Below are 57,671 nucleotides of genomic sequence, written 5' to 3' on the forward strand. Positions count from 1 at the left end.
CAAGCGAACAGGCTGTCACCGCGCCATGAACTTTGAATAATTCTTCCAATTCCCGTTCGTTAAGATCCCGGGGCAGGTTAAGGGCCATGAGTTTCATTTTGGCTCCGATAGACATAAAAATGCGCGGCCGTGGAGGGTCATACCTAAAACTTCAATGTTCTGAGCGTGCCGGTAATGCCCAGAGCCTCTTTGGTGGCTTGAATGGTATTGTTCAGGTCCGTCAACTTCTGCTGCGCGACGGCTTGCTCGGGCTCATTTTGCGCACCGTTTTCCAGATGATCATGTTGAAGATGCTCGAGCTTCGACTTTGCGCGGCCGCGTTCGACCATATTCTGCGCAAGCGTAAGATGGGCGTCCTCGAAAGGAATTTCTTCAATATTCAACCCCAGAGATTGCAGCTCCGAGAGATCAGGCAACTTATCACAAAAGCCATACACGACTTTATTGTGGCGATAGCCGTACTTCGCAAGCGTGCATCGCTTCTGAATCTCGCTGATTTCCAGGCGAAAGTCGCTTTGCGGCTTGGGCGTGAGCTTGAAGGTATGCATCGAGAGGCGCCTTTTTATCAACTGTGCATTGATTTGCGGAAGCAATAAAGAAAAACCCCGCAATTCAGAAGAATCACGGGGTTTTAATTGGTAGCGGAGGAGGGACTTGAACCCCCGACACGCGGATTATGATTCCGCTGCTCTAACCAGCTGAGCTACTCCGCCACAGGTGTGAGACCGGGGATTTACGGCGTTCACGGCCCCCTGTCAAGGTATGCGGGCAGCTAAAAGCGCCCCGTCTCCCGGCCCTTCCAGATACCCCTCTCCCGGCGCTGCGCGCCACCCTCTCCCCAAGCAGAGGGGGAGGACGCCCGGGCCCCTCTCTTGCCCCTCTCCCGGCGCTGCGCGCCGCCCTCTCCCCAAGGAGAGGGGAAGCGCCCAAAGGAGTGAGAGGAGCGCTTATTCCACCGTCAAATCGGGGTCGGGCAGCGTCGCCTTTTCCGGCGTCCCGGTCAGCGAAATCCTGCGCAGCAGCGCAATGGTGCCGGTGTCGCTCGCCCGGAGCGCCGATATGTGTTCGAGGTCCTGTTGGCGGGTACGGCCGTCGGCGGTCAGCCACGGGCGGTCGGCGGGGTCGCCCAACGGCATCGCGTGCGGCACCGGCTCGGCGTCCTTGACCCAGTAATTGACCGGCTCGGGTGCCTTGAAATTCGGCTCGGCCAGCGGCGCGGGGGCGTCATAGCGGCTCGGGTGCGGGCCGTAATAGTTCACCAGGCGCAGGCTGTCGGCGTGCTTCGGTTCCCTGTAGCACGACGTCGCGGCCAGCGACTTGTAGCAGTACACCGGCTCCCAGTCCGAGACCTGGCGCTCGTATTCGTCGACATAGCTGCACGCGCCGAGCGATCCGGCAAAGACCAGCACAAAACTGACTTTCCTGAGCGTTTCCCTGTGCATTTCCCTGAGCATTTCGATCTCCCTTCAGCAACATTCTGGGAAATCTTTGCAGAATCGGTGCCAAATCGCCGCGGCCGACGAAAAAAGCCGCCGCCGGAGGCCCCGGTGACGGCTTTTCTTTTGAATCAAATACTTAACAGGCGTTAACGTTTAGCCGTTGACGTCGATCACCATACGACCGCGGATCTGGCCCTTGAGGATTTGACCGGCCAGGTCGGGCAGCTCGGCAAAGCCTGCCCGGTTGGTGAGGGCGTCCAGCTTGTCCATCGGCAGTTGCTTCGACAACCGGTCCCAGGCGACGATGCGGCGTTCCTTGGGACACGTCGCGCTGTCGATGCCGCAGAGATTAATCCCCCTGAGCAGGAACGGCAGCACCGTGGTGTCGAGCTTGAACGACCCGGCGTTGCCGACCGACGCGCAGGCCCCCCAATAGCCGAGCGTGGCGAGTACATGGTGCAGGGTCGGCCCGCCGACATTGTCGATGGCCCCGGCCCAGCGTTCGCGCCCGAGCGGGCCTTTCGGCGGCGTCACCAGCTCGTCACGCTCGACGATCATCGTCGCGCCCAGGCTTTTCAGGTAATCGTGCTGCTCGGCGCGCCCGGTCGAGGCGGCGACCTTGTAGCCGATGTTGGACAGTACCGACACGGCGATCGAGCCGACGCCCCCGGCACCACCGGTGACCAGCACTTCCTTGTCGGTGTCCGGCGTCAGCTTGTGTTCTTCCAGCGTCATGATCGCCAGCATCGCCGTGAACCCGGCGGTGCCGATGGCCATCGACTGTTCCAGCGAAATGCCGGCCGGCAACGGCACCAGCCAGTCGCCGCTGACCCGGGCGCGGGTCGCATAACCGCCCCAGTGCACTTCGCCGACGCGCCAGCCGGTCAGGATGACCTCGTCGCCGGGTTTGAAATCGGGATGCGCGGACTCCTCGACAACACCGGAAAAATCGATGCCGGGAATATGCGGATATTCGCGCACCAGCTTGCCGAGGCCATTGAGGATCATGCCGTCCTTGTAGTTCAGCGTCGTATATTTGACGGCGACGGTAACGTCGCCTTCGGGCAGGTGGTCATTGGGCAGGGTTTCGAAGCTGCTGGTGACCTTGCCGTCGTCATCGGCGCTCAGCAACAGGGCGTTGAATTCGGTATCGCTCATTTTGTCTCTCCCGGGAATGGCGTTTTCCCGACCATAAGCACAGCGGCGCTTAGGTCAATCCCCGTACCTATAGGGCGTTGTCGTATAACAAAGCATTGCTTATCTTATCGACAGTTAGGAGATTGCTTTTGAACGATTCCCAAGTCAAACAACCTGCCGATCAAGACACAGATGAGATCGAACTGGAATACCGGGATTATAAACCCGGGGAGATCATCTTCAATCAAGGTGAGGTTGGGGCTGAGGCGTTTTTCGTCGATTCCGGCAAGGTCGAAATCGCGCGTGGCGACGGCACCGCCGAGCTGGTTCTTGGTGTTGTCGGTGCTGGTGAGCTGATCGGTGAAATGGCACTGGTCGATGCCGAAGAGCGGATGGCCACTGCCCGCGCCATGGGTCCGACCAAGCTCATCGTGGTCCCGAAAAAGGTATTCGACAGGGTTCTGCGCAAAAGCAATCCCATCGTCGTTGCAATGATGAAGACACTGCTTCGCCGTCTACGGGTCGAAGGTGGCGCCAGCGCCAAGAAAACCCTGGGTTAAATCAGTTCGCAAACCGCCAATTGAGTGTTTCCCCGGCCATGAAAGGGACCAGCGCCTCGCCCGATTGGGCGTCCAGGCTTTCCGGCACGGTCCACGCTTCACGCACCAGCGTCAGCGTCGACGTGTTCGCCTCCAGGCCATAAAAAGCGGGACCGTTCAGCGACGCAAAGGCTTCGAGCTTGTCCAGCGCGCCTTCATCATCGAACACCTGGGCATAGACTTCCATCGCCACCGGGGCGCTATAGATGCCGGCGCAACCACAGGCGGCTTCCTTCAGGTGCCGCGCGTGCGGTGCGGTATCGGTGCCGAGGAAATAGCGCGGATCGCCGGACGTGGCGGCGTGGCGGAGCGCCAGACGGTGTGCCTCGCGCTTGGCGATCGGCAGGCAGTAAAGATGCGGGCGGATGCCGCCCCGGAAGATATCGGTGCGGTTGATCATCAGGTGATGCGCGGTGATCGTCGCGCCCAGCCTGGATGCGTCCCCGGCGGCGACGAAATCGACGGCATCTTTCGTCGTGATATGCTCGAGCACGACCTTCAAATGCGGTAGATGCGACAGCAGCGGCGACAGGATGCGGTCGATGAACACTGCCTCGCGGTCGAATATATCGATGTCGGAATCCGTGACTTCACCGTGGACAAGCAACGGCAGGCCGATCTCCTGCATGACTTCCAGCACCGGCATGACCTTGGCGACATCCGTGACGCCGGACGCCGAATTGGTCGTCGCACCCGCCGGATACAGCTTGACCGCCGTGAAGACACCGGCTTCGGCGCCTTCTTTCAACATTTCGGGCGATGTCTCGTCGGTCAGGTACGCCGTCATCAGCGGCGTGAAATCGCAACCGGCGGGCACCGCCGCATTGATCCGCGCGCGATAGGCCTCGGCGGCCGCGATGTCCGTCACCGGCGGCACCAGATTGGGCATGACGATGGCGCGGGCAAAAGCCTGGGCGGTGGCCGGGACAACGGCCTGCATCATGGCGCCGTCGCGAAAATGCACATGCCAGTCGTCGGGCCGTTTCAGGGTTATGCGGTCTGTTTGGCTCATATCCCGTTGCTCGCACGATTTGCCGTTTGTGTCCAGCGAAGAGCGCTTTCGGCCGCGCCGCTTTGTGCTAGCATAGGGCAAAGTTCGGGAGGTTACCGCCATGCGCCTGTTGGTCTTCGTTATTTTTGTCATCTGCCTCGCCCCGTTGTCGCTGAACGCGCAAAACAACCGCTATTCGACATGGTCCGATCCGTCGGGAACGAACAGCGGCGACGGTTCGGTGCCGGCCTTCATTGAAAAGCTGAACAAGCTGATCGACGAGGCGGAAAAAGCCAAGGCCGCCGATCCGGTGTTCCTGCAGGACCTGCGCAATCTGGCGCAGGGCGCCGTAACGCCCTGGAATACGGTGCTTCTCGACGACAGCTTCACGGACGGTAATTTCACCGCCAACCCGGTCTGGGAAGTGCTGAGCGGCGCATACTTCATCGAAACCGGCTGGGGCCTGCGCAACCGGCTGATCACCGCGCAACAGACGCAGCAATCGTCATCGGGCGGCGGTGAGGACCTGGCCAAGGTGCTTCTGGGCCAGATCCTGAAACGCGCCACCGGCACGCAGTCGGGCAATACGGGGCCGACACAAAACGTCATCGTGACGCGCGCCGCCATCAGCAATGCCTTCGCCCTGGAACTGGAAATGTCGTCATGGCAGGCGGAAAGTCATTTCGAGGTCGGGGTTTTTCAGGGCGCGAACGCCGCCATCGGCTATCGGCTTCTGTACGTCAGCGGCAAGGGGCTGCAGCTCCACCGGGTCGGCAGTTCCGGCTCCAGCGTCATCGCGACATCGGACCCGGCAACGCTCGAGGACAAGAAATTCCACAAGATTTCATGGACCCGCGGCACCGACGGCGCGATGCATGTCAGCCTCGACGATAAGGAAATGATCGTGACCTCGGACCGGGCGTTTTCCGATCCGTTCGACGGTGTGCGGATTTCCGACAGCGGCGGTGATTTCATCATAAAGCGGGTCGCGCTGAAGGGGATCTAGGCCCCCTCACCTGTCCTCTCCCCCACTTCGTAGGGGAGAGGGACCCTGCCGAAACATACAACCCTTCAATCCCTCTCCCCCTTTGAGGGGGAGAGGTTAGGAGAGGGGGTGGATTAAGAATTCAAAACCGCAAACACATCGCCGGATGCGTCCCGGCCTTCGATGTGGCGCTTGTGCCAAAGCGCATAGAACAGCAGCGTCCATTGCGCCTGCCCCTGACCGGGCCCGGCCGAAAACAGGCGTTTGACGGCGTCGGGATCGCAAACCGCCGCGATTCCCGGGTTGGCCGCGACGAGTGCGCCAAGCGCCCCTCCCCGGCCTGAAATCCACGCCCCGACCGGCACCGTGAAGCCGCGCTTTTTGCTGAACGGCTTGCTTTCCGGCAGCGCCGTTTCCAGCCATTTCCGGAGCAGCCACTTGCCGCTCTTGTGATGCACCTTGCAATTATTCGGCAGGCGGAAGGCGAAATCGGCGACGTACGGATCGAGAAACGGCACACGCCCTTCGACTCCGTGCGCCATCAGACAGCGGTCCAGCTTTGTCAGAAGATCATTCGGCAGCCAGTCGGCGATATCCGTCGCCTGTACCGCCTGCAGGTTATTGCGGCCGTATGCGTGCGCTTCGGTCTCGGCCAGCGCGATGCCGTCGCGCCAGCCTTTGGGGTCTTCGCGCAACACCCCGGTCCCGTCCAGGATTGCGCGGTGGCGCATCTTGCGGCCGCCGAATATCGCCGGGCGGTTCTGCCTTCGGTAGCGGCCATAGCCGGCAAACAGCTCGTCTCCGCCCTCGCCCGACAAAACCACCTTAAGGCCGGCTGTGCGGGCCTTGGCGGCCAGCATGTAGCTCGGCACCACGGCATAGTCCGCCGCCGGATCGTCCATGGCCGCGGCGATCTGCGGCAGCACGCGCCAGAAATCTTCCTCGGTGACGGTTATTTCCTCGTGCTCGGCACCGCAGGCACGGGCCACGGCGCGCGCGTGTTCGCGTTCGTCATGCACGTCGGTGCCGGGGAACCCCGCCGTCAGTGCATGCACCGGCGCCGGGTTCAGACGGCGCATCACGGCGAGGATGATCGAGGAATCGATGCCGCCCGACAGAAACATCCCGTACGGCACGTCCGAGCGCTGATGCACGTTGACGGCTTCGGTAATGATCTTGTCGAAGCGGTACAGCGCCTCGTCGCAGGTGATCTTGACGGGTGCGCCGGGCGGCAGGGCGGCAAGGCGCGCACGCTGGGCGATGCGGCCCTTGCGCACGATCAGGGTTTCCCCCGGCAGCACGCGATAGATGCCGGGAAAAATCGTCTCGGCCCCGGTGGTGAACTGCAGCGCCAGCAACTCGTCGCGTTTCGCACTGTCGACGGCGGGCGTCACCAGCCCGGCCGCCAATAGCGCCTGCGGTTCGGAAGCAAACACGAAACCGTCTTCGGCGACGCCGTAATACAGCGGCTTGATGCCGAACGGATCGCGCGCCAGCACCAGCGCCCCGTCATCCGGATCGTGAATCGCGACGGCGTACATGCCGCGCAGATATTCAGCGAAATCCATACCGTGTTCGCGGTACAGATACAGCATCGATTCGCAATCCGACCCGGTCGCGTAGTCGATATCGTTCATCTGCTGGCGCAGTTCGATGTAGTTATAGATTTCCCCGTTGGCGATCAGCGCCAGCCTGCCCCGCTCGGCGTCGGCCGGTGCATACAGCGGCTGATCGCCGGTTTTCAGATCGATGATGGCGAGGCGCACCTGCATCATCGCGACGTCGGCTTCGGCATAATCGCCGCGTCCGTCCGGGCCACGGTGCACAATCGCCTGCGCCATCCGGTCCAGAACGGTGAGCGCCGGGGCGCTGCCGTCTGCCGTCATCAGTCCGGCGATACCGCACATGGTTCAGCCCGTGACCTGTTCGAAGAACTTGAGATACTGTTCGACCACCTGCGCCTCGGTGAAGTTGTCCTGATAGGCCTTCAGGCCCTGCCGGGCGATACGCTCGGCCAGATTGTCGTCGTCGAGCACACCGCGAATCGCCCGGGCCATGAGAATTTCGTCATCGACCGGCACCAGAATGCCGGTTTCCATGTTCTCGATCAATGTCCCCGGCCCCATGGAATCGGCGGCGACCACGGGCAAGCCCTGCGCCCAGGCCTCAATCACCACATTGCCGAGCGGCTCGTGACGGGACGGGCAGACGAACAGATCGGCCGTGGCCAGCAAGTCCTGAGTATCATCGCGCCAGCCGAGAAACCGGACCCGGGGCTTGATGGCGAGGTCCTCGGCGAGCCGCATCAGCTCTGCCTTCAACGGGCCGTCGCCGGCCAGCCACAGATAGGCATTCGGCACGCGGGCCAGGGCGCGCAGCAATACATCGAAAGCCTTGTTCTCATGCAACCGTCCCAGCGAGACGATCAGGGGTACGCCCTTCGGCGTATAAAACTCGCCCCGATCCAGCGGCGTCCCCGCTTCGGCGGAAACGAAATTTGGCAAGTAGTGCGCCTTTTCGCTGGGCCAGCCGTGCTCGACCAGATACTCGACGATATCGCGGGTATTACCGATCAGGTGATCGCAGTTGGCATAGTACTTAAGATCGTAATAGCCGCCCTGACGCGCCGCGTGCACGAAGTCGCCTTTCGGACACATGCTGGTCGCGCGGTTCATCCATGTCAGGACCACATCCGGTTTGAAGGCGTTGATTTCGCGTTTCATCGCCCGTGGCGTGGCAAAATCCAGCCGCCCGCCGAATGCCAGCTCAACCGGCTCGATCCCCGCTTCGCGCAGTTGCCTGGCTCTTCCGGGATGCTTGCGGATGATGACCTTTTGTTCGACACCGGCGCGATGCAAGGCAATGCACAGGCGCACGAAAAACGCCTCAGCACCGCCGAATTCCGCACCGGCCATGGCCTGTAAAACCTTCACTGCAAAACCTTCATGGGGTTTCGATTAGCTCCTCGAATGCTGCTGCCGCGTCCACCCAGCGCCAGGTGCGCTGTTTTTCAAGTGCCGACGCATGCTGGCTGCGCCACAACGCATCATCGGTGAGCAGCCGCGTCGCGGCAAGCGCGAAGGACGCATCGTCAATGGCGAGGAAGCCGGTTTCATTGTCTCGCACGCGCTCGGCCATCGAGCCGACCGGCTGCACCACCGCCGGCACGCCAAGGCACTGCGCCTCGGCAATGGCCAGACAGAATGTTTCGTTGATATCGCCCTTATAGAGCATGACGCGCGACAGCCTAAGTTCGTCGATCAATTGTGCCTTGCCGACCGGCTGGCGTAACCGCACGCCCTGCCCTTCGAGGGCCTGTGCCTTCGACAGCACATCGGCCATGGCATCGCCCTTGCGTGCGCCGGCGGCGCCATAGGTGGCGGCGCCCGAAAACACATGCAGTTCGGCGCCCGGCACCCGGGGTTCGATCTCGCCGGACCACAGATCGAGCAGCCAGTCGAGACCGCGCAACGGATTCGATGTGAAAATCGCACGCGGGCCCGGCACATCGATGGCCGCCTCGGCCTCGCAGAACAGATCCGGCAGGCCGTACGGGATCGTTCTGCGACCGCCGTCAGGCACCCAGCCGGGCAGCGTTGCCGCATGATAAGAGCCGATGAAGACGATCACCGGGCGGCGGCGCAGAAACTGCCACAAATAGCGCAGCTTCAACATGTAGCCGCACGGGTTGTGCGTCCAGAACACCGTCCGCTTCGCGCCTTCGCAGCGTTTCAGGAGCTTGTCGCCGCGGTTGGCGATGTACAGATCGGCACTGTCCGGCACGCCGTCCACGATCGGCCGCCATTTCACACCTTTGTAATCGAGCGCCGCTTCGCAGTTGTTATAAACCGTGACGTCATGGCCCCGTGCGGCGAGGGTTTCGACAAGCTGGATGACCGAGCTTTCGGCCCCGCCCAGCGGCCCCCGTTCAGGGGTAAGGCCGTCGAAAACAATCCCGTCATCGGCAAGGATAATACACGCCACGGTCAATCATCCTTCCGCATGTCGGCGGCCTTGATGTAGGACAGCAGCGGAAACAACCCGGCACAGATGGCGATCAGCAGCCCCAGGCCGCCTTCCCTGTAGCCCTTGCGGGCGATGAAGCATTTGATGAAACGTGAAAAAAAGCGGCGCACGTTGTTGGCCATGCCGCCGATGTCGCCGCTGTCGATCAGATCGAGCGCGCGCGCCGTCGAGTAGCTGTCGAGCCGCTTGATCATGTCCGAAACGTCGCGGTCCACATAATGCACGAGGCGATTCTTGAGCATCGCGCCTTTCCGGCCCGACCACGCGAGCGACGGATGCACGCGCTGCATGCCCCACTGTTTGACTCCTTTCCTGAACAACCCCGGATAGGCCGCTTTGCCGAACGACGCCCCCCAGCCCCAGCGCACCAGCCGCTTGCCGACATAGTTGTCGACAAGAATTTCATGCCAGTCTGCTTGTGTGGTTTCGATGGTGGCGCGGATTTCCCGGGCCAGATCTTCCGGCACGCGTTCATCGGCATCGATCTCGAACACCCAGGCCCCCCGGCAGGCGTCGATCCCGGCATTCCGGCGTGCACCTTCGATCGTCCATGCCCCTTCGATAACGCGGTCGGTAAAGTCTTCGGCGATCTCTTTCGAACCGTCGGTGCATTTGTCCAGCAAAACGACGATTTCATCGGCGAAACCAAGCGTCGCCAGACAATCGCGAAGCTGATGTTCCTCGTTATGCACGCTGATCACGGCGGAAAGAAGCATACTGCCGCTCACGCCGCCGCTTCCCTGGCCCGTGCCCACAATTCTTTCGCCGCTTCTTCGGCCTGATCGACGCTGAGACTGTCCATCAGGGTATCGGTATTGCGGTGATCGAAGTCTTCCGGGAAAATTTCATCGAATCCGAGGCTCGCCTGCACATGATCGCAAAGCGGCCCCCACGGCGCATACTGGTCCGCCGGCGACGGCCCGAACAAGCCCAGCGTCGGAATGCCGCTGGCCGCCGCCAGATGCATAAGCCCGGAATCGTTGCCGATAAACAATGCCGCGCGCTCCATACATGCGTAGACCGTCAGCAGATCGATGCGCCCAACGAGGTCCAGAAGCCTGTCCTGGGGGACGGATTCGATAACCGGCAGCGCCATCGGCCGTTCGTCATCGCGTCCGAAGATCGCGACGCGGGCGCCGGGCAGAATGCCGTCGGGCGCCGCCAGCCGGGAAATCAGTTCGGCGAACGACTGGCCGCGCCACTGTTTGCCGCGCCAGTTGGCAGTCGGGCCGATGGCCAATACCGGCCCGCCGTCCGGAATCAGCCACTTCGCCGCAGCACGGCGCGTTTCGTCCAGCCAGATTTTCGGCGCCGGCGGATTTTTATCGGCACCGATCACGGCAGCCAGCGTACGGATGCGGTGTCCGCCGCCTCTGGAGCGGACTATGCGATAGCGCTTGTCGGCGCCGATCAGGTACGTCACCGGTGCATTGCGGAGATCGACCAGAATATCCCAGCGCCTGCGGACCGTCTGCGCCCAAAGATAGGCCCAATGCAACGAGCCGAGCATCTTGTCGAGCACGATGATCCGTTCAAGCCCCGGCACGGCCTCGAACAGCGACGCCGCCGCCGGACCGCAGGCAACGGTCACGCGCAGGCCCGGATTCTCGTCCATCAGGCGCGACAGAACGCCCGTGGACAGGATCGCGTCCCCAACTCGTGTCGATGTAACGAATAACGCGTACATGCGGCTACCCCTGATTCTGCTTTCTTATAAGCAAGCCATCGGGCGATGCAAACCCCACCATGACCCCATAACGAACCGGTTTCCACCGGTGTCTTCCGGGCGGCCCCTTGCAGAGACGCCCTTCAAGCCCCCATCTTACACCCTAAAGCAGTTATGAGGGCGCAATGAAACGCATTCACCTGAGCGATCGCAGCATCATCCGTATCACCGGCGAGGACAGCCGCAGCTTCCTGCAGGGGCTGATTTCCAACGATATTGCCCGTGCCAACGGTCAGCACGGCCTGTATGCGGCGCTTTTGACGCCGCAGGGGAAATACCTGTTCGATTTCTTCATCGTCGCCGACGGCGACGCCCTGCTGGCCGACTGTCTGGCGGGCGATGCTTCTGAGCTGATCAAGAAGCTGAACATGTTCAAATTGCGCTCGAAAGTAACGCTTGAGGACACCGAGCCTGCATATGGCGTGCATGTGCTGTTCGCAGACGGGGCTGAAAACGTGCTCAGCAACGGCCAGCAGAAGAAAACCGCCGACGGGGCGATTCTCTATGCCGATCCCCGCCTTGCAGCGGCCGGCGTCCGCGTCATTGCCCCGAAGGGCGCGGATATCGCCGGACTGGGCGCAGAACAGGCCAACGATGACGAATACCAGCGCCACCGCATGCGCCTCGGCCTGCCGGAAGCACCGCTCGATCTGGAAAAGGACAAGTCGATCCTGCTCGAAAGCGGCTTCGACGAGCTTTCCGGCGTGGACTGGAAAAAGGGCTGCTATATGGGCCAGGAACTGACGGCACGGACAAAATACCGGGGCCTGATCAAAAAACGCCTGGTCCCGGTCACGGTCGAAGGCACCACCGAACCCGGCACCGATATCATGCTGGACGGCAAGGTCGTTGGCGATGTGCGCTCGCTTAGCGGCGATATCGGCATGGCCATGCTGCGGTTGCAGGCCATTACCTCGGGCGGGCCGTTACAGGCCGGCGACGCCACCCTGACACCTGCCCCGCCGGCATGGATGCACCTGCCGGACGCCGACGCGTAAGCCGGCAACGCAAACAACCGATTGGCATCCGGCAACGTTGCGGCTAGCCTTCTGCCGTGATCATCAGCATTTTACGACGCGCGCCCAAACTTCTGGCCCCGGTCGCCCGCATCTACGGGCGCCGGCTGGATCAGTGCGGCGCCACCGCCAAGGGTGTGTTCTGGAAAGGCGAAGTTTGGCAGCGCCGCCGCTTCGAGCGGCTGATGGATATCATCGAAGACGCCGACATGGCGTCGGGCGGCATCTCCATCAATGATTTCGGCTGCGGCTACGGTGCGTTTTTCGAGTATCTGGCGGAATACCCGGTGCTCAGGGAAAGCACCTATTACGGTTACGACATCTCGCAGGAGATGATCGCCGCTTGCCGTGACCGCATCAGCGATCCCCGCGCCTCGTTTCATCGCAAGATGTGGGCGAGCAAGCACGCGGATTACAGCTTTGCGTCCGGCACTTATAACCTGAACGGCGATGCCGATGCGGATCAGTGGCAGGAGTATGTCGAGGCCAGTCTGCGCCAGCTCTGGCACCGCACCGGCAAGGCGCTGGCCTTCAACATGTTGCGCGACGACGAAGAGGAACGCTACGACGGGTTATATTATACCAACCCTGAAAAGGTGCTTCGGTTCTGCCGCAAACATCTGTCGGAAGACGTCGAAATGTTCGACGAACGCCCGATGCCGGACGTGACGTTTTTCGTCCGCCGCTAGACTTGTGCCTATTCCGCCGCTTCGGCGTGTTCTTCTTTATACGGCAGAAATGCAGGCGCCATGGCGGCGCGCAGGTCATCGGCCAGGACATCGACAAACGGTTTCAGCATCTGAATATCCCGCCACACGCCATGATGGAACCTCATCGACGTTTCGGCGTCGAAGGTCCAGTTAACGTAATCGGGGTTGCCGGGGAACGTGTGCGGCAACAGCCGCGCCGCATCTTCGCCGATCGTCACCACGACATCGATCAACCGGCGTTTCGGGTCGGCGAAACCGTCCCAGTGCTTGGGCCACAGGCCCTCATTGCCAAGGCCAGCCAGAACCAATGCCGAAAGGGCGAAGGAATCCGCCTTGTCGGCCGGGTCGATACCGGCACTGAAAGCACGCACGCCACGCACGCGGTGGCTTCGCAGCAGAGATTCCGCGATCAGGGAATGGCGCGCGTTGTCCACGCAAACGAACAACACGTTCAGGGTCTTCTGATCCTGGTTTTGCAACGCGTTCATTGGGTTCTCCAATTCATCAACTGCCAAAACAGTGACAGAAAACCCTGACCTGAAGATTACAACCCGAAGGATATTAGAATTTTCTAAAGTAAAATTACTCAGCCGGCATCGGCGGCGGTGCGTGCGGCGATTTTCTCGGCCAAGGCGCCGATTTCCGCCATATCGCCCGGCACGATTTCCCAGTTCATGGTGAGACCGTCGCCATGCACGCGCGGGATCACATGAAAATGGATGTGGAAGACAGACTGCAATGCACCCGGCCCGTTGGCCTGCAGGATATTCACGCCGTCAGGCGCGACCTCGTCCCTGACTGCGCGGGCAACCCGGCTGACGCTATTCATGACCGGTCCGAGTTTGCCTTCGGGGGTCTCGAAGATATTCGGCGTATGCAGCTTGGGGATGATCAGCGCATGGCCCTTGGCAATCGGATTGATATCCATGAAGGCCAGCGTCTCGTCGTCTTCCCAGACCTTGAAGCAGGGAATTTCGCCACGGATGATTTTGCAGAAGATGCAGTCGTCATCGAGATGATTTGTCATCGCTCAAATCCCATATCATTCAGTTCAATCTTCAGGTCACTCCGGCGAAGGGGCAAGGCCATATCGCCAGCATCCTTTATCCACGTCATTCCGGCGAAGGCCGGAATCCAGTTCAAACATATTCTGGCCCCCGGCCTACGCCGGGGTGACGAGCTTGCTTATGACCCTCAACCGTTCTCGTCCGCCAGCGCCGCCTGGGCAGCCGCCAGACGCGCGATCGGCACGCGGTACGGCGAGCACGAGACATAGGTCAGGCCGACCTGATGGCAGAAATGCACCGATGCCGGATCGCCGCCGTGTTCGCCGCAGATCCCGAGCTTGATGTCGGGCCGGGTCTTGCGGCCGCGTTCGATGCCGATCTTGACCAGTTCGCCGACGCCGTCGACGTCGATGGTCATGAACGGATCGCTATCCATGATGCCATTGCGGTTATAGACGTCGAGGAACGGTGCCGCGTCATCGCGCGAGAAACCGAAGGTGGTCTGCGTCAGGTCATTGGTGCCGAACGAGAAGAATTCCGCCGTCTCGGCGATTTCTTCGGCCATCAGACAGGCGCGCGGCAGTTCGATCATGGTGCCGACCATGTAATCGAAGTCCTTGCCGGTTTCTTCCTTCACCGCTTTCGCCGCCGCATTGACCACATCGGTCATGGCGTCCAGCTCGCTTTTCATGCCGACCAGCGGAATCATCACTTCCGGCACCACGGCGATGCCGTCGGCCAGAACCTTGATCGCGGCTTCGAAAATGGCACGGGCCTGCATCTCGTAGACTTCCGGATAGGTAATCCCGAGCCGGCAGCCGCGATGACCCAGCATCGGGTTGGCTTCGTCCAACTGGTTCTTGCGGATCTTGATGTCCTTGAGCGACACCCCCACGCCCTTGGCGACGTCGGCGAGTTCTTCCTCGGAGTGCGGCAGGAATTCGTTCAACGGCGGATCGAGCAGGCGGATCGTGATCGGCCGTCCTTCCATGATCCGGAACAGGGTTTCGAAATCGTCACGCTGGTACGGCAGCAGCTTGTCGAGGGCGGCACGGCGCTGTTCCTCGGTCGACGACATGATCATTTCGCGCATGTGCAGGATACGCTCGGGATCGAAGAACATGTGCTCGGTCCTGGAAAGGCCGATGCCCTCGGCGCCGAACTTGACGGCGGTTTCGGCGTCCAGCGGTGTTTCGGCGTTGGCGCGCACGCCGATTTTGCGGAAGTCGTCGACCCACGCCATCAGCTTGCCGAAGTCACCGGTCAGTTCCGGCAGGATCATTTCGACGGCGCCTTGCATGATCTGCCCGGTGGTGCCGTCGAGCGTGATGATGTCGCCTTCGCCGTAACTGCGGCCCATGCAGGTCAGCGTCTTGTTGACCGCATCGACGCGCATGTCGCCGGCGCCCGAAACACACGGACGGCCCATGCCGCGCGCGACAACGGCGGCGTGCGACGTCATGCCGCCCCGCGTCGTCAAAATCCCCTCGGCCGCGTGCATGCCGCCGATGTCTTCCGGACTTGTCTCCGTGCGCACCAGAATGACCGCCTTGCCCTCGGCCTTCCAGGCTTCGGCGTCCTCGGCGGTGAACACGATGGCCCCCGTTGCCGCACCGGGCGACGCCGGCAGACCGCGACCGACGACATCCTTTTCGGCGTTCGGGTCGAGCATCGGGTGCAGAAGCTGGTCGAGCTGCATCGGATCGATGCGCCTGACGGCATCCTCGGTGGAGATCAGGCCCTCGTCGACCATGTCGCAGGCGATCTTCAGCGCGGCGCGCGCGGTGCGTTTACCGGACCGGGTCTGCAGCATCCACAAGCGGTTCTGCTGGATGGTGAATTCCATGTCCTGCATGTCTTTGTAGTGCGCTTCCAGACGTTCGCGGATCGCGCACAGCTCGGCAAAGGTCTCGCCCATCGCCTCTTCCATCGACGGCAGGTCGGAGCCCGAGGTTTCACGCTCGGCCAGGGTCAGCGACTGCGGCGTGCGGATACCCGCGACCACATCCTCGCCCTGCGCATTGATCAGGTATTCGCCGTAAAAGGCGTTTTCACCGGTCGCCGGGTTACGCGAGAAGCAGACCCCGGTCGCGCAATCCTCGCCCATGTTGCCGAACACCATGGCCTGCACGTTGACCGCCGTGCCCCAGCTTGCCGGGATGTCGTGCAGCCGGCGGTAGGTCTCGGCACGCGGGTTCATCCACGAGCCGAACACGGCGCTGATGGCGCCCCACAACTGCGCATGCACATCCTGCGGAAACGGCTCGCCCAGAACCTCGACGACGCGCTCCTTGTACATCGGCACAAGCGTCTTCCAGTCGTCGGCGGTCAGGTCGGTATCGAGGCGATAACCCCGGTCGACCTTGTAGTTGTCGAGGATTTCCTCGAACTCGCCGTGATCGACGCCGAGCACGACGTCGGAATACATGGTGATGAAGCGGCGGTAGCTGTCATAGGCGAAGCGCGCATCGCCGCTTTCCGCGGCCAGCGCTTCGACCGTTTCGTCGTTGAGGCCGAGATTGAGGACGGTATCCATCATCCCCGGCATCGAGGCGCGCGCCCCGGACCGCACCGAAACCAGCAGCGGCTTGTCGACGGAACCGAAGCTGCGCTCGAGTGTGCTTTCGATATTTGCCAGGGCTTCAAGCGTCTGCGCTTCGAGATCTTCGGGATAGGTTTTTCCGTGTTCGTAATAGTGGGTGCAGAGCTCGGTCGAGATGGTGAAGCCCGGCGGCACCGGCAGACCGAGATTGGACATCTCGGCGAGGTTGGCGCCCTTGCCCCCCAACAGGTTCTTCATATCGGCGCTGCCGTCGGCAGTCCCGTCTCCGAATGCGTATACCCACTTGGTCATTATCTATCCTCGTTAAAACTTAATCCGTCGTCCTGAACTTGATTCAGGACCCATAATCCTCGTATCCGTCCCGGTTCGTGTCGTCATGGACCCCGGCCTGCGCCGGGGTGACGATCTGTTCTACTTACCTTCGATCTTCGAAAAGTCCGCCACCCCATCGAGGGCGGAACGGATGCCGTTCAACAGCTTCAACCGGTTAGCGCGCAACCCCTTATCGTCGGCGTTGACCGTCACGTCATCGAAGAATGTATCGACGGGCTTGCGCAACCCGGCCAGCGCCTGCATGGCGGCGACGAAATCCTCGGACGCGAGCGCGGCGGCAATCGCCGGCTGTGCGGCTGCGAGCGCGTCGGCCAGCGCCTTCTCGGCGTCGTCCGTAAGCAACGATGCATCCGGCGCGTCATTATAGCTGATACCGTCTTTCTTCTCTTCCGCGCGGAGGATGTTGGCGGCGCGCCTGTAGGCGGTCAGAAGGTTCTCGCCGTCCTCGGTCGCAAGGAACGACTGCAACGCCTCGACGCGATTGATCAGACGTACAAGGTCATCTTCGCCGCCCTCATCATTCCCTTGGGCGAAAACGGCGTCGATCAGGTCGTGCCGCACGCCCTGATCGCGCAGGTGCACTTTCAGGCGGTCGGCGAAGAAAGAGAGGAGGTCGTTCGATACCGTCTGCTCATCAAGTACCGGAACCGTTTGCATAAGTTGCGTCGTCCCGCCTCCAGGCCGAGTTTCTTTCTCACCAATAGGGAACCTGACAGTCCCTGGTTCAACCGCGTCTTCAATCGAACGTTTAACGTCTTGATAGCTGGTCTTGAAAGCCTCAGAGAGTGGCAATCGAAGCTGATTTTCTATAATGAGTCGGATCACGCCGAGTGCCGCGCGGCGCAGCGCATAGGGATCTTTCGAACCGGTCGGCTTTTCGTCGATGGCGAAGAAGCCGACCAGCGTGTCGATCTTGTCGGCGAGCGCTAAACATACGCTGAGCGGTTTTGTCGGACAGATATCGTTGGGACCCAGCGGTGAATAATGCTCAGCAATGGCGTCAGCCACCTCAGCATCAACACCATCGTGCAACGCATAATATCTACCCATCAAGCCTTGCAGTTCGGGGAATTCACCGACCATGCCAGTCGAGAGATCAGCCTTGACTAGATCAGCAGCCTGAGAAATTGCGGATATTTGAGACAACTTAAGAACAGAATTAAAGGCTGCCGATAACTTACTAATCCGATCTATTTTGCCCCTGAGAGTGCCGAGCTTGGCGTGAAACACCCGGTCTCTGAGCGCATCGACGCGGCTTTCCAGCGTCTGCGCCCGGTCCTGATCCCAGAAGAACTTGGCGTCGGACAGCCGCGCGCGCAGCACGCGCTCGTTGCCGGCGACGACCTGTTTGCCGCCGTCTTTCGTTTCCGTGTTGGCGACGACGATAAACCGGTTTGCTAAACCAGTATCCTTGCCCAGCGTCGAGAAATATTTCTGGTGCGAGCGCATGGAGGTCGACAGCACCTCGTCGGGCAACTCCATGAACGCATCGTCGATGGTCCCCATCAGCACCACCGGCCATTCGACGAGGCCGGTCACTTCGTCGAGCAGACCCGGATCGTCTTTCAGGCTGAGACCTTCTTTTTCGCACAGCGCCTTGGCGTCGGCCTCGATCTTGGCGCGCCGCTCGGCGGGGTCGAGCATGACCTTGGCGGCAAGCAGCTTGGCTTTGTAATCGGCGAAGTCCGTCACCGTGAAAGCGTCAGGGGCCAGGAAACGATGCCCGACGGTTGCATTCGACGCCGTCACCTCGCCCAGTGTCGCCGCGATTTCATTGCCGCCAAACACACAGATCATCGAATGCACCGGCCGCACCCAGCGTCCGGAATACGTCGCCCAGCGCATCGATTTCGGCCACGGCAGATCGTTCATGGCTTTCGACAGCAGCCCCGGCAGCACATCCGCCGTCGCCGCACCCTTGGTGTCGACCAGCGCGAAGAAGAACGTGCCCTTCGGCGTTTCCCGTTCCTCGATTACGGCCCCTTCCGGCAGCGAGCCCTTGAAGCCGTTAATCGCCTGCTCGGGCGCGTTCACGTTCGGGCCGCGCTTTTCTTCGGAGACGTCCGGCTGTTTTTCCGGCAGGCCATCGATGACGAGCACCAGACGGCGCGGCGTCACGTATGAATTGGCGCTCTGGAAGTCGAGCCCGGCGGCCTTGAGGCCGTCCGTCACCAGCCGCTTCAGATCGTCCGCAGCGCGCGCCTGCATGCGGGCGGGGATTTCCTCGGACAGGATTTCAAGCAGGAGTTCAGGCATAACGAACCCCCTCACCTAACCTCTCCCCCCAAAAGGGGGAGAGGGATAAGTGGAACGTAACATTGCCGCGAGAGTCCCTCTCCCCTGCGAAGCGGGGGAGAGGACAGGTGAGGGGGCCGGTCATGACTGCCCCTCCCCGGCGTTCTTCTGCGCCATCCAGGCATCGGCGCAGCCCTTGGCCAGCGCGCGCACGCGGCCGATGTAGCTCTGGCGCTCAGTGACGGAAATGACGCCCCGGGCATCGAGCAGGTTGAACAGGTGCGACGCCTTCAGGCACTGATCGTACGCCGGCAACACCAGCTTTTCGTGGCCGCCCGCTTCAAGCACCGCCATGCATTCGGCTTCCGCGTCCTCGAAGTGCTTGCGCACCATCTCGGTATTCGCATGCTCGAAGTTGTAGGTGGAATACTCGACCTCGGCCTGATGGAACACATCGCCATAGGTCTTGCCGCCCTGATCCTTCGGAAGACCGTTCCAGTCGAGATCGTAGACGTTTTCGACGCCCTGCACGTACATCGCCAGGCGCTCGAGGCCATACGTCAGCTCGACCGGCACCGGATTGCAGTCATAACCGCCGACCTGCTGGAAATACGTGAACTGCGTCACTTCCATGCCGTCGCACCAGACTTCCCAGCCCAGCCCCCAGGCGCCCAGCGTCGGGCTTTCCCAGTCGTCCTCGACAAAGCGGATGTCGTGCATGTCGGGATCGATGCCGAGCACGCGCAGACTTTCGAGATAGAGCTTCTGCGGATCGGCCGGCGACGGCTTCATCAGCACCTGATACTGGTAATAGTGCTGCAGACGGTTCGGGTTTTCGCCGTAACGCCCGTCGGTCGGGCGCCGTGACGGCTGCACATAGGCGCAATTCCAGACGTCGTCGGGGCGGCCCAGCGCGCGCAACGTGGTCGCCGGATGGAAGGTGCCGGCACCGACTTCCATGTCGAACGGCTGGAGAATCACGCAGCCCTGCCCGGCCCAGTAAGCTTGCAGCTTCAGGATCAGATTCTGGAAGCAGGTCTCTTTGTTCGGTGCGTGCGCCATCGATGGGTGTTCGGTCCGTTTCGGTGCAGCGCAACATACGGGCCGATGGGCCTGTGATCAAGGATTAGGGGGCAGTAATTTTATCCTTCGAGACGAGCCTGCGGCTCTCCTCAGGATGAGGTGAAGAAATAATCCTCATGCTGAGGAGCACACACGGTGTGCGTCTCGAAGCATAAGGCTGCAAATCTACCCCGGATACGGGCAATCCTTGCGTCCGCACGATCTGGCGCCCGTGCTGGCGACAAAGGCATCGCAGACGTCGCAACGGACCATGTCCTCGACAGGTTCAGCGCTGCCCTGCGTCTCGCGGCGCGCCTCGCGGACCTTCTCGTGGCGGCGTTTGTCCTGCACTTCCTGACGGCGTTGCAGGTACTTGAAGCCCTGCCACACGGCAAAAATGATGGCCGCCAGCAACAACAGCTTGGGGAGGGAAAATCCGAACATGCACCCTTTTACGTGCCGGAGCGATTCGCGGTCAAGTTATTCCCGGCAAGCCCCCTCACCTGTCCTCTCCCCCGCGCCGCAGGGGAGAGGGACTTTCGCATCCCCGCACGATTTCAATTATCCCTCTCCCCCTTCAAGGGGGAGAGGTTAGGTGAGGGGGTGTTTTATCACACCTCGCCCGGCAGGCTCGACGAGCCGTCGCCGATCGACAGCAGCGACGCATTGCCGCCGGACGCCGTGGTGTCGATGGACAGCGAACGTTCGTGCACGAAGCGGTGCAGGTAATGCGGGCTGCCCGCCAGCGGCTGTCCGGCGCCGATATCGCCGGCCGGGTCCTCGCGGAACGCAATCACCGGACGGATCGCGGCGTCGGAAGCGGCAAGAACCGCGTTGATCGCCGACATCATCGGCACCGGCCCGGCAACGGCCACGGCCTCGATCCCGGCCACCGAAACGAGATCTCCAAGCGATGCATCGCCGCCCGCCGCGACCGCCGTCACGGCCTTTTTATCGACACCGGCATCGCAGAACAGCTTGCACACCGCCTCGGCGACGCCCGCCTCGGCATGCCAAAGGATCGCACTGTTGCCCGCCGCCAGCGCCGCCCCGGCCTGGGCGATCAATGCACCGGTGCTGCCGCCGCCGCCGGATGCCAGACACAGCACCGCGCCGCGCGGTGTCAGGCTCAGCTCGTTCTTTTCCCCGGTCGGACCGGGCAGCGTCGCCGCTTCGGCGAAGCTGGCGTCGACATGTGCCGCATAGGCGCGCAGATACGAAGCCGCCCGTGACGCCTCGTCCGCGGCCAATTGCTTCATGGCGCCCTGTTCCAGCGCTTCCGCCGCGTCCTCGATGATGTCGCAGCGGTGCTCCACCGTTTCCGCCCACAGGGGCGCGCCGGGCAGCTTGCCCAACTGGGCGCGCGCGATACAGGCATCGTCCAGCGCAACCTCGACCCATGCGGGCGCATCCCCCGCCGCACCGGTTTCCGAAACGAAGCGGTGCAGGTAATCCGGCCCGCCGGCCTTGGGGCCGGTGCCGGACAGGCCCTGCCCGCCGAACGGCTGCACGCCGACGATGGCGCCGATCTGGTTGCGGTTCACATAGGTGTTGCCGACCTTGGCCGCGGCATAGACGCGCCGCCAGTTGTCGTCGATGCGCGTGTGGATGCCCATGGTCAGGCCGTAACCGGTGGCGTTGATGGCCTCCACCACCTTGTCCATCTTGCCCGACTTGAAGCGGACCACGTGCAGGACCGGGCCGAAGACCTCGCGCTGAAGCTGGCTCAGGCTGTCGATCTCGAACGCCGCCGGGGTGACGAAGCAGCCATGCTCGGTGCCCGCGCCCAGCTTCGTGCGCATGATTTCATTGCCCTCGCCCAGCATCCGCTTGATGTGGCCGTTCAGCATGTCGCGCGCCTCGGCGTCGATGACCGGGCCGACATCGGTGGAAATATAGGCCGGATCGGAAACGTTCAGTTCCTCCATCGCGCCGGCAATCATGTCGATGGTGCGATCCGCGACGTCGTCCTGCACGAACATCACGCGCAGCGCCGAACAACGCTGCCCGGCGCTCTGGAACGACGACATCATGACGTCGCGCGTCACCTGTTCCGGCAGCGCCGTCGAATCGACGATCATCGCATTCTGCCCGCCGGTCTCGGCGATCAGCGGCGGCATGGTCCCGGAGCGTGCCGCCAGCGTGCGGTTGATCAGGCGCGCAACCTCGGTCGAGCCGGTGAAGCACACGCCGCCAACCCGTTCGTCGCGGACCAGCGCCGCGCCGACACGCGCGCCGTCGCCCGGCAAAAGATGCAGAACGTCACCGGGGATACCGGCCTTGTGCAGAATTTTCACCGCTTCGGCGGCGATCACCGGGGTCTGTTCGGCAGGCTTGGCCAGCACCGCATTGCCCGCCGCCAACGCCGCCGTGACCTGACCGCAGAAAATCGCGAACGGGAAATTCCACGGGCTGATGCAGGTAAACACCCGCCCGCCCTTCATATCGATCATCGCGGCGTCCGTATCCGGCGCCCGCAGGCGGACACCGCCGCCCAGATCGTCGCGCGCGCGGTTCGCGTAATAACGGCAGAAATCCACGGCTTCGCGTATCTCGGCGACCCCGTCGAGGACCGTCTTGCCGGCTTCGAGCGTACACAGCGCCATCAGCCGGGCCATGTCCTCTTCCATCAGGTCCGCAGCACGTTCCAGGCAAAGCGCCCGTTCATCGGCGGTGCGCGCGGCCCATGCCGGGGCGGCCTTGGCGGCGGCGGCAATCGCCTTGTCGATATCAGCGTCGGTCGCTTCGGATGCGGTGCCGATGCGCCGGTCGAAATTCTGCGGCGAGACGACATCGCGCGACTGTTCGCCCGCGCTTTCTGTCCCGTCGACGATGGGCCCGGCTTTCCACTCGGTGTCGAGAACTTTCGGCATCTCGACCGCAAGGTCCCTGAGAACCGCGCGGTCGGTCAGGTCCATGCCCCGGGCGTTTTCGCGCCCGGCGCCATAGATATCGCGCGGCATCGGAATGCGCGGATGCGGCTTGTGGGCATAGCCCCGGACTTGTGCGATCGGATCGGCGATGATCTCGGCAATCGGCGTTTCCGCATCCTGCACACGGTTGACGAACGACGAGTTGGCGCCGTTCTCCAGCAAGCGCCGGACCAGATATGCCAAAAGGTCTTCGTGCTGACCGACCGGCGCGTAGATACGGCAGCCGGTGCCGACCTTGTCGCCTTCGATGGCCTGTTCATAAAGCTCCTCACCCATGCCGTGCAGGCGCTGGAACTCGAAATCGCGATTGTTGCCGGCGAAGTTCAGCACCGCCGAAATGGAATGTGCGTTGTGCGTCGCCAGTTGCGGATAAAAGGCATCGGTGTTGGCGAACAGTTTCTTCGCACAGGCCAGATAGGAAACATCGGTGTTGGCCTTGCGGGTAAAGACCGGATAGCCCTTGAGCCCCAGTTCCTGCGCGCGCTTGATCTCCATATCCCAGTACGCGCCCTTGACGAGACGCACCATGAAACGCCGCCCGTGGCGCTTGCCCATGTCGGCCAAATAGTCGAGCACGAACGGCGCGCGTTTCTGATACGCCTGCACGACGACGCCGAAACCCTGCCAATCCTTCAGTTCCGGATCGCCGGAAATCGCCTCGAAACAGTCCAGCGACAGATCGAGCCGGTCGGCTTCCTCGGCATCGATATTCAGACCGATGTCGTACTTCGCGGCATCGAGACACAGCGCGCGTAGCCGTGGCACCAGTTCGTCCATGACACGGCCGATCTGGGCCAGCTCGTATCTGGGGTGCAGCGCCGACAGCTTTACGGAAATACCCGGTCCCTTGTACGGCCCGCGCCCGTTCGCGGTCTCGCCGATCTTGCGGATTGCCGTCTTGTAAGCCTGAAAATAGCGCTTGGCGTCGTCCATCGTGCGCGCCGCCTCGCCCAGCATGTCATACGAATAACTGTAGCCGCGTGCTTCCCAGTCGCGCGCGCGCTCCAGCGCCTCGTCGATGGTGCGGCCCATGACGAACTGTTTGCCCATCACGCGCATCGCCTGATTGACGCTTTCACGCACCACCGGCTCACCCAGCCTGGCCACCAGCCGGCGGATCGCGGCGTCGGGCGAGCGCCCCTTGTAGCCGTGCATGTTGACGACCTGACCGGTCATCATCAAAGCCCATGTGGACGCGTTGACGAACAACGACGACGACGCGCCCAGATGTTTTTTCCAGTCCGCCGAGCCGAGCTTGTCGCGGATCAGGTCTTCGCGGGTGTCGTCGTCGGGCACGCGCAAAAGCGCTTCGGCGACGCACATCAGCAGCACGCCTTCCTGCGTCGACAAGCCGTATTCATGCAAAAACGCGTCGATGCCGCCCTTGTGCACGGTCTTGTCGCGGACCGCCTGCACCAGTTTGTGCGCATAGCTTTCGATATCGCCGAGCGCATCGCCACCCAGCTCGAGGTCGTTTAACAGCCGTTCGACGCATTCCGTTTCGTCGGCGCGATAGTGCGCATCGATTTCCCCGCGGTCGGGAGCTGCGTGCATATTCGGGTTTTTGAAGATCATCATGTCGACGCGTCTTTCAGATTGAGTTTCATATGCGGAATAAACCGCCCGGGAATTGAGCCGGAGGGGGCTTCGCCGACTTTAACGAAACCCAGGCTTCGGTAAAAGGTTCGGCATTCGGATCGGCATCCAGATGCAGGCTTTCAAGTGCCAGGGCTTCAGCGCGTTCATGCAATTTACCCCACAGCAACTTTCCGATACCGGACCCGCGCAAATCCGGTTCCACGCAAAAGGAATGCACGACACCGGTGCGGCCATCCGGCTCGACCGTCAACGAGGCACAGCCGCAAACCCCATCGTCGTCGGCGACCCAGAATTCACTTTCCCGCAGGCTCTCGGCGTTCACCGTCAGTTCGTCCCGGCACGCCGCCATGAAGGCATCGTCATAGCCGTTCGATTGTTTCGAGCGCATGGAAAGGCCGGTCAGCACCTCGCCTACGTCTTCGCGCGCCTGACGGATTGCAATATTCGCCTTCATCATCTTGCCTAAAGCCGGTAGCGGTCCCAGATCATCCGTTCTTCCACGGCGCCGATCAGGCCGTCGACCCAGATCCCGGCATCCGCTTGCCCGTGCGCGCCAAAGCGCCGCGACAGCCAGGATTTCTGCTGCTTGAAGACCGGCATTTTGACACGTTCGCCATAGCGCTCGCGCAATGTCTGGCGAATATCGCCGAGCGCGTCGGCGAGGCCCAGGTCGACGGCACGCCGCCCGGTCCAGAACGCGCCGGAAAACAGTTTCGCGTCGTCCTTCAGTTTGTCGCCCCGGCGCTCGCGCACGTATCCCTTGAAGCTTTCGTGCATGTCGCCCTGGATTTCCTTGAGCCGGGTCACGTCGGCTTTCTTTTCCGGCAGGAACGGATCCATGAACGACTTGTTGTCGCCGGCCGTATGCAGGCGCCGCTCGACGCCGATCTTCTTGATCGCCTCGACAAAGCCCATGCTCGACGAAATCACACCGATCGAACCGATGATGGAATTGTCGACGACGACGATCTCGTCCGCGGCACAGGCAAGCCAGTATCCGCCCGACGCCGCCACATCCTCGCAGAACGCGAACACTTTCTTGTCGTGTTCCACCGCCAACTGGCGGATGCGTTTGGCAATCAGCGCGGACTGCACCGGCGAGCCGCCGGGCGAGTTGATGACCAGCGCCACCGCATCGGCATGCTTGATCTTGAAGGCGCGTTCGAGGATTTCCGCGACACTTTCCAGCGTCAGGCCCTTGCGCATCGGGCCCATGCGTCCGATGACGCCCGATAACGGCACCACGGGAACAACGGGCGGCTTGTCGCCTGTCGCCCATTCGCGGATTTTCGGCAGAACGGTCTCGGTGATAAATTCCATGTCGTGTGCTCCTTGCGCTACAGCTTAGGAGATGTGCAGCGCTTTTGCATCCCGCAACACCTGCTGCGCCGCATCGGTAAAACTGCCATCGGCCTTGTGCAGGACAATCCGGCCCGTCGTCATGCGCGCCGCCTGCGCGCCTTTACTGGCCTGAATAATGGCGCGTTTGACCGGGCGTCCGTCATCGACGGGCACCAGCTCCAGGCATTTGATATCGCCGAACCGCCCGGCGAACGCCGCGATGATTTCATCGATCCGCTCGCGGCGGTGGATCATGCTCAGCGTGCCGCCGTCGCGCAGCCTGCCGGCCATGAAGCCGAGCCATGCCGAGAGGTCCGCCGTACTTTCCACCGTCGCCAGGGCACGCGCCGAATCGGCAGGCGTCTGCCCCTGGCGGGCATCCAGAAACGGCGGGTTCGACATCACATGATCGAACATCTGGCGCTCGAACGATGCCGGCGGGTCGGCGATATCGATAACCTGAAAGCGGGTCCGCTCTTCGCTGGCGTTTCTTTGCGCCGCACGGGTGGCCAGCGCGATCAGGTCGGGTTGCACGTCGATTCCGGTAATCGACGCATCGTGGACGCGCGCCGCCAGCGCGAACGCCGCCGCCCCGGTCCCGGTGCCGCAATCGAGTATCTGGTCCTTGGCGGCGGCCGGCACCGAGGCGGCCAGCAGGATCGGGTCGATGGCGGCGCGGAAACCCGATTTCGGCTGCAACAGCACCATCCGGCCACCGAGGATGCTATCCTCGCTGACGCGGTCTTCGGCTTCCTCGACCACCGCCCAGGCGGCCCAGTAATCCGCGTCGGGCACCATGACCCGCTGTAGCGCCGTCATGTTCATCGGCTGCAGGACAGACGAGGCAAAGGCGTCCAGCACCAGCGCCTCGATCCCGTCGGCCGCCAGTTCGGCCTGCAGATACGACAAAAACACCGGATCGTTGGAGCGGGCGACTTCACGCATAAAAATAGCCTGTTACGCTGTATATCTTGCCCACTGTAAACGCGGTCCTTATGCTTTCAACCAGAATGGCCCTGGGCGGACAAGTTCAGCCAAAAAAACGTTGATAAACGATTGGGGATAAAAACGTGGGTGTCGTCGTAAGCCTGGACGGAGAGCGCGACAAGCGTCCATCACTCGATGAGTTGCACGCGCTGATCGCCGATGACCTGAAAGCGGTCAACGAAGAGATCGTCAAACGCATGCAGAGCCCGGTTGCGCTGATTCCGCAACTGGCATCGCATATCGTTGCCGCCGGCGGCAAACGGCTCAGGCCGATGCTGACGCTGGCATCCGCCGAGTTGTGCGGCTATTCGGGCGGCACACGTCATGTGACGCTGGCGACCTGTGTCGAATTCATTCACACCGCGACGCTTTTGCATGACGATGTCGTCGACGAAAGCGAACTTCGCCGTGGCATGCAGTCGGCCAACGCCATCTTCGGCAACAAGGCCAGCGTGCTGGTCGGCGACTTCCTGTTCTCGCGCTCGTTCGAGTTGATGGTCGAGGACGGCTCGCTCAAGGTTCTCGGCATCCTCAGCCGCGCCTCGTCGGTGATCGCCGAAGGTGAGGTCCTGCAGCTTCTGACCACCAACGATACCGAAACCGGCGAGAGCCAGTATCTGGAAGTCATCAAATCAAAGACCGCGCAACTGTTCGCCGCCGCGTGCCGTATCGGCGCCGTTGTCGCCGAACGCCCGAAGGTCGAAGAGGACGCGCTGGAATCTTTCGGCATGAACCTCGGCATCGTCTTTCAGCTGATCGACGACGTGCTCGATTACCGCGCCGAACAGGCGAAACTCGGCAAAACCGTTGGCGACGATTTCCGCGAAGGCAAGATCACGCTGCCGGTTATCCTCGCCTTTCGCCGCGGCAGCGAGGAAGAGCGCACGTTCTGGCGGCGCTGCCTGGAAGACCTGGAGCAGTCGGACGGCGATCTGGAACGGGCCATTGAGTTGATGGAAAAGCACGCGGCCCTTTCCGACAGTGTCGACCGCGCCCGGCACTACGGCGCCATTGCCCGCGACGCCCTCGGTATTTTCAGGGATTGCCCGGAAAAACGCGCCCTCGTCGATCTCATCGATTTCTGCATTCAGCGCGTACACTGAGCGCCGCTAGTCTGCCGCATCCTTCGAGACGCGTCCCATTGGGATTGCGGGGGGATTGCGGGGGGATTGCGGGGGGATTGCGGGGGGATTGCGGGCCGCTCAGTCTTTCTTCGCCACTTCGCCGTCGTAATCGAGTATGCCGGCATCCAGCGCGAAACAGGCGAGGCGTACCGATTTCGGGATCTGCACGCTCTTGCCGTCGCGCTCGCCCTTTTCGTAGTACTGAATCATGCGCGGTTTGAGGCCCAGCATTTCCGCCGCTTTCTTTTGCGACAGCTTGCGGGTTTTGCGCCATTTCCTGAATTTTTTACCGTTCATCGCCCGTGGTCCCCAGTGTCTCCCCGCATGTCATATATCAGATATTTGACGGCGCACCAATTTTACGCACCGAGTGCGGTTTCTCAAGGACAGCGGCCGTTTTGTCGCCGCATGTTTTTTTTGGACGCACCTCTTTGCGGTTCTTGCTCTTGCGCGGTGGCGGGTCTATAAAGCGCGCCGGCCCAGACGGAGTGTAGCTCAGCCTGGTAGAGCACTGTCTTCGGGAGGCAGGGGCCGGAGGTTCAAATCCTCTCACTCCGACCAATGAAACAGGGGGGGCTGTCAGTACAGCCCCCCCCTGATACAAATGACCCAGGAAAGAGATTACTTTTTTAAGCGCGTTTATTCTCAGGAGCTTGAGGATCAGGAGAATCCCTCCAAAGAAGCGTCAAAGCGATGCCTGGTAGCACCCATTTCTCAATATCAATCGAAACCATTCTTTCATTTCCTGGCCATCCTTTGATATCAACATTTTCATCAGCATTTCGATAGTATCGTGACGGGCCAACGCTTACCGTTTCAATCACATAGTCCTCCGATGATGAAAAATTGAAATTAAAACTTTTCACCGGCTCAGGTAAGCTAAGAATGTAACTATTATCCTCAGGTGATAATACTGATTCCTCCGTAATAGATATTTTAGTGTTCATCTTGTTCAGAATTATTTCTTTTTCTATGGCAATCTTTAGAAAAGGCTTTTCATAATATGCAAATACGCAACCATCTTCTGATTTATATTTATTTTTTGAAATAATTTTTTGAATTATATCTTTTTGATTTTCTTTATTTACTAATATTGGATCTTCTCCTTCGATCTCTAATTTTATATCTAAATTATTCATCTCTTCTAAAAGATTATCTTTCTCGCAAGGAAAAATGCTTAATGATTTCACATTGTGCTTAATTCCGACACCATGAGTCACCAGTTCGTATCTCTTAACTTCCGACCAACGGGTATATGCACTTACAGGAATTTTCTTAATGTTTACTGTAGCTCGATATCCTTGCCGGTATACACTCTCCTTAGGCATCGACTTATCAAGAAATTGAGTGGTGACATAATCAAGATACCCTCCCACTCCTTCAGCATGATCGCCATAGTGCTTTGCTAAGCTTAATATGCCGATTTCCTTATAATCCTCTAAGGTAGCTTTCCCATGCCTAATCCATGACAGAATGATGTCAGTTTCAAGATTAACGACTCCCGTGAGAAGCGTATCCGACATGTTTTTAAAACCATCATCAACTGATTTAGTGATACTATCTATTGAGTCGGATATTTTTTCTGACAATAGGCTGGATACCAAGTCACCAAAAACGAGGTAAGCTCCACCTAAACACACAGAAACAATGACTATCGCTCCAACCCCTAACTCCCCAAATATGAAATTTATAATGGCTGGAGTGATTTCTTTGGAGCCCGCCGCGTATTCAGCTATATATTTTGGCGCGAGTGTCTGATCGAGTATATATAAGACTAATCCGAGTACAAGAAGGCTGATACCCGGCAATTTATACCCTTTTTTCATAATTTCACCTTACCTTATTGTGTAGGGCATGAGCGCCCTTAAAACTCAGAATGTAAGATTAATCTTAGGTAACATTTGCACGTCAACTCTTGAAAGATGGCACAAATAGTGACACATACCCTTTGATTAGAAAACGTTTGAGAAACATCATTATCTTTACGAATAGTCGGTTTTGAATGGATTGTTACCGTTAAAACGTACTAATCTTACAGTCTCAGCAAAGGGAGTCCGCCTTATGATTTGCTTCAAGGAATCAGAATTTTAATCTAACCTGAGCATACAGAATTCAAACAGGGTCGGAGGTTAAAATCGTCTCACTCCGACCAATGAAACAGGGTCTCCGGCTCACGCCGGGGGCCTTTTTCATTTATCCTGCCGTGCGCCTGTGAGCAGTCCCTGAAAACCGCCACGCCGTGACGGCGGCGGGCATCTGCACCCAGGCACTGGAAGTTCCACCCCGAACAGTGCTATCGCTATGCGCTCAAGGGCGGTCCAGCCGCCGGGTCTCGTTCAAGGGGGATACATGCGCAACGCCGTCATCGGCCTGATTATCGGAATTGTCGCCGGGATCGTTCTCGGCACCACGGTCATCGCGCCCCGACTTGCACACAACGTGAAACAGGAAATCGGCCTCACGGACTCCGCCGCCCCGGGCGCACCTGCCGCTGCGACGGACAGCCAGAAAACAGACAAGGAAACAGACCAGAAAAGCACCACGACACCCCCCGCCCCTGCCGTTGTCGCCGAAACAGCGGCCACGGGGCCGGCCCTGCGCGTCAACATGGCCAGCACCTACGCGGAAGCGCTCGCCGGTCACGGCACCCTCGCCAGACGTCTCGAGAAAAACGTCTGGCGGATTTCCGACGGATCGCTGGATATCCGCTTCAATCCGCCGGGGGCGCTGGTCAAGGACGGCGAAGCGCTGGACGCGGTGATATCCGGTGCGATCGACGCCTACTTCACCGATATGGACGTGCTCGCCGCGCGTGACCCGGCCATGTCGCTGCTGGCCGGGCCGCCTTTCGGCGCCTCGGTCGCGGCCTATCTGGGATGGATGGCAGGCGGCGGCGGGCGTGAAAAACTGAACGAACGGCTGGCCGAGCTTGGCCTCGGCGGCATGACCTGCGGAATCGTGCCGCACGCCGCCGGCGGCTGGTTCAAGAAGCCGCTGAAAACGACAGAAGACATCAAGGGCCTGCGCATCCGCGCCAACGGCCTCGCCGCCGGGATGTACGAACGGCTGGGGGCCGACGTGGTCGATTTCTCCTTTGACGAAACCCTCATCGCCCTGGAATCCGGCCTGCTCGACGGGGCGCAGATTTCGGCGCCGCATATCGATCTGGCGCTGGGCGCGGCGCGCGGCGGGTGGACCTATTACATGCCGGGCTGGCGCACACCGGCACGGGTTTTCATTCTGCTGATGGCCGAGAAAAAATGGACCTCGTTGTCCGAAGTGCAACGCGCGCAATTGACGACCGCGTGCAGCGACAATATTCGCCATGCCATTGCCGAGGGTGAGGCCCTGCAGTTCGAAGCGCTCAAGCAGATCATCAAATCCGGCGCCGATGTGCAGCCCTGGCCCGTCGAGATCACCGACGCCATGCACAAGACCTGGGACGAGATGGCCCAGGAAATGCAGAAATCCAGCCGGCCCTATTCACGGGTCCAGAAATCCTGGCGGCAATTCATCAAGGGACAGTCGATCTGGGAAGAGCTGGTGCGGCCGAAGTAGCTGCACGCGTCTCGAAGGATGAACTTCCAGCCCTGAAAAAAACGCCGCCCCCGAAGGAGCGGCGTTTCGCATGGAACCGTAAGACGTTATCACGCTTCGGCTTTAGCCCGTCTGCGTTGCATGACGATGATCAGCCCCAACAGACCGAGCGCCGGCAGCCAGAAGACTTCCTTCGGCAGGCGGTCGGTCGGCAATTCAACGATCAGGACCTCCCAGTCGAAATCGATCTTGGCTTTTTCCGCCGGGCTGCCGAAGCCGACATCGGCGACGATCATCTTGCCGTCTTGCTCCTCGAGACCGAGGCCCGTCTGCGACATCAGCCGCTCGTGACCGTCATCCATCTTTTCACCGAGCGGCAGGACGACGAACTTCTCGACACGTTGTCCGGTGGCGAGATCCTCGCCGCCAACCTTGATGCGGATATCGGCACCCGACTTCATCTCGGCAGCCAGTTCATCGATCTTCGTCGCGTCGACCTGATGATACGGCGACCACACCATGTCGAGCCAGAAACCGGGCCGGAACAGGGTAAAGGCGATCAGGATCAGCAGAACCGATTCATACATCTTGGAGCGCGCGAAGAAATATCCCTGCGTGCCCGCCGCGAAGACCAGCATGGCCGCCGTGGCGATAATGAAGATCAGGATACCGTCGAGCCACCCGACATCGATCAAAAGCAGATCGGTGTTGAAGATGAACAGGAACGGCAGCATCACGGTGCGCAGGCTGTAGAAGAATGCGACGAACCCGGTCTTGATCGGGTCGCCCCCGGACACGGCTGCCGCCGCGAACGACGCAAGCCCCACCGGTGGAGTCACATCCGCCATGATGCCGAAGTAAAACACGAACAGGTGCACCGCGATCAGCGGCACGATCAGACCTTCCTGCGCGCCCAACTGCACCACGACACCGGCCATCAGGGACGACACGACGATATAGTTCGCCGTCGTCGGCAGGCCCATGCCGAGGATCAGACTGATGATCGCCACCAGAATCAGCATCACCATCAGGTGACCGCCGGACAGGAATTCGACCAGTTCCGCCATGACCTGACCGATCCCGGTCAGCGACACCGCACCGACGATGATCCCGGCGGTCGCCGTGGCGACACCGATCCCGATCATGTTGCGCGCACCGTCGGCCATCCCGGCCAACAGATCGGCAAAACCGGATTTGAAGGCCCCGGCATAATCCCCTTCACCGCGGAAAAACGCCTTCAGCGGTTTTTGCGTCAGCACCTGGAAGATCAGCAGCGCCGTCGCCCAGAATGCCGACAGGCCCGGTGACTTGCGTTCGATCATCAGGAACCAGACCAGCACCACGATTGGCAGCAGATAATGAAAACCGGTTTTCGCGGTCGGTGCCATTTCCGGCAGTTCGACCACCTCGGCATTCGGATCGTCCAGTTCCAGATCCGGATACTGCGCGGCAAACCGGACCAGCACGACATAGATCGCGAGCAGAACAACCGTCAGCACCAGCCCCGCGTTGTCGCCGAAAACATCCTTCATCCAGCCGATGCCGAAATAGGTGACCGTGGCCATTGCGGCGGTTACCGCAATGCCGATCAGGAAACCGTTGACCTTTTGCATGACCGAACGCATCGGGCCGGATTTCGGCAGCCCCTTCATGCCGTTTTTGGCGGCTTCCAGGTCAACCAGGTAGAACAGCGCGATATAGGAAATGACGGCGGGCAGGAAGGCGTGCTTGACGACTTCCTGATACGAGATGCCGACATATTCGACCATCAGGAACGCAGCCGCCCCCATGACCGGCGGCATGATCTGACCGTTGACCGAGCTTGCCACCTCGACGGATCCCGCCTTTTCGGCGCTGAACCCGACCCGCTTCATCAGCGGGATCGTGAAGGTCCCGGTCGTCACCACGTTGGCGATGGACGAGCCGGAAATCAGGCCGGTCATGGCCGAGGCCAGAACGGCCGCCTTGGCCGGGCCGCCACGCAGGTGGCCCAATGCAGCGAACGCGACCTTGATGAAGTAGTTGCCGGCGCCGGCCTTGTCCAAAAGCGCGCCGAACAGCACGAACAGGAAGACGAAGCTGGTGGAAACACCGAGCGCAATACCGAACACGCCTTCCTGGGTGATCCAAAGGTGCGACATCGCCTTGTTAAACGACGCCCCCTGCCAGGCAATAATATCCGGCGCGTATTCGCCGAAGAAGATATAGGACGCAAAAACCATGGCGACGATCATCAACGGCGGACCGAGCGCACGGCGCGTGGCTTCCAGCAGACAGACCAGGCCAATCGCGGAAACCGTCAGATCAGCGGTATTCGGCAGTCCCGGGCGGTCGGCGAGCGAGGTCGCGAATACCGCCAGATACGCCGCGCAGCAGGTGCCGACGATGGCCAGCACCCAATCGATGACGGGAATGCGGTTCTTCGGCGAGTTGGCGAACGCCGGGTACGCCATGAAGGCCAGGAAGATCGCGAAGCTCAGGTGCGTCGGGCGCGTGTGCGAGTTGTTCGGGATCGGAATGATATCCGCAAAGATGTACGGCAGCGGCGAAGCGATCCAGAGCTGATAAACCGACCATGAAATTGCGATGATGGTCAGAAACTTCCCGACACCGCCTTCGGGATTACGGCCCCCGGTATCGGATGATGCAACAAGCTCGTCGAGATCGATTTCCGGCTTTGCCGCCGTTGAATTCTGTTCGCTCATTCTCGTTTTTTCCTTCTCGCCCCGACCGGTCCTGCCGGCCTCGTGAAGCACCCCTGTAGCGCCTGTATGCGGCGGTTATTGCCGCTTGTTCTTCGAAATCAAGATGCCGGTTGTTCCGGCTTTTGTTTGATGTCGGTAAAATGTCTTAACGAAAAAGGAACCGGGGGCGGACCGAAGCCCGCCCCCGGCCTGCCCGATTACTTAACCAGGCCGGCTTCCTTGTAGTACTTGGCGGCACCACCGTGCAGCGGTGCGGAAAGTGCGTCTTTCACCATTTCTTCTTTTTTCAGATTGGCGAAAGCCGGGTGCAGTTTCGTGAACGTTCCGAAGTTCTCGAACACAGCCTTGACGACGGCATAAACGGTGTCGTCCGGGGTTTTGGTCGAGCTGACGAACGTTGCGCCGACACCATAGGTCGCGGTGTCGTTCGGCGTACCGGTGTACATGCCGCCGGGGATCGTCGCTTTACGATAGAACGAGTTGTCGGCGACCAGTTTGTCGATGGCCGGACCGTCGACAACGACCATGTTCGCTTCGCACGACGTGGTCGCTTCCTTGATCGAACCCGACGGGTGACCGACGAGGAAGAAGAAGGCGTCGATCTTGTTATCGCACAGCGCCTGCGACTGTTCGGACGACTTGAACTCGGTGGCCAGCGCCAGCGCGTCGGAACCGAAACCAAGCGAATCGGCCATGACTTCCCAGGATGCACGGGTACCCGAACCCGGGTTGCCGATGTTGACGCGCTTGCCCTTGAGGTCCATGACCTGCTTAACATTGGCGTCCTTGCGGGCGACGATGGTCACCGGCTCGGCATGCACGGAGAACACCGCGCGAAGTTCCTTGAACGGGCCCTGGTCCTTGAACTTCGACGTGCCGTGATAGGCGTGATACTGCCAATCGGACTGAGCAACGCCCATGTCCAGCTCGCCGGCGCGGATGGTGTTGATGTTGTAAACGGAACCGCCGGTGGATTCCACCGAGCAACGGATACCGTGTTCCTTGCGGCTCTTGTTCACCAGACGGCAGATCGCGCCGCCGGTCGGATAATAAACCCCGGTGACACCGCCGGTACCGATCGAGATGAATTTCCCTGCTGCGTCAGCAGAGCCCGCGCAGAGCGAGATGCCGATAACGGCGGCACTAACCGCCAGTGTTTTTTTGAAGTACATATGTGACTCCTCCTTGAGATTTTGATTCAGTTAAGCTCTCCAAATCACTTAAGGCATCATGTTCTTGCCGGGTTATCCCCGAAACTGACACTGCCGAATGACGGCCGGTCTTCTTGACCGGCCATACAACGACCGGGCTAACGCCCGGCCAATCGCCCGCTGCAACTCCCTGCCGAAAACGCTCCCTGCACAGGGGGCAGCCAACGTACGAATTCTGATATGGGTTTGATAACAGGGCGCCTCCCAACACCATGATTCATGATATAATGCACATCATGATCCATGCTGTCCACTGTGTTGGCAGAATCCCCGGTTTTCATGCTCCCTGACGCGGTCATTTTCATCCCGTCTGTCATTATTGAGAAAAAGTGTAACACAGCATGGGGGGCGTGCAAGCCAACCCTTGCCGTGTCAAAAAGGCCCGCTCAGGCCTTGATTTCCGCCAGCGATATCTCAACCGCCCCGGACAGTTTGTCGACCAGCTCATCGAGCTGGGCATCGGTGATGATGAATGGCGGCGCCAAAAGCACATGATCGCCGCGTGCGCCATCCGCCGTTCCGCCGCCCGGGTAGCAGATCAGGCCGGCCTCGAAGGCGTGCTTCTTGATCCGTGCATTGAGCTTTGCCGACGGATCGAAGGTCTCCTTGGTGGCCCGGTCCTTGACCAGTTCGATGCCCTGGAACAGACCGCGGCCGCGGATATCGCCGACATGCGCGTGGTTGCCGAAACGCTCATGCAGCTTGTCGACCAGCAGCGCCCCCTGACGCTTGACGGCATCGAGCAGGTTCCGGTCTTCGATTTTCTTCTGCACCGCCAGCGCCCCGGCACAGGCCGTCGGATGGCCCATGTAGGTATGGCCGTGCTGGAATGCACCCGAGCCCTGAATGAAAGTGTCATAAACCTTGTCGGTGACCAGTGTCGCACCGATCGGCTGGTAGCCCGCGCCGAGCCCCTTGGCGATACAAACGATGTCTGGCACCACACCGTCCTGCTCGTAGGCGAACAGGGTCCCGGTACGGCCCATGCCGCTCATGACCTCGTCGAGGATCATAATGACGCCGTACTGGTCGCAGATCTCGCGGATGCGCTTGAAGTAGCCGGCAACCGGCGGCAGCACCCCGGCAGTGGCGCCGCCGACCGTTTCGGCGATAAAGGCGGAAACGTTTTCCGGGCCGAGGCGGAGGATTTCCGTCTCCAGTTCGTTGGCGATGCGCAGCCCGTATTCTTCCTCGCTCTCGCCCGAGCCCTGATCGCGGTATGGGTAGCACGGCGCGATCAGCGAGGTTTCGACCAGCAAGGGCGCATAAGGCTCGCGCCGCCACACGTTGCCGCCGACCGCCAGCGCGCCCAGCGTGTTGCCGTGATAGCTCTGGCGCCGCGCGATGTAGCGGCCACGCGACGGCTCGCCGCGTTCCAGATGATACTGACGCGCCATTTTCAATGCCGCCTCGACCGCTTCCGAACCGCCGGACACGAAATACGCCGCGCGCATGGCGCGGGTCTCGTCGCCGGGCGCACGGTCGATCAGGAAATCGGCCAGCTCCTCGGCCGGTGCCGATGTAAAGAAGCCGGTATGCGCAAAGGCGATCTCGTCGAGTTGCGCCTTGATCGCGGCGATCACGTCCGGGTCGGAGTGTCCGAGGCACGACACGGCGGCACCGCCGGAGCCGTCCAGATAACGCTTCCCGGCGCTGTCGATGACATAGATGCCGTCACCCTTGACCGCCGTCGGCATCGACGATTTCGGCGCGCGGTGAAAAACGTGTGTGCTGGATGACATGGTCCGGGCCTCCCTACCCAATGAACGCTAGATCAGAGGCAATCATGTTTGGCAGGGGCTTGCAACACCAGGGGCTTGCAATACCCAGTCCCCACGCCAGGATTGCGCACCGATCCGGTCATGCTAGGATGCGCGCACATTTCATGGAGACGTAGATGGACCTTAAAGAACATATTCGCGGCGTACCGGACTTCCCCAAGCCCGGGATTCTGTTTTACGACATTTCGACGTTGCTGGCGCATCCCGATGCCTGGCAGGTGGCGCTGGGAAGGCTGGCCCGGATCGTTTCCGCCTATCAGCCGGACGTGCTGGCAGGCGTGGAATCGCGTGGCTTCCTCGTTGCCGCACCGCTGGCCGCGAAGCTCGGCCTCGGGTTCTGCATGATCCGCAAACCGGGCAAGCTGCCGGGCGAGGTGATCAGCCATGACTATGAACTGGAATACGGCACCGACACGATCCAGATTCAAAGCGACGCCGTGGCGCCCGGCCAACGCGTTGTCGTGCTCGACGATCTTTTGGCGACCGGCGGCACCATGGGTGCGTCGCTGGCCCTGTTCGACAAGGTCGGTGCCAAGGTCGTCGGTGCCGCCTGCATCATTGAATTGACGTTTCTCGGCGGCCGCGAAAAAGTAGGCGTTCCGTTCGAAGCCCTGATACAATATGACGACTGATGAGCATGAACGAAAATTTCACCTGGGACCTGCTCGACCGCCGCGCCGTCGATGACCTCGTGGCGAAGGACGGTGCCGAGCATGTACTGGGCGCGCTGATGAGCGAGGACCCCGACCCCGAAAGCCGGGCCCGGCAGATGTGCGCGCTTGCCGTCGCCGGGAACGTCCTGTCCTTGACGCGCGAGGCGCGTGCCTTTCAGGCATGGGCTGAGCGGCACGGGTTGTGCCGTCAGGTCAACGCCCTCGTCGAACTGGACCGGGTCCTGGCCCTGCCCGAGCGCGGCCAGGCGATCCTGCAGGCGCAGGCCTTGACCCGTTTTATCGAACAGAACCTCGCCGCCGACATCGCCGTTTTCAAACGCGCGGTCACTGCAAGCTAAATCACTGTCCGTCATCCCGGACGTCAGCCGAGCCCGAAAACGTACGTTTTTGGTTGCGAGACTTACGATCCGGGACCCATGGCGCATGATTGACTGCGTATCAAAATGGGTCCCGGGTCTTTGCGGCTAACGCCGCACCGCCCGGGATGACGGGATTGATTATTCGCCTTCCAACACCAGCCTCATCGCCTTCTTGATGACCGTCGGCAAGGCGTGCTGGGCGAAATCCTTTTGGCGGACCCAGAAACCGTCGGCATTGGCGCCGGCACGGCATTCACCTCTGAGCACACGGATCGTCAGGCGGAAGTGGGTAAAGACATGCACCGCCTCGCCGTCGACCGCGTGCCAGTCGATATCCAGCGGCCGATGCGCCGAAATCTCGTCCGCTTCCGGCCAGTCCTGTTCGCGCCCGAATTCGACCCAGGGCGTCGACGGCAGTTCCGTCATGCCGCCGAGCAAGCCGGTTTCGGCCCGTTTCCTGAGCAACACCTCGCCTTTCGGGTTCTCCAGCCAGAACATGACACAGCGGCGCTCCGGGCGTTTCGCTTTTGGCGCACGTACCGGCAGGCGCTCCGGGTTGCCCGACGCCCTGGCCTGGCAAAATTCACTGAGCGGGCAGACGAGACACTTCGCAGACGCCGGCGTGCATACCGTGGCGCCCAGATCCATCATCGCCTGCGCGAAATCGCCGGGCCGGTGCGGATCGGCGAAGACTTCCGCCCGGGCCGCGATCGCCGCCTTGCCTTTGGGCAGCGGGGTATCGATGCCGAACAGCCGCGCCATGACCCGTTCGATATTGCCGTCGACCGGCATTACCGGCACCTCGAAGGCAATCGCGGCAATAGCCGCCGCTGTGTACGGACCGATCCCCGGCAACTGCAACAAGCCTTCGCGGGTATCGGGAAACACGCCGCCATGTTCCGCCGCCACGACGCGCGCGCATTTGTGCAGGTTCCTGGCCCGCGCGTAGTAGCCGAGCCCCTGCCACGCCACCAGCACTGCGTCGAGATCGGCCGCCGCCAGCGCAGCGACATCGGGCCAGTGCGCCATAAAATCGCCAAAATACGGGCCGACCGTCGCCACCGTGGTCTGTTGCAGCATGATTTCCGACAGCCACACCTTGTAAGGATCGGGCCGAGCGCCCGGACCGGCGCGCCACGGCAGATCGCGGCGGTGCGCATCGTACCAGCGAAGGAGCGCCTTTCGGATATGTCCGGTATCGGTTTTCACGGTTTCTGTTCGCATCGCCCTGTTGCCATGGTCTCTGGCCATACTGCGCCAGACCGGCGAACACAAGGAAGCGAACACAAGATCGCGAGCAGACATGCTGCCCCTTGCCCCGGCGCAATCCGGCCCCTACCATTTGCCGCGCCCACAGCACCCGGGCGCTTAACAACTGCATGACCACGCAACGGTTACAGGAACCCTCACCCGCCATGTCGCAATCCGGTTACACTAACGGCATTCAGGCCGCGCGGCGCGCCCGCACGCAGCCGCTTGGGCGGATGATATCCGGGCTGACGCGCAAGGCGCTGGACAAGCGGGGCTTCGTCGACGCCGCCATCGTCACCGAATGGCCGAGCATCGCCGGCGAGCTTATCGGCGCGCACAGCCTGCCCGACCGTATCCGTTTTCCGCGCGACCGTTCGCAGCCCGGCACGCTGTACCTGATCCTGGAAAACGGCGCGCTGGCGACGGAGGTCATTCACTTCCAGCCGATCCTGCTGGAACGGATCAACCGCTTCTTCGGCTTCAAGGCCGTCGGCGACATCAAGATCATTCACGGCCCGTTGCCTAAACCGCGCGGCGACAAACGTCCGCCGCTGCCGGCGATCCGCCCCGAACGCCGCGCCGAGATCGAACAAAGCCTGACCGGTGTCGGCGATGACGAGCTCAAGGACGCGCTGATCCGTCTCGGCGAGCATGTTTCCCGCCGCCGCGCCGCGGACAAATAACAAGAGCCGCGCAACAGGAAAAGACTAAGTGCCGCGCAGCGTATAAATGGACAACACAACCGTTAACAAGATACATGACACACGAATTCGCCCAAGGAATGGAGACCCCCTCATGACGATGCCCCGCCGCACCCTTCTGGCCCTTTGCGCCGCCGTCCTCGCAGTCGGCCTTGCGCCGGTCGCAGAGGCCAAGATCGTCGACACCGAAGCCGCCATGACCGAGCTTGTGATCGGCAAGGCCGACGCGCCGGTCGAGATGATCGAATATGCGTCGTTGTCGTGCCCGGCCTGTGAACATTTCCACAGCGCCGTCTATCCGATCATCAAGAAAGAGTACATCGACACCGGCAAGGTGAAGTTCATCTTCCGCGACTTTCCGACCAACTCGCCGGGCCTCGCCGCCGCCATGATCGCGCGCTGCGCCGGGCCGGAACGCCACGAAGGCATGGTCGATATTTTCTTCGATACCCAGAAGCAGTGGGGGCATGCGGAAAATCCGTTGCAGGCGCTCGGCATGGTCGCCCGCATGGCCGGCCTCGGGCCGAACGATGTCGATCAGTGCATCCGCAACTCGACACTGATGAACGCGATCAATGAAAAGGCGCGCAAAGCGAATGAGGAACTCGGCGTTGCCGCGACACCGACCATTTTCGTCGCCGGCAAGGAAGTCGAGCACGCCCAGGACGTCGACAAACTGAAGGCCGTCATCGACGCCGCCCTCAAAGCCGCGCAATAACCGCCCTTACCTGCCCTCTCCCCCGCGTTGCAGGGGAGAGGTTAGCTGTGGGGTTGGCAAAAACTTATCCCCAGATATGTGCGCTGAAACTGCTCGACTCGGGGTGAAGCGCCCCCCTATAGTCCCACCACATATTGTGCAAATGTGACAAAAAAACGCCATATTTGCATATTATGCGGTATAGTCAGGGCCTTAGGCCTTGTGTATATGGCCCCGTCACGGGCCGCCGGCCGGGTTTATGGGAGCGAAGACAAGCGTGCTGCATTTCAAGAAATTGCGCCTGAGCGGTTTCAAGTCCTTTGTCGAACCGACGACACTGGACATCGACGCCGGTCTGACCGGCGTTGTCGGCCCCAACGGCTGCGGCAAGTCGAACCTCGTCGAGGCCCTGAAATGGGTCATGGGCGAGACCTCGGCCAAGCAGATGCGCGGCGGCGAAATGGACGACGTCATCTTTTCCGGCACCGACCGCCGGCCGCCCCGTAATGTCGCCGAAGTGGTGCTGACCCTCGATAACGCCATGAAAGGCGCGCCCGTACAGTTCGGCGAAGGCGATGATCTCGAGATCGCGCGCCGAATCGAGCGCGAAAAAGGCTCATTATATAAGATCAACGGCGCCGACGTGCGTGCGCGCGACGTACAGTTGCTGTTCGCCGACCAGGGCAGCGGCTCGCGTTCGACCGCGCTGGTCTCGCAGGGCAAGATCGGTGCGGTGATCGCCGCCAAGCCGACCGAACGCCGCTTGCTGCTCGAAGAAGCGGCCGGCATCCGCGGTCTGCATTCGCGCCGCCACGAGGCCGAGCTGCGGCTCAAGGGGGCGGAGACCAACCTCGAGCGCCTCGACGATATTCTCGTCACCCTTGAAGCGCAGATGAACGGCCTCAAGAAACAGGCCCGCCAGGCAACCCGCTACCGCAATCTGTCGGATCTGATCCGCACCGCCGAGGCAACCCTGTTCTATCTCCGCTGGACGACCGCCGAGAAAGACCTTGAGCAGTACCGGATGCGCCTCAGCGAAGTCGAGGCCGAGGTCAACAAGCTCGGTGTACTGGTCGCCGAATCCGGCACCGAACAGGCCGAGGCCGCCGCCGACATCCCGGCGCTCCGCGACAGCGAAGCCGCCGCCGGGGCTGCACTGCAGCGTCTTGTCATCGCCCGCGACGGTCTCGACGAGGAAGAACAGCGGATCGAAGCCCAGGCCGCAGATACCCGTCTGCGCATCGAGGAAACCATCGCCGATACGACGCGCGAGCAGTCGCTCATTGCCGATGCCGAAGCGGCGCATACTCGCCTTGCCGAGGAACATGCCGCCATCGAAGCGGCGCGCGAGGGCGAAGAGGAAAACCGTGCCCGCGCGGGTACCGAGTTGAGCAACGCCGGCACTGCGGTCGAAGCACATGAAGCGTCCCTGTCGGAACTGACGCAGCGCGTTGCCGACAGCGAAGCCAGGCGGGGTTCCCTGCAGCGCCGCCTTGAAGACCTGACCCAGCGCCAGAACCGCCTTGGCGGCCGTCTCGAAGAACTCAGCGCCGAGCGCCAGCGCCTTGAGGCCGACGCCCCCGAAGCCGACGCGCTTTCCGATGCCGAGGCCGACCTTGTCCGCACCCAGACCGCCGTCGACGATGCGCACGCCGTTCTCGAAGCCGCCGAAGTCACCCATAAGACCGCCGAGGCCGAACGCGAAACCCTGCGCGCGACACTGAACGAGGCCCGCGACGCCGCGACCAAGATGGCCGCCGAACGCGAGGCGCTGTCGAAGCTTCTCGATACCGGCGATCCGGACATGTTCCCGCCGCTAATCGATGCGATCACCGTCGAGCCGGGTTTCGAGGTTGCGCTGGGCACCGCGCTCGGCGACGAAATCGAAGCACCGATCGACGAGGCCGCCGACATACACTGGCGCGCCCTGCCGCCGCTCACCGACGCCCCGGCCCTGCCGCACGGTGCGACCCCGCTCAGCCAATGGGTGCAGGCCCCCCCGGCGCTGGCCCGGCGGCTGTCGCAGATCGGCGTCGTCGATACCGTGGTGGCGGCACAGCAGATGCTCAGCCAGCTACGACCGGGCCAGCGGCTGGTGACCCGTGACGGCGCGCTTTTGCGCTGGGACGGCTACACCATCGCCGCCGGCGCCACCACATCCGCCGCACGCCGCCTTGAACAGCGCAACCGGCTCCGCGATCTCGAAGGCCAGGCCGTCGGCGCCAACCAGCGCCTCGCCGATGCCGACGCCGCGTTCGAACGCGCCCGCGATGCGGTGCAGACCCGCAGCGAAGCCGTGCAGGCCGCCCGCGTCGATGTACGCAACACAGAACAGGCGTTGACCGCCATTCGCGAAGCGCTGTCACGCATCAAGGAAAAGATGGCCGCGCACGGCTCGCGCCTGGCCGCCGTCAACGAACAGATCACGCAGCAGGAAGCCGACCTGGGCGAAGCCAGCGGGCAGCTCGAAGAAGCGCGCGCCGAACTGGCGGCGCTGCCGGATGTCGAAGGCGACCGCGCGCAGATCGAAACGCTGCGCGCCGAGCTCGGCGAACTGCGCACGCACCTGATGGAATGCCGCGCCCGCCATGACGAGATCGAACGCATGGCCCGTGAACGCGCCCAGCGGCTCGACGCCATCCAGCGCGAGACGCAATCTTGGGCCAACCGCAAGGAAGCCTCCGGCACACGGCTCGAAGAGCTGACCGGACGCCGCGCCGAACTTGAAGCCGTGCGCGAGGAACTGGCAGCGAAACCGGCGGCGCTGAATCATAAGCGCCAGGCGCTGCTGGGTGAAATCGAAACCGCCGAGCAGAACCGCCGCGATGCCGCCGACAAGCTGCAGACCGCCGAAACCCGTCTCGCCGAAGCCGACAAGAAGTTGCGCATCGTCGAGACCGACATGGCGCGCGCACGGGAAAACCGGGTCCGCGCCGAAGGCAGCGTCGAACAGGCTTTACAGACCTGCCACGCCATTGCCGAGCGCGTCGACGACCGGCTCGAGTGCCGCCCCGACCAGCTTTTCGAAATCGCCGGGCTCGATCCGGAAAAGGAACTGCCCGATCTGGAGCCGACGGAACGCAAGGTCGAACGTCTGCAGCGCGAACGCGAGACCATGGGACCGGTCAACCTGCGCGCCGAACAGGAAATGCGCGAGCTGGAAGAACAGATCGAGACGCTGACCACCGAACGCGAAGACCTGACCAAGGCCATCGACAAACTGCGCCGGGGTATTTCCGAACTGAACCGCGAAGGCCGCCAGCGCCTGCTGCAGTCGTTCGAGGAGGTGAACACCCACTTCCAGGAACTGTTCCAGAAACTGTTCGGCGGCGGCCAGGCGCACCTTGAACTGACCGAAGCCGACGATCCGTTGGATGCCGGCCTCGAGATCATGGCCAGCCCGCCGGGCAAGAAGATGCAGAACCTGACGTTGCTGTCGGGCGGCGAGCAGGCCCTGACGGCGTTGTCGTTGCTGTTCGCGGTGTTTCTCACGAATCCGTCGCCGATCTGCGTGCTCGACGAGGTCGACGCCCCCTTGGATGACGCCAACGTCGACCGCTTCTGCGGCATGCTCGAACACATGTCGAAGCAGGAAAGCACGCGCTTTCTGGTCATCACCCACCACCGCATGACCATGGCCCGCATGGACCGGCTCTACGGGGTCACCATGTCGGAACGCGGCGTCTCGCAGTTGGTCTCGGTCGACCTGCAGAAAGCCGAGCAGATCCGGCAGACGGCCTGATATCCGGTCCGTTCAGCCCCTCTCCCTCCCACGTGCTGACGCCCGCGGGCCCGCCCTCTCCCTTGGGAGAGGGAAGAATCCCGCACCCGCGAAATCAAAGCTTGCGGGGACGGGTTATTTTGATACAACACCCGGGACCAAGGGACGGAAACGGGGTGGCATGGTCGTTTTTTGAGGCGGAGTAACGCCTCGGGGGTTACCGATGACATCCGATGACGAGACCTCAAAGCGGTCGCCGAGTGACCTCGACGATTTCGGGCGGAAGCTGAAAAAAGCCCAGGAAACCGAGGAATCGCGGCGGCTGTGGAAAAGTGACGTAAATAGGCCGCCTCAGACGGCTCTAGGGCTTGCTTTTCGGGTGTCTGTCGAGTTAGTTTCCGCCGTGGCTGTGGGGCTGGCCATTGGCTGGGTCCTCGACGAGTGGCTGGATACGCGTCCCTGGGTCATGGTGGTGTTCATCATTTTGGGGTTCGCCGCCGGTGTCATGAATGTTTATCGCATGGCCTCTGGTATGAGTAACACCATGGGCTATAGAGAAAAAGAAGACGCGTCCGGGAATGAAGCGCCCGCGGCGCCCGAGAAAGGGACAGATCGACGTGGCTGAGGGACATTCCCCACTCGCACAGTTCGAGATTAAGACGCTCGTGGATATCAATATCGCGGGCATCGACGCATCTTTCACAAACTCATCGCTGTTCATGGTGCTGACGGTCGCGACTGTCAGCCTGTTCCTGGTCGGCGGTATGCGCAGGAGCGCGCTGGTCCCCGGGCGATGGCAATCACTGGCGGAACTCAGTTACGTGTTCATCGCCGGGTTGCTGAAGGATACCGTCGGCAGCGAAGGCCGTCCGTACTTCCCGTTCATCTTCACGATTTTCATGTTCGTTCTGGTCGGCAACCTGTGGGGCCTGATGCCTTACGCGTTCACCTTTACGAGCCATATCGCCGTCACCTTTGCGATGGCGTTCTTCATTTTCGTCGGCGTGACCGTGATCGCCATCGCCAAACACAAGCTGCACTTCCTGGCCTTCTTCATGCCGCCGGGCGTGCCGATCGTGATGGCGCCGCTGCTGGTCCCGATTGAAATCATTTCCTATCTGTCGCGCCCGATCAGCCTGAGCGTCCGACTGTTCGCCAACATGCTGGCCGGTCACACGCTCTTGAAGGTGTTCGCCGGCTTCATCATCTCGCTCGGTATCGCAGCGGGCTGGCTGCCGTTCGTCTTCGTCGTCGCGCTGACGGGCCTCGAATTCGTGATCGCCTTCCTGCAGGCGTTCGTGTTCACCATTCTGACGTGCCTTTACCTGAACGATGCACTGCATCTTCACTAAGTCACACAGATAACGTTTTTAACTTTTTGAACTAAACTAGAAAGGATCTGACCCATGGAACTTGAAGCTGCAAAGCTCCTCGGTGCCGGCCTCGCCGTTATCGGCGTTATCGGTTCCGGTATCGGTATCGGTAACATCTTCGCGTCGTTCATCCAGGCCGTTGGCCGCAACCCGTCCGCTCAGGGCGCGGTGTTCCCGATGACGATGCTGGGCTTCGCCCTCGTCGAAGCCATCGCACTGTTCGCGCTGGTTATCGCACTGGTCATTCTGTTCGGTTGATTTACCGGCTGGTTTCGAGGGGGCCGCGGAACGGTATGGTCCGCTCCCCTGAGAAGTCCGCCGCTTAAAGCGGGGATGTCATGCCTCAGTTAGACGTCACCACATTCGCACCACAGCTGGTCTGGCTGGCGATCACGTTTGCCGCGATGTTCTTCATTATGTGGAAGATCGCGGTGCCGAAGATCTCCGACGCGCTGGAAACCCGGCAGATGCGGTTGGAAGACAATCTGAAAAAGGCCGAAGACCTCAAGCGTGAGGCGGAAGCAACGCTTGCGTCTTATGAAAAGGCACTGGCCGACGCGCGCGCCGAGGCGCACGCCGACATTCAGAAAATCCAGCAGCAGTTGCACGAAGCCGCCGCCAAGGAAGAAGCCGAACTGGGCGATAAACTCGATGCCAAAATCGCCGCGAGCGAAAAAGCCATTGCCGCCGAAGTTACCAAGGCCATGGAAAGCGTTCGCGAAGTGGCCATCGATGTCGCCGCCGAAGCGGTTCAGAAACTGACCGGTGAAGCGCCTCAGGGCGGCAAGGTCGAGAGCGCCGTCGACGGCGTTCTGAAGGGCTGAGGGGAACGATATGTTACATGATCCCGCATTTTGGGTCGCCGTTGCCCTGGTTGTATTTATCATTGCCGTCACCAAGCCGGTGTCGAAAATGGCGACCAAGGCCCTCGACGAGCGTGCCGAGAAGATCAAGAAAGAGCTCGACGAAGCCGAACGGCTGCGCAACGAAGCGCAGGATTTGCTGGCCCAGTATCAGCGCAAGCAGCGCGATGCCGCCGGCGAAGCCGAGGCGATCATCCGCCACGCCAAGGAAGAAGCCGAACGCATGGACCGTGAAGGCCGCGAGCGGATTCAGGCATCGCTGGAACGCCGCGAAAAGCTGGCGATGGACCGAATCTCGATGGCCGAGCAGCAAGCCATCGATCAGGTTCGTGCCCGCGCCGTCGAAGTGGCTATCGCCGCGACCTCGCAGGTTCTCAGCGAAAATCTGAGTTCCGAGAAAGCCGACGCGCTGGTCGAAGATGCGATCAATCAATTACCGGATCGCCTGCACTGATCCGCTTCAACGTGCGAATCGAATTCGTTTTTAAAAGAGAGGCTCGCGGGCCTCTCTTTTTTTATGCGGGAATGGCAAGCCTTACCGGCTTCCGCTTCTCTTCAACGTGCGATCCGCGTATAAGTGAACCATGAAATCAATTCGCTTCCTGTCTGCGTTTACCGTTGCTTTGACCTGCCTCTCCGGGCATGCAGAGGCACAGTCCGCGTTCAACGGCGAAGTGCTGGTTGCGCCGCCGCCGCCCAACTGGACCGGCGGCACGCCCGAAAAGACAGATAAGGGCGTGAGGCGCGAATGGCGCAGGAATTTCCTGATCGAGGGCGGCGTTATCGAACGCATCGTCGTGACCCGCAGCGAGAACCAGAAAGACCGCGTCGCACAACTGGCGGCGCGCGAGATCGCCAAGGACATGACCACCAAGTGCGCCAAGCCCACCGTGTCGGAAATCAAACGCGACAAGGGCGTCATCGGCACCACGGCGTCCTTCACCGCGCAATGCAGCACCGTCAAGGATACCGCCCCCGGCACCGCGCTTTTCGCCATGGGGAAGGTTTACATCGGCGATTTCTATACCTTCGCCGTCCGGCGGACCTGGCTCGGTCACAAGGACGACCCCGGCAGCCCGGCCAATTCGCCCCGCACCGGCGAGCAGTGGGCCACTTATTTTGCCCGCATCTCGGTCTGCAATACGCTGAGCGATGCCTGCAATCCGGCGCAGGCGGAAATTATTCATGCCGACCCCCGCTTCAAGACCATGCGCGCGCTGCCCGTCTCGGTGAAGCCCATGGTGCCGTTGGACGATGCGCTCAAGGCTGCCAATGGTTTCGGCACCCTGACCGGCCGCGCCGAAGCCTGTGGCGAGGATGTGGAAGCGCTGACATCGAAAATCCAGCGTATGTTCAAGTACGTGACGGCAAACGATCAGGATTCGACCAAGGCCGTGAAAGCCTTCAGGACAGCCCAGGCCCGCGCCAGCAAGGCACAGGACGGCAAATCCAAGGAAAGCTGCGGCCAGGTTTTACGCGATTTCCGCCAGCACCCGAGCCGGGTCGGTGCCTTTTATCGCTACATCGAACGTTTTTTGTGAGTAAGCCATGACCTCAACCACGAATAATAACCTCAAAATCATCGATGCCGCGGGCAGCCCTGCCGAATTGGGCCACGCCATCGGCAGCGCCGTCGCCGCCTCGTTCAATGAAGCCGTGATGCGCAATATCGAATTCAGGGAAACACAGAAACACTTCGCCGGCAGCGATTACCTGAAAGCGCTCAGAGACGCCGCCGCCGGCGCTTATCCCCGCCATATGCGCGAACTCGACGCCATGGCCGCCGCCATCGGTACCGACACCGAGACCCTGTTCCTGTGGAATTGCCGCGGCGATCTCCGCTTTCCGCCGGAGAGCGCGCAAGCACGCCTCGATGCCATGGCGGACGCCTGCACGACGGTGATCTCGGCCGGCGATTTCGCCAACGGCATTCCCGCCGTCATTGCCCATAACGAAGACGGATCCGGCGATTTCATGGCGCACCGCTACTGGCTCAGGGCGCGGCCCGACGATGCCCCCGCGTTCGAGAGTTATCTTTATCCCGGCATGCTGGCCGGGCACAGCGTCGCCGTCACCGACGCCGGTCTGGTGCAGACCATCAACAACGTCCGCGCCGACGACCTGAAGCCGGGCATCCCGCGCCACTTCATCTGCCGCGCGGTGCTTGAAGCGGAAAACATCGCGGACGTGATCGCGCACCTGCGCCGCCCGGATCGGGCGTCGGGGTTCCATCACGCCATCGCCATGCGCGGGATCGAAACGCCGATGTCCATCGAAGCCCCGGCCTCGGCGAGCGTCATTCATACCGTGGACGGCGCCGTCGGCCATGCCAATCATCTGTTGGATGCGCACTTCGCGAAACTGGGCCAGACCGTGACCGCGTCCTCCGATTACCGGCAAACGGCGGTCGACGCCTACCTGGCCGAAGGCGGCGATCCGAAACAGGCGGAAAATGTCCTCTTCAAACGCGGCGCAGACGGCGAGGAAAGCGTGTTGCGGCGCCCCGGTGACGGCGGCGACGATTACGGCTGCACACTGGTGACGGCGGTTTTCCGTGCCCATGCCGACAAGGTCGAATGGGCCGTGCACGCCGACCCGGAAAACCTGAACGCGATTACCGGCACGTTTTCCTGAGCTCAATTGCGGGTTCACCGCACAGAAGAAATACCGTCCCATGTGCGCTGAGCGGTCAAGACCGTGCAGCCACAGCTTCAGCCATGCCGGGATAGCGAGCAGCATCTCGATCACATTCTGAAAACGCAACGATCCTAGCCCCCCAGGATCATGTCAGCATATCAGTTGGTGTTATAGACTTTCAGAAGCTGCAGGAAATTGGTCTTCACGTCGTCGTCCGCGATACGATCCAGTTCCTTGGCAAGCTGCAAAGCGCGGCGAGAAATCTTTTCGTCTTCCGATTTCTCGTCGGCAAGTCCTTCAAAGAAAAAGCTGACCGGTACATCGAGAATTCCGCACATGTCCCACAGGCGGCTTGAGCCGATTCGGTTGGTGCCTTTCTCATATTTCTGTACCTGCTGAAAGCTGATACCGAGACGTTCGCCAAGTTGAGTTTGCGTCAGGCCACGCATAATCCGCACCTCTCTGAGGCGGTGGCCAACATGAACGTCTGTTGGGTGGGGCATTCGTTGTCCTCCTTGGAGCAATAACTGCACGTAATATGGGATTATACCAAATTTAAGAATGTGACGGCACGCACAATTCAATATAACCGGCTATTCTTTTATAAAGTTGCATCATAAAAGTTGCAATTGAGGATCACCGCCAACCAGTATTTCAAGCCATTCCTCTTCGGTGATGACTTTCACCCCAAGTTCTTCGGCTTTTTTGCGTTTCGACCCTGCACCCGGTCCGGCGATGACGATGTCGGTTTTCCCGGAAACCGAGCCCGCAACCTTGGCGCCCAGGGATTCTGCCCTGGCCTTGGCCTCGGATCGGCTCATCGCTTCCAGATTGCCGGTAAAAACCAGGGTCATGCCGCTGACCGGTGAACCGGACGTATCGGCAGCGACGAAGTCCTCTATATCGAGTGCCTTCTGCAGATCGTCAAGAACCTGCAGGTTATGCGCCTCCTTGAAAAACCCGATCAGGTCGTCGGCCATGGCCGGTCCGATCCCGTCGATGTCGATCAGTTCGGCGTAAGCTTCGGATTCGTGGTCCGCGGCCGCAATCATCTGACGCCGCCAGTTTTCCATGCTGGCGTATCGGCTGGCCAGCAACCGCGCCGTCGCCTGACCGATCTGGCGGATACCGAGGGCATAGATAAACCGCGGCAACTCGATACGCCGCCGCGCGTCGATGGCGGCGAGCAGGTTATCGGCGGACTTGCCGCCCCATCCCTCGCGGCCGGCGATGTCATCGCGCATGTCCGCCAGGCGGAAAATATCGCCGGGTGTCTTGAGCAGCCCTTCCTGCCAGAACGCCTCGATATGCTTGCCGCCCAGACCTTCGATATCGAAGGCATCGCGCGACACGAAATGTTTCAGCCGTTCGACCGCCTGCGCCGGACAGATCAGACCGCCGCTACAGCGCCACGCGGCCTGGCCTTCTTCGCGCACGGCAAGACTGCCGCATTCGGGGCAGCTTTCCGGCATCTTGAACGGCGCAGGCGCAGGGTCGGGCCGGGCCGACAGATCCACCTCGAGGACCTGCGGAATAACATCGCCGGCCCGCTGGATCAGCACGCGGTCACCCGCGCGGATATCCTTTTCATGGATATAGTCCTCGTTATGCAGGGTCGCCCGCTGCACGACGACACCACCGACCGTAATCGGTTCAAGGTGCGCGACCGGAGTCAGGGTGCCGGTGCGGCCGACCTGAATATCGATCTTGTGGACCAGTGTCGTCGCCTTTTCAGCCGGGAATTTGTGCGCCACGGCCCAGCGCGGCGCACGGCTGACGAAGCCCAGGCGTTCCTGCCAGTCGAGCCGGTTGACCTTGTAGACGACGCCGTCGATATCGTAGTCCAGCGACGCCCGCTCGACGCCGAGCTTCTCATAAAGCGCCATGGTCTCATCAATGCCGTTGCATACCCGTGCATAGGGATTGACCGGGAAACCCCATGCCTTCAGGCGTTCGTAAAATGACCACTGGTCCGGCCAGTCGATGGCGCCGCCGTAACCCTGAGCACTGACGCCGCTGACATAGCCCCAGGCATAGGTAAAAATCTTCAAGGGGCGCGCTGCCGTGACTGACGGGTCCTTCTGGCGCAACGAACCGGCGGCCGCGTTCCGGGGGTTGGCGAAGGCCTTGGCGCCGGCTTCGTCCTGGCGTTCGTTCAGAGCGAGAAAATCGGCTTTCGACATATAGACTTCGCCGCGAATATCGATTTCCGCCGGCGCATTGTCGATCGTTTCCGGTACCTCGGCCATGGTTTTGAGGTTGGCCGTCACATCCTCGCCTTCGCGACCGTCGCCCCGGGTCGCGCCCTGCACGAACTTGCCGTTCTTGTATCGCAGCGAAACCGACAGGCCGTCGATCTTGGGCTCGGCAACGATGACCACCGGCTCGTCCACACCGAGACTGAGAAACCGGCGGATACGATCATAGAACTCGACGACGTCGGCTTCAGAAAAAGCATTGCCGAGCGACAGCATCGGCGGGTTGTGGCTCACCTTGCCGAAGCCCTGCGCCGCTCCGGCACCGACCCGCTTGGACGGGCTGTCATCGCGGACCCGTTTCGGGAACCGGGCCTCGATCGCTTCGTTGCGCGCGCGCAGCGCATCGTACTCGGCATCGCTGATGTGTGGCGCATCTTTCTGATAATAAGCCGCATCGTGCTCGGCGATTTCCCGGGCCAGCGCCTCCAGTTCGACCACCGCATCCGGTTCCAGCAACTGATCGACCGGAATATCGCGCAACTCGTTCTTACCGCTCACGCCGCCGCCCCCTTCAACAGGCTGTCGGCCGCGGCGCGTGCTTCACTGGTCACCGTCTCGCCGGACAGCATGCGGGCGATTTCCTCGCGGCGCGCGTCACCGTCCAGCGCGACCACTTCTGTTTTGACGTTCTTACTGTCGCCGCCCTTGCGAACATACAAATGCCTGGCACCCTTGGCCGCGACCTGCGGTGAGTGCGTGACGACGAAAATCTGCACCCCCGTGCCCAGCCGCTGTAACCGCTCGCCGACCGCCGCGGCGACGGCCCCGCCGATCCCCGCGTCCACTTCGTCGAAAACCAGAACCGGCACCGGGTCGGCTTCTGCCAGCACCACCTTGAGCGCCAGCATGAAACGCGCCAGTTCGCCCCCCGACGCAATGCGGTTCAACGGCCCCGGTTCGCTGCCCGGATTGGTGGCGACGGCAAAGGCCACCCGGTCGATGCCGTGCGCCGCCCATTTATCCTCGTCGAGGGGATGAATACCGGTCTCGAAGCGGGCCTGTCCGAGCTTCAGCGGCGCCAGTTCCCCGGCCATCGCCTGATCGAGCTTTTTCGCCGCCTTGGCGCGCGCCGCGCTGAGTTTCCCGGCCGCATCGCGGTAAGCTTTCCTGGCCGCTTCCAGTTCCGCCTTGAGGCGCGTCACGGTTTCACCGCCGGCATCGATATCGGCAAGGTCGGCTTCGAGCTTTTCCTGCACATCGGCCAGTTGGTCGACGTCGACATGGTGTTTGCGGGCCAGGGCGCGCAGCGCGAACAGCCGTTCCTCGGCCTGCTCAAGCTCCTGCGGATCCATTTCCAGATCGCTTTCGGCGCGCTCCAGAAATCCGCTGGCATCGGCAACTTCGCTGAGTGCGCGCTGCAATGCGGCCATGGTCTCGTCCAGCCTGCCGCCGGCCTTGGCCGCGGCGCGTTCGATTTCGCCCAGGGCGCGGGTCAGCTTCTCCTCCGCCCCGCCGTCGCCGGTAATGGCCTGCGACGAAAGCGAGATGGCGGCTGAAATCTGTTCGCCATGCTGCAGCATGCGGCGCTGTTCGGCGAGCGCCGTTTCCTCGCCGGGCTGGGGCGCCATGGCGCGCAATTCGTCAACGGCGTGACGCAGGAAGTCTTCGTTGTCTTTGGCGATGCGGGCCGCTTCCTCGGCGGCGGACAGGGATGCCTGCAGATCGCGCAGCACCCCATGCCGTGCGGCAACGTCACCGACAAGACCGTCAAAACCGCCATAGGCGTCCAAAAGCGCGCGGTGGCCGGCCGGATCCAAAAGGCGCTGGGTTTCGAACTGGCCATGGATTTCCACCAGATGTTCGCCGACACGCTTCAAAAGCCCGACACTGACCGGCTGATCGTTGACGAAAGACTTGGTGCGGCCGTCGTCGCCGAGCACACGGCGCAAGATCAGCAGATCGTCGCTGGCGTCGATACCGTTTACTTCAAGTTCACTGCGCGACGGATGACCGGCGGGGACTTCGAAAACCGCGCTGACGACAGCTTGATCCGCGCCCTTGCGCAGCATCCGCGCTTCGGCCCGGTAACCAAGCGCCAATCCCAGTGCATCGAGCAGGATCGACTTGCCGGCCCCCGTTTCGCCCGTCAGCACCGCCAGACCGGCAGAGAAATCCAGATCGAGCTTGTCGATCAGGACCACATTTCGTATCGACAGTCGTGTTAACATGGCTGGCGGGTCAACATGCTCGGGCGGGCTCCTGGCGACGGTCGCGCACCGTGATTACCAAACCTTGTACCAGGGCTTTTCCTCGGGCTCGGCGACCGGCTTGCCCTCGAACAGGTAATACGAGTCGGTGTACCATTCACTGCTGGGGAAATTGTGTCCCAGCACCGAGGCGGTCTTACGCGCCTCGCTGGTGACGCCGAGCGCCATGTAGGCTTCGGTCAGCCTGTGCAGCGCTTCCGGAACGTGCGTCGTGGTTTCATACTTCTCAACCACGGTGCGAAAACGGTTGATGGCCGCCAGATAATGTTTCTGCTTCAGGTAATAGCGGCCGATTTCCATTTCCTTACCGGCGAGGTGATCGTAAGTCAGATCGACCTTGATCTTGGCATCGCGGGCGTACTGGGATTCCGGAAACCGTTTCATGACCTCGCTCAGGGCATTCAGCGACAATTCCGTCATCTTCTGATCCCGCGCCACATCGGAAATCTGCTCGTAATAGCAAAGCGCCTTCAGATAGTACGCATAGGCGACATCGCGGTTCGCCGGGTGCAACTGCGTGAACCGGTCGAGCGCGATGATCGCGTCATCGTAGCGGTTGCTCTGGTAATAGGAATAGGCTGCCATCAGTTGCGCTTTGGTCGCCCAGACGGAATACGGGTGCTGCCGCTCGACTTCGTCGAACTCGCGCGCCGCGTCCTTATAACGCTCTTCCTGCATCAGGTTCATGGCGCCGTTATAGATGTTCGACACCGGGCGCTCGACATAGTCCGGCTCTTCCGTCGTGGAGCACGCCGCCGTCGTTGCAGCGACAAGGGCCGCTGCTGCCGTCAGTTTCAATGAGCGGTAAAAACGCGCCATCGGTATGTCATTCCCGTCAAGATCAAGGGCTGAAACCTGTACGGAGTATATCACGTCCGGGGCGCAAATCCGCAAGGGCTGAGACGTCTTTAGCGGCCTGAAATCCGGATATGTACGGGAAAAAGCACCGCCGATGGCGTGTCTTGACGATTACGTGGGAAATCGGCCCGCCGGGCCGGCAGAAATCAGCCGGCGACGGCCATCTGTTCGGCCTGAATGCCGCCGTCGACGGCCAGATTCACCGCATCGCCGCTCAGCACATCCCAGGTCCAGGCGCTCTCGTCGGCGAGCAGCGTGCGCAGCAGCTTGTTGTTGGCGGCGTGACCGGAGCACACACCTTCAAAACGGCCGATGATCGGGGCGCCTGCGAGATACAGGTCGCCGATCGCATCCAGCACCTTGTGACGCACGAATTCGTCGTCATAGCGCAGGCCGTCTTCGTTCATAATGCCGTCGTGGCCGACGACAATGGCGTTATCGAGCGAGCCGCCTTTGGCCAGTCCCGCTTCCCACAATGCTTCGACTTCGTGCAGGAAACCAAAGGTGCGGGCCTTGGAAAGCTCCTTGCGGAAGGCGCCGTTGACGACCTTCAGGCTCATTTCCTGACGGTTCACGACAGAACTGTCGAAGTCGATCTCGAAGTCGATGATCTGGGTATCGCAAGGCGAAATCGCAACATGACCGGAGCCGTAGGAGACTTCAACGCGCTTGAGCACGCGGATCACGCGGCGCGGCGCATCCTGTTCGACGATTCCGGCGCATTCGATGAGAAACACGAAAGGCTCGGAACTGCCGTCCATAATCGGCACTTCCGGGCCATTGATCTCGATTTCGACATTGTCGATGCCGCAGCCGGCAAGGGCCGCCATCACATGTTCGACCGTCCCCACGGTGACCCCGTCTTCATTGCCGAGCACCGAACACAGGCGCGTATCGACGACATGGTCCCAGCGCGCCGGAATGACCGCGCCTGCACCGCTGATGTCGGTGCGGCGAAAAACCACGCCCGAATTGACCGGCGCCGGTTTCATGGTCATGGAAATCTTGTTCCCGGAGTGGAGGCCGACCCCGGTGCAGTTGATCGGAGATTTCAGCGTGCGTTGACGAACCACCGGTTCATTTACGTCAGACCCTGTCATCGCGGCTGAAACTTGCTGATCGAACATATTTTTAGTAACCCCCGAGCGTCATGCGCCCCTAAAATCTTTGTAGATTGTTGATGATGTGTGTAGCAAGCGGGCCTGCTCCACTCAAATCAACATTTGTTTCCGATTGTTACGTTTTTCATCTTTAAAAACAGTTACTTATTCTTCATCTGAAACAGATGCCCCATTCCGTAAACGGCAAGAGGGGCGCCCGAAGGCACCCCTCTCCCGTCGATAGGAGCGATTCGTTCCGCCGGACCGCACAGCGGCCTTGCGGGCCTTCAGGCCTTAATTGGCCTGCCGGCGCAGGAAAGCCGGGATGTCGAGCAGGTCATCCTCGTCCTCGGCAACTTCCTGGATACGGTCTTCCGGATCGAGACCGCCAAGTGTCGGCTGCGGCATCGCCTGCGGTGCGGACTGCCCGACGGCGGCGCGGCTGCCGCCCCCGCTCGGCGTCATCATCCGTTCCGCTTTCGGCTCACCGTTGTCACGCGGTGCTGCCGGCTCCGCCCGCTGGCCACCCGTCACGCGGTCGATGGCCGCCTTACCGGTGCCAGTCACAAGCTCGAACAGGCTGGATTTGGATTTCGCCGGTTTCTTTTGTTCCGGTTCCTTGCCGCCGTTGATCAGATCGGCTTCCGCCATCGGATCCGCTTTTTCGGCAATTTCGCGGGTATCGCCTTCGAGACCCACAGCCGGCTTCGGAATAAAGGCATCCGTCGCACCGACTGTCGGGGTCGCGGCGGCATGGACTTCCGGCGCTTCGGCGGCAGCGGCCGCAACCGGTGCCGGTTCTTCGGCAGCCGCAGCGGGTTTCGGGGCTTCCGCATCGTCGGTGGTTTCGCCTTCAGCCGGCATCCCGGCATCGTCTTCCGCAACGGTTTTGACGTCATCCTCGGCAGCCGCCTCGTCGGATTCCTCCTCGGCAGCGGCAGCGGCAGGACGCGGCGCATCCTTGATCTCGAAGGCCGGGGCCTTGTCGGTCTCGGGGGCCGTATCTGCGGCTTCCTCGGCAACCGCCTGAATCGCGGATTCAGCTTCAATGGCGTCACCGGCTTCTGCGGCGGCAGGCTGGGCCGCCGGAACCCGGCGCACCGGGGCTTCACCGGCTTGCGGCGCTTGCGGTTTGATCTCCGGTTTGATTTGGCGAACCTGCGGCGTTTCGCTGACGGTCAGCACCTGCGGGCGCGGCTGTTCTGCCGCCACCGAATCGATACCCGTCGCCACCACGGAGACACGCATCAGACCGTCGAGTTCCTTATCGAAGGCGGAACCGATGATGATGTGCGCATCGTTGTCGACTTCGTCGCGGATACGGTTCGCTGCCTCGTCGACTTCGAACAGCGTGATGTCCATGCCGCCGGTGATGTTGATCAGCACGCCCTTGGCGCCCTGCATCGAGGAATCGTCCAAGAGCGGGTTGTTGATCGCCGCTTCCGCCGCTTCCATGGCACGGCGTTCGCCGGATGCTTCGCCGGTGCCCATCATCGCCTTGCCCATCTCGCCCATGACCGAGCGGATATCCGCAAAGTCGAGGTTGATCAGACCCGGCATGGTCATCAGATCGGTGACGCCGCGCACGCCCGAATACAGCACTTCGTCGGCCATCGCGAAGGCATCGGCGAAAGTGGTGTTTTCATTGGCGATCCGGAACAGGTTCTGGTTCGGAATGATGATCAGCGTATCGACGAAGCTTTCCAGATCCTGGATACCGGCCTCGGCGATGCGCATACGGTGCGAACCTTCGAACTGGAACGGCTTGGTGACCACGGCGACGGTCAGAATGCCGCGTTCCTTGGCGGCCTTGGCGAGGGCCGGGGCCGCACCGGTGCCGGTGCCGCCGCCCATACCGGCGGCGATGAAGACCATGTGCGCGCCTTCGAGTTCGGCCATCACCTTGTCGAGGCTTTCCTCGGCCG

The 57,671-nt window shown here is 61.3% G+C and carries 50 protein-coding genes and 2 tRNA genes (2 of these 52 cut by a window edge); 19 read left to right on the forward strand and 33 right to left on the reverse strand.

Annotated features, from left to right (window positions below; genetic code table 11):
* The 5 genes from L2D14_15360 to L2D14_15380 form a co-directional block, all read right to left on the reverse strand.
* On the reverse strand, positions 1 to 97 hold the 5' portion of the coding sequence (locus L2D14_15360) for an RNA-binding protein (GenBank protein WNJ99236.1). Its footprint begins 140 nt before the window's first position; the window shows 97 of its 237 coding nt (coding positions 1-97); it begins with the start codon at positions 95 to 97; its stop codon lies beyond the left edge, outside the window.
* A gap of 46 nt (positions 98 to 143) precedes the next feature.
* Positions 144 to 548 carry a hypothetical protein gene (locus tag L2D14_15365; protein ID WNJ99237.1) on the reverse strand — a complete coding sequence of 135 codons (405 nt, stop codon included), beginning with the start codon at positions 546 to 548 and terminating at the stop codon, positions 144 to 146.
* 88 nt (positions 549 to 636) lie between these two features.
* Positions 637 to 713: transfer RNA gene (locus tag L2D14_15370), tRNA-Met, on the reverse strand.
* Between the two features lie 234 nt (positions 714 to 947).
* Complete coding sequence (locus tag L2D14_15375; GenBank protein WNJ99238.1) at positions 948 to 1,454, reverse strand: hypothetical protein; 507 nt, start codon at positions 1,452 to 1,454, stop codon at positions 948 to 950.
* Positions 1,455 to 1,592: 138 nt separating this feature from the next.
* Positions 1,593 to 2,597: an MDR family oxidoreductase gene (locus L2D14_15380; protein ID WNJ99239.1), complete on the reverse strand. Its 1,005-nt coding sequence runs from the start codon at positions 2,595 to 2,597 to the stop codon at positions 1,593 to 1,595.
* Between the two features lie 128 nt (positions 2,598 to 2,725).
* On the opposite strand from L2D14_15380, the gene L2D14_15385 reads away from it, so the two are divergent.
* Positions 2,726 to 3,136: a cyclic nucleotide-binding domain-containing protein gene (locus L2D14_15385; GenBank protein ID WNJ99240.1), complete on the forward strand. Its 411-nt coding sequence runs from the start codon at positions 2,726 to 2,728 to the stop codon at positions 3,134 to 3,136.
* A gap of 1 nt (position 3,137) precedes the next feature.
* Here L2D14_15385 and pyrC read toward each other — a convergent pair whose 3' ends face one another.
* On the reverse strand, positions 3,138 to 4,187 hold the full coding sequence (gene pyrC / locus L2D14_15390) for a dihydroorotase (protein ID WNJ99241.1): 1,050 nt from the start codon (positions 4,185 to 4,187) through the stop codon (positions 3,138 to 3,140).
* Between the two features lie 100 nt (positions 4,188 to 4,287).
* Here pyrC and L2D14_15395 point away from each other — a divergent pair, with 100 nt between their 5' ends.
* Complete coding sequence (locus L2D14_15395) at positions 4,288 to 5,172, forward strand: hypothetical protein (protein WNJ99242.1); 885 nt, start codon at positions 4,288 to 4,290, stop codon at positions 5,170 to 5,172.
* Positions 5,173 to 5,285: 113 nt separating this feature from the next.
* Here L2D14_15395 and asnB read toward each other — a convergent pair whose 3' ends face one another.
* From asnB to L2D14_15420, 5 genes are read right to left on the reverse strand one after another with little or no spacing between them, the layout of a single operon-like run.
* Positions 5,286 to 7,058 carry an asparagine synthase (glutamine-hydrolyzing) gene (gene asnB, locus L2D14_15400; protein WNJ99243.1) on the reverse strand — a complete coding sequence of 591 codons (1,773 nt, stop codon included), beginning with the start codon at positions 7,056 to 7,058 and terminating at the stop codon, positions 5,286 to 5,288.
* Between the two features lie 3 nt (positions 7,059 to 7,061).
* A complete protein-coding gene (locus tag L2D14_15405) occupies positions 7,062 to 8,084 on the reverse strand; it encodes a glycosyltransferase (GenBank protein ID WNJ99244.1) in 1,023 nt (340 codons plus the stop codon).
* 10 nt (positions 8,085 to 8,094) lie between these two features.
* The gene (locus L2D14_15410) at positions 8,095 to 9,135 is read right to left on the reverse strand and encodes a glycosyltransferase family 4 protein (protein WNJ99245.1); all 1,041 of its coding nucleotides are present in this window, start codon (positions 9,133 to 9,135) and stop codon (positions 8,095 to 8,097) included.
* A 2-nt stretch (positions 9,136 to 9,137) separates the two neighbouring features.
* Complete coding sequence (locus L2D14_15415; protein ID WNJ99246.1) at positions 9,138 to 9,905, reverse strand: glycosyltransferase family 2 protein; 768 nt, start codon at positions 9,903 to 9,905, stop codon at positions 9,138 to 9,140.
* Positions 9,902 to 10,864, reverse strand: coding sequence for a glycosyltransferase family 9 protein (locus L2D14_15420; GenBank protein ID WNJ99247.1), 963 nt, complete (start codon positions 10,862 to 10,864; stop codon positions 9,902 to 9,904). The genes L2D14_15415 and L2D14_15420 overlap by 4 nt, the downstream gene beginning before the upstream one ends.
* 164 nt (positions 10,865 to 11,028) lie before the next feature.
* On the opposite strand from L2D14_15420, the gene L2D14_15425 reads away from it, so the two are divergent.
* Positions 11,029 to 11,901 carry a folate-binding protein gene (locus L2D14_15425; GenBank protein ID WNJ99248.1) on the forward strand — a complete coding sequence of 291 codons (873 nt, stop codon included), beginning with the start codon at positions 11,029 to 11,031 and terminating at the stop codon, positions 11,899 to 11,901.
* Between the two features lie 56 nt (positions 11,902 to 11,957).
* Positions 11,958 to 12,608, forward strand: a complete 651-nt coding sequence (locus L2D14_15430) for a class I SAM-dependent methyltransferase (protein WNJ99249.1) — start codon at positions 11,958 to 11,960, stop codon at positions 12,606 to 12,608.
* Positions 12,609 to 12,616: 8 nt separating this feature from the next.
* On the opposite strand, the gene L2D14_15435 is transcribed toward L2D14_15430, so the two are convergent.
* The 10 genes from L2D14_15435 to L2D14_15480 form a co-directional block, all read right to left on the reverse strand.
* Complete coding sequence (locus L2D14_15435) at positions 12,617 to 13,117, reverse strand: hypothetical protein (GenBank protein ID WNJ99250.1); 501 nt, start codon at positions 13,115 to 13,117, stop codon at positions 12,617 to 12,619.
* Positions 13,118 to 13,215: 98 nt separating this feature from the next.
* Positions 13,216 to 13,656, reverse strand: a complete 441-nt coding sequence (locus L2D14_15440; protein ID WNJ99251.1) for an HIT family protein — start codon at positions 13,654 to 13,656, stop codon at positions 13,216 to 13,218.
* Between the two features lie 167 nt (positions 13,657 to 13,823).
* A complete protein-coding gene (ppdK, locus tag L2D14_15445; GenBank protein ID WNJ99252.1) occupies positions 13,824 to 16,490 on the reverse strand; it encodes a pyruvate, phosphate dikinase in 2,667 nt (888 codons plus the stop codon).
* 120 nt (positions 16,491 to 16,610) lie between these two features.
* A complete protein-coding gene (glyS, locus tag L2D14_15450) occupies positions 16,611 to 18,788 on the reverse strand; it encodes a glycine--tRNA ligase subunit beta (GenBank protein WNJ99253.1) in 2,178 nt (725 codons plus the stop codon).
* 120 nt (positions 18,789 to 18,908) lie between these two features.
* Entirely contained in the window at positions 18,909 to 19,829 is a 921-nt protein-coding gene (locus L2D14_15455; GenBank protein WNJ99254.1) for a glycine--tRNA ligase subunit alpha, read from the reverse strand.
* Positions 19,830 to 20,015: 186 nt separating this feature from the next.
* Complete coding sequence (locus tag L2D14_15460; protein ID WNJ99255.1) at positions 20,016 to 20,273, reverse strand: hypothetical protein; 258 nt, start codon at positions 20,271 to 20,273, stop codon at positions 20,016 to 20,018.
* Between the two features lie 167 nt (positions 20,274 to 20,440).
* Positions 20,441 to 24,340 (reverse strand): bifunctional proline dehydrogenase/L-glutamate gamma-semialdehyde dehydrogenase PutA, encoded by a 3,900-nt coding sequence (putA, locus tag L2D14_15465; GenBank protein ID WNJ99256.1) that lies wholly within the window; start codon positions 24,338 to 24,340, stop codon positions 20,441 to 20,443.
* Between the two features lie 25 nt (positions 24,341 to 24,365).
* Positions 24,366 to 24,815, reverse strand: a complete 450-nt coding sequence (locus tag L2D14_15470) for a GNAT family N-acetyltransferase (protein ID WNJ99257.1) — start codon at positions 24,813 to 24,815, stop codon at positions 24,366 to 24,368.
* A gap of 8 nt (positions 24,816 to 24,823) precedes the next feature.
* A complete protein-coding gene (locus tag L2D14_15475; protein ID WNJ99258.1) occupies positions 24,824 to 25,681 on the reverse strand; it encodes a S49 family peptidase in 858 nt (285 codons plus the stop codon).
* Positions 25,682 to 25,705: 24 nt separating this feature from the next.
* A complete protein-coding gene (locus L2D14_15480) occupies positions 25,706 to 26,647 on the reverse strand; it encodes a methyltransferase domain-containing protein (GenBank protein WNJ99259.1) in 942 nt (313 codons plus the stop codon).
* Between the two features lie 125 nt (positions 26,648 to 26,772).
* On the opposite strand from L2D14_15480, the gene L2D14_15485 reads away from it, so the two are divergent.
* Complete coding sequence (locus L2D14_15485) at positions 26,773 to 27,792, forward strand: polyprenyl synthetase family protein (GenBank protein WNJ99260.1); 1,020 nt, start codon at positions 26,773 to 26,775, stop codon at positions 27,790 to 27,792.
* A gap of 99 nt (positions 27,793 to 27,891) precedes the next feature.
* On the opposite strand, the gene L2D14_15490 is transcribed toward L2D14_15485, so the two are convergent.
* The gene (locus tag L2D14_15490) at positions 27,892 to 28,110 is read right to left on the reverse strand and encodes a helix-turn-helix transcriptional regulator (protein WNJ99261.1); all 219 of its coding nucleotides are present in this window, start codon (positions 28,108 to 28,110) and stop codon (positions 27,892 to 27,894) included.
* A gap of 187 nt (positions 28,111 to 28,297) precedes the next feature.
* Here L2D14_15490 and L2D14_15495 point away from each other — a divergent pair.
* Positions 28,298 to 28,374: transfer RNA gene (locus L2D14_15495), tRNA-Pro, on the forward strand.
* Between the two features lie 68 nt (positions 28,375 to 28,442).
* Here the strand turns inward: L2D14_15495 and L2D14_15500 are convergent.
* Entirely contained in the window at positions 28,443 to 29,639 is a 1,197-nt protein-coding gene (locus tag L2D14_15500; GenBank protein WNJ99262.1) for a hypothetical protein, read from the reverse strand.
* Positions 29,640 to 30,162: 523 nt separating this feature from the next.
* On the opposite strand from L2D14_15500, the gene dctP reads away from it, so the two are divergent.
* Positions 30,163 to 31,371 carry a TRAP transporter substrate-binding protein DctP gene (gene dctP, locus L2D14_15505; GenBank protein ID WNJ99263.1) on the forward strand — a complete coding sequence of 403 codons (1,209 nt, stop codon included), beginning with the start codon at positions 30,163 to 30,165 and terminating at the stop codon, positions 31,369 to 31,371.
* Between the two features lie 89 nt (positions 31,372 to 31,460).
* On the opposite strand, the gene L2D14_15510 is transcribed toward dctP, so the two are convergent.
* The 3 genes from L2D14_15510 to L2D14_15520 all read right to left on the reverse strand — a co-directional run bounded on the left by L2D14_15510 (position 31,461) and on the right by L2D14_15520 (position 37,008).
* Positions 31,461 to 34,055: a TRAP transporter permease gene (locus tag L2D14_15510; protein WNJ99264.1), complete on the reverse strand. Its 2,595-nt coding sequence runs from the start codon at positions 34,053 to 34,055 to the stop codon at positions 31,461 to 31,463.
* Positions 34,056 to 34,252: 197 nt separating this feature from the next.
* Positions 34,253 to 35,227 (reverse strand): TAXI family TRAP transporter solute-binding subunit, encoded by a 975-nt coding sequence (locus tag L2D14_15515; protein ID WNJ99265.1) that lies wholly within the window; start codon positions 35,225 to 35,227, stop codon positions 34,253 to 34,255.
* Positions 35,228 to 35,652: 425 nt separating this feature from the next.
* Positions 35,653 to 37,008, reverse strand: a complete 1,356-nt coding sequence (locus L2D14_15520; GenBank protein WNJ99266.1) for an aspartate aminotransferase family protein — start codon at positions 37,006 to 37,008, stop codon at positions 35,653 to 35,655.
* A 155-nt stretch (positions 37,009 to 37,163) separates the two neighbouring features.
* Here L2D14_15520 and L2D14_15525 point away from each other — a divergent pair, with 155 nt between their 5' ends.
* Together L2D14_15525 and L2D14_15530 are read left to right on the forward strand one after the other, a co-directional pair.
* Positions 37,164 to 37,679 carry an adenine phosphoribosyltransferase gene (locus L2D14_15525; protein ID WNJ99267.1) on the forward strand — a complete coding sequence of 172 codons (516 nt, stop codon included), beginning with the start codon at positions 37,164 to 37,166 and terminating at the stop codon, positions 37,677 to 37,679.
* Positions 37,679 to 38,059: a hypothetical protein gene (locus L2D14_15530; GenBank protein WNJ99268.1), complete on the forward strand. Its 381-nt coding sequence runs from the start codon at positions 37,679 to 37,681 to the stop codon at positions 38,057 to 38,059. Before L2D14_15525 ends, L2D14_15530 begins: the two co-directional genes overlap by 1 nt.
* Before the next feature lie 159 nt (positions 38,060 to 38,218).
* Here the strand turns inward: L2D14_15530 and mutY are convergent, their stop codons facing one another.
* Positions 38,219 to 39,304, reverse strand: coding sequence for an A/G-specific adenine glycosylase (gene mutY / locus L2D14_15535; GenBank protein WNJ99269.1), 1,086 nt, complete (start codon positions 39,302 to 39,304; stop codon positions 38,219 to 38,221).
* 191 nt (positions 39,305 to 39,495) lie between these two features.
* Here mutY and L2D14_15540 point away from each other — a divergent pair, with 191 nt between their 5' ends.
* The 10 genes from L2D14_15540 (at position 39,496) to L2D14_15585 (ending at position 49,320) form a co-directional block, all read left to right on the forward strand.
* Positions 39,496 to 40,014 carry a DciA family protein gene (locus tag L2D14_15540; protein WNJ99270.1) on the forward strand — a complete coding sequence of 173 codons (519 nt, stop codon included), beginning with the start codon at positions 39,496 to 39,498 and terminating at the stop codon, positions 40,012 to 40,014.
* Between the two features lie 112 nt (positions 40,015 to 40,126).
* Entirely contained in the window at positions 40,127 to 40,750 is a 624-nt protein-coding gene (locus tag L2D14_15545) for a DsbA family protein (GenBank protein WNJ99271.1), read from the forward strand.
* Positions 40,751 to 40,988: 238 nt separating this feature from the next.
* Positions 40,989 to 44,471 carry a chromosome segregation protein SMC gene (smc, locus tag L2D14_15550; GenBank protein ID WNJ99272.1) on the forward strand — a complete coding sequence of 1,161 codons (3,483 nt, stop codon included), beginning with the start codon at positions 40,989 to 40,991 and terminating at the stop codon, positions 44,469 to 44,471.
* Positions 44,472 to 44,673: 202 nt separating this feature from the next.
* Positions 44,674 to 45,075: an AtpZ/AtpI family protein gene (locus L2D14_15555; GenBank protein WNJ99273.1), complete on the forward strand. Its 402-nt coding sequence runs from the start codon at positions 44,674 to 44,676 to the stop codon at positions 45,073 to 45,075.
* A complete protein-coding gene (locus tag L2D14_15560; protein ID WNJ99274.1) occupies positions 45,029 to 45,802 on the forward strand; it encodes a F0F1 ATP synthase subunit A in 774 nt (257 codons plus the stop codon). Before L2D14_15555 ends, L2D14_15560 begins: the two co-directional genes overlap by 47 nt.
* Before the next feature lie 54 nt (positions 45,803 to 45,856).
* Positions 45,857 to 46,081, forward strand: a complete 225-nt coding sequence (locus L2D14_15565) for a F0F1 ATP synthase subunit C (protein WNJ99275.1) — start codon at positions 45,857 to 45,859, stop codon at positions 46,079 to 46,081.
* A gap of 80 nt (positions 46,082 to 46,161) precedes the next feature.
* Positions 46,162 to 46,647, forward strand: a complete 486-nt coding sequence (locus L2D14_15570) for a F0F1 ATP synthase subunit B' (GenBank protein WNJ99276.1) — start codon at positions 46,162 to 46,164, stop codon at positions 46,645 to 46,647.
* 10 nt (positions 46,648 to 46,657) lie between these two features.
* Positions 46,658 to 47,140 (forward strand): F0F1 ATP synthase subunit B, encoded by a 483-nt coding sequence (locus tag L2D14_15575; protein ID WNJ99277.1) that lies wholly within the window; start codon positions 46,658 to 46,660, stop codon positions 47,138 to 47,140.
* Positions 47,141 to 47,270: 130 nt separating this feature from the next.
* Positions 47,271 to 48,227: a hypothetical protein gene (locus L2D14_15580; GenBank protein WNJ99278.1), complete on the forward strand. Its 957-nt coding sequence runs from the start codon at positions 47,271 to 47,273 to the stop codon at positions 48,225 to 48,227.
* 7 nt (positions 48,228 to 48,234) lie between these two features.
* Positions 48,235 to 49,320 carry a C45 family peptidase gene (locus L2D14_15585; protein ID WNJ99279.1) on the forward strand — a complete coding sequence of 362 codons (1,086 nt, stop codon included), beginning with the start codon at positions 48,235 to 48,237 and terminating at the stop codon, positions 49,318 to 49,320.
* 161 nt (positions 49,321 to 49,481) lie between these two features.
* On the opposite strand, the gene L2D14_15590 is transcribed toward L2D14_15585, so the two are convergent.
* The 6 genes from L2D14_15590 to ftsZ form a co-directional block, all read right to left on the reverse strand.
* Positions 49,482 to 49,826: a helix-turn-helix transcriptional regulator gene (locus L2D14_15590; protein WNJ99280.1), complete on the reverse strand. Its 345-nt coding sequence runs from the start codon at positions 49,824 to 49,826 to the stop codon at positions 49,482 to 49,484.
* Between the two features lie 111 nt (positions 49,827 to 49,937).
* Entirely contained in the window at positions 49,938 to 52,079 is a 2,142-nt protein-coding gene (gene ligA / locus L2D14_15595; protein ID WNJ99281.1) for an NAD-dependent DNA ligase LigA, read from the reverse strand.
* The gene (gene recN / locus L2D14_15600; protein ID WNJ99282.1) at positions 52,076 to 53,749 is read right to left on the reverse strand and encodes a DNA repair protein RecN; all 1,674 of its coding nucleotides are present in this window, start codon (positions 53,747 to 53,749) and stop codon (positions 52,076 to 52,078) included. Before recN ends, ligA begins: the two co-directional genes overlap by 4 nt.
* A gap of 54 nt (positions 53,750 to 53,803) precedes the next feature.
* A complete protein-coding gene (locus L2D14_15605; protein WNJ99283.1) occupies positions 53,804 to 54,607 on the reverse strand; it encodes an outer membrane protein assembly factor BamD in 804 nt (267 codons plus the stop codon).
* Positions 54,608 to 54,792: 185 nt separating this feature from the next.
* Positions 54,793 to 55,773, reverse strand: a complete 981-nt coding sequence (gene lpxC / locus L2D14_15610) for a UDP-3-O-acyl-N-acetylglucosamine deacetylase (GenBank protein ID WNJ99284.1) — start codon at positions 55,771 to 55,773, stop codon at positions 54,793 to 54,795.
* 267 nt (positions 55,774 to 56,040) lie between these two features.
* On the reverse strand, positions 56,041 to 57,671 hold the 3' portion of the coding sequence (gene ftsZ / locus L2D14_15615; protein WNJ99285.1) for a cell division protein FtsZ. 259 nt of this gene lie beyond the right edge of the window; 1,631 of the gene's 1,890 nt are visible here — the last part of the coding sequence; its start codon lies off the right edge, out of view; it ends in the stop codon at positions 56,041 to 56,043.

It is taken from the genome of Thalassospiraceae bacterium LMO-JJ14, from assembly GCA_021555105.2.
GTDB lineage: Bacteria > Pseudomonadota > Alphaproteobacteria > Rhodospirillales > Casp-alpha2 > UBA4479.

Excerpts from the sequence above, each read along its gene's own strand:
- L2D14_15365 (WNJ99237.1), bottom strand. The coding sequence starts at position 548 with ATGCATACCTTCAAGCTCACGCCCAAGCCGCAAAGCGACTTTCGCCTG.
- L2D14_15375 (WNJ99238.1), bottom strand. The coding sequence starts at position 1,454 with ATGCTCAGGGAAATGCACAGGGAAACGCTCAGGAAAGTCAGTTTTGTG.
- L2D14_15380 (WNJ99239.1), bottom strand. The coding sequence starts at position 2,597 with ATGAGCGATACCGAATTCAACGCCCTGTTGCTGAGCGCCGATGACGAC.
- pyrC (WNJ99241.1), bottom strand. The coding sequence starts at position 4,187 with ATGAGCCAAACAGACCGCATAACCCTGAAACGGCCCGACGACTGGCAT.
- L2D14_15395 (WNJ99242.1), top strand. The coding sequence starts at position 4,288 with ATGCGCCTGTTGGTCTTCGTTATTTTTGTCATCTGCCTCGCCCCGTTG.
- asnB (WNJ99243.1), bottom strand. The coding sequence starts at position 7,058 with ATGTGCGGTATCGCCGGACTGATGACGGCAGACGGCAGCGCCCCGGCG.
- L2D14_15420 (WNJ99247.1), bottom strand. The coding sequence starts at position 10,864 with ATGTACGCGTTATTCGTTACATCGACACGAGTTGGGGACGCGATCCTG.
- L2D14_15425 (WNJ99248.1), top strand. The coding sequence starts at position 11,029 with ATGAAACGCATTCACCTGAGCGATCGCAGCATCATCCGTATCACCGGC.
- L2D14_15435 (WNJ99250.1), bottom strand. The coding sequence starts at position 13,117 with ATGAACGCGTTGCAAAACCAGGATCAGAAGACCCTGAACGTGTTGTTC.
- L2D14_15440 (WNJ99251.1), bottom strand. The coding sequence starts at position 13,656 with ATGACAAATCATCTCGATGACGACTGCATCTTCTGCAAAATCATCCGT.
- ppdK (WNJ99252.1), bottom strand. The coding sequence starts at position 16,490 with ATGACCAAGTGGGTATACGCATTCGGAGACGGGACTGCCGACGGCAGC.
- glyS (WNJ99253.1), bottom strand. The coding sequence starts at position 18,788 with ATGCCTGAACTCCTGCTTGAAATCCTGTCCGAGGAAATCCCCGCCCGC.
- L2D14_15455 (WNJ99254.1), bottom strand. The coding sequence starts at position 19,829 with ATGGCGCACGCACCGAACAAAGAGACCTGCTTCCAGAATCTGATCCTG.
- L2D14_15460 (WNJ99255.1), bottom strand. The coding sequence starts at position 20,273 with ATGTTCGGATTTTCCCTCCCCAAGCTGTTGTTGCTGGCGGCCATCATT.
- putA (WNJ99256.1), bottom strand. The coding sequence starts at position 24,340 with ATGATGATCTTCAAAAACCCGAATATGCACGCAGCTCCCGACCGCGGG.
- L2D14_15470 (WNJ99257.1), bottom strand. The coding sequence starts at position 24,815 with ATGAAGGCGAATATTGCAATCCGTCAGGCGCGCGAAGACGTAGGCGAG.
- L2D14_15475 (WNJ99258.1), bottom strand. The coding sequence starts at position 25,681 with ATGGAATTTATCACCGAGACCGTTCTGCCGAAAATCCGCGAATGGGCG.
- L2D14_15480 (WNJ99259.1), bottom strand. The coding sequence starts at position 26,647 with ATGCGTGAAGTCGCCCGCTCCAACGATCCGGTGTTTTTGTCGTATCTG.
- L2D14_15490 (WNJ99261.1), bottom strand. The coding sequence starts at position 28,110 with ATGAACGGTAAAAAATTCAGGAAATGGCGCAAAACCCGCAAGCTGTCG.
- L2D14_15500 (WNJ99262.1), bottom strand. The coding sequence starts at position 29,639 with ATGAAAAAAGGGTATAAATTGCCGGGTATCAGCCTTCTTGTACTCGGA.
- dctP (WNJ99263.1), top strand. The coding sequence starts at position 30,163 with ATGCGCAACGCCGTCATCGGCCTGATTATCGGAATTGTCGCCGGGATC.
- L2D14_15510 (WNJ99264.1), bottom strand. The coding sequence starts at position 34,055 with ATGAGCGAACAGAATTCAACGGCGGCAAAGCCGGAAATCGATCTCGAC.
- L2D14_15515 (WNJ99265.1), bottom strand. The coding sequence starts at position 35,227 with ATGTACTTCAAAAAAACACTGGCGGTTAGTGCCGCCGTTATCGGCATC.
- L2D14_15520 (WNJ99266.1), bottom strand. The coding sequence starts at position 37,008 with ATGTCATCCAGCACACACGTTTTTCACCGCGCGCCGAAATCGTCGATG.
- L2D14_15525 (WNJ99267.1), top strand. The coding sequence starts at position 37,164 with ATGGACCTTAAAGAACATATTCGCGGCGTACCGGACTTCCCCAAGCCC.
- L2D14_15530 (WNJ99268.1), top strand. The coding sequence starts at position 37,679 with ATGAGCATGAACGAAAATTTCACCTGGGACCTGCTCGACCGCCGCGCC.
- mutY (WNJ99269.1), bottom strand. The coding sequence starts at position 39,304 with ATGCGAACAGAAACCGTGAAAACCGATACCGGACATATCCGAAAGGCG.
- L2D14_15540 (WNJ99270.1), top strand. The coding sequence starts at position 39,496 with ATGTCGCAATCCGGTTACACTAACGGCATTCAGGCCGCGCGGCGCGCC.
- L2D14_15545 (WNJ99271.1), top strand. The coding sequence starts at position 40,127 with ATGACGATGCCCCGCCGCACCCTTCTGGCCCTTTGCGCCGCCGTCCTC.
- smc (WNJ99272.1), top strand. The coding sequence starts at position 40,989 with ATGGGAGCGAAGACAAGCGTGCTGCATTTCAAGAAATTGCGCCTGAGC.
- L2D14_15555 (WNJ99273.1), top strand. The coding sequence starts at position 44,674 with ATGACATCCGATGACGAGACCTCAAAGCGGTCGCCGAGTGACCTCGAC.
- L2D14_15560 (WNJ99274.1), top strand. The coding sequence starts at position 45,029 with ATGAAGCGCCCGCGGCGCCCGAGAAAGGGACAGATCGACGTGGCTGAG.
- L2D14_15565 (WNJ99275.1), top strand. The coding sequence starts at position 45,857 with ATGGAACTTGAAGCTGCAAAGCTCCTCGGTGCCGGCCTCGCCGTTATC.
- L2D14_15570 (WNJ99276.1), top strand. The coding sequence starts at position 46,162 with ATGCCTCAGTTAGACGTCACCACATTCGCACCACAGCTGGTCTGGCTG.
- L2D14_15575 (WNJ99277.1), top strand. The coding sequence starts at position 46,658 with ATGTTACATGATCCCGCATTTTGGGTCGCCGTTGCCCTGGTTGTATTT.
- L2D14_15580 (WNJ99278.1), top strand. The coding sequence starts at position 47,271 with ATGAAATCAATTCGCTTCCTGTCTGCGTTTACCGTTGCTTTGACCTGC.
- L2D14_15585 (WNJ99279.1), top strand. The coding sequence starts at position 48,235 with ATGACCTCAACCACGAATAATAACCTCAAAATCATCGATGCCGCGGGC.
- L2D14_15590 (WNJ99280.1), bottom strand. The coding sequence starts at position 49,826 with ATGCCCCACCCAACAGACGTTCATGTTGGCCACCGCCTCAGAGAGGTG.
- recN (WNJ99282.1), bottom strand. The coding sequence starts at position 53,749 with ATGTTAACACGACTGTCGATACGAAATGTGGTCCTGATCGACAAGCTC.
- L2D14_15605 (WNJ99283.1), bottom strand. The coding sequence starts at position 54,607 with ATGGCGCGTTTTTACCGCTCATTGAAACTGACGGCAGCAGCGGCCCTT.
- lpxC (WNJ99284.1), bottom strand. The coding sequence starts at position 55,773 with ATGTTCGATCAGCAAGTTTCAGCCGCGATGACAGGGTCTGACGTAAAT.